This is a genomic window from Streptomyces sp. NPDC001985 (genome assembly GCF_040296845.1).
In the GTDB taxonomy this organism is placed as follows: Bacteria; Actinomycetota; Actinomycetes; order Streptomycetales; family Streptomycetaceae; genus Streptomyces.
In genome coordinates this window covers 1-57,671 of record NZ_JBEOYB010000022.1, presented here as the reverse complement: position 1 = coordinate 57,671, position 57,671 = coordinate 1, and the positions used below count along the sequence as shown (strand labels likewise).

General features: G+C 72.5%; 38 protein-coding genes (1 of these 38 running past the window's edge). 23 read left to right on the top strand and 15 right to left on the bottom strand.

Features of this window, described 5'->3' with window-relative positions; genetic code table 11:
- From ABT122_RS12580 to ABT122_RS12560, 5 genes are all read right to left on the bottom strand, one after another.
- Positions 1–3,514, bottom strand: partial view of an SDR family oxidoreductase gene (locus ABT122_RS12580; protein WP_351549530.1) — the 5' portion only. The gene continues 683 nt to the left of window position 1, outside the view; only the first 3,514 of its 4,197 coding nucleotides appear in the window; its start codon is at positions 3,512–3,514; its stop codon lies beyond the left edge, outside the window.
- Complete coding sequence (locus ABT122_RS12575; RefSeq protein ID WP_351549527.1) at positions 3,511–4,062, bottom strand: DUF6309 family protein; 552 nt, start codon at positions 4,060–4,062, stop codon at positions 3,511–3,513. Before ABT122_RS12575 ends, ABT122_RS12580 begins: the two co-directional genes overlap by 4 nt.
- Positions 4,063–4,077: 15 nt before the next feature.
- Positions 4,078–4,878: a phytanoyl-CoA dioxygenase family protein gene (locus ABT122_RS12570; RefSeq protein WP_351549524.1), complete on the bottom strand. Its 801-nt coding sequence runs from the start codon at positions 4,876–4,878 to the stop codon at positions 4,078–4,080.
- 120 nt (positions 4,879–4,998) lie between these two features.
- Positions 4,999–6,237 carry an MFS transporter gene (locus tag ABT122_RS12565; protein ID WP_351549520.1) on the bottom strand — a complete coding sequence of 413 codons (1,239 nt, stop codon included), beginning with the start codon at positions 6,235–6,237 and terminating at the stop codon, positions 4,999–5,001.
- Positions 6,238–6,737: 500 nt separating this feature from the next.
- Positions 6,738–9,473 (bottom strand): LuxR C-terminal-related transcriptional regulator, encoded by a 2,736-nt coding sequence (locus ABT122_RS12560; RefSeq protein WP_351549517.1) that lies wholly within the window; start codon positions 9,471–9,473, stop codon positions 6,738–6,740.
- Between the two features lie 686 nt (positions 9,474–10,159).
- Between ABT122_RS12560 and ABT122_RS12555 the strand changes: the two genes are divergently transcribed.
- The 5 genes from ABT122_RS12555 (at position 10,160) to upp (ending at position 17,702) form a co-directional block, all read left to right on the top strand.
- Positions 10,160–14,032 carry a non-ribosomal peptide synthetase family protein gene (locus tag ABT122_RS12555; RefSeq protein WP_351549514.1) on the top strand — a complete coding sequence of 1,291 codons (3,873 nt, stop codon included), beginning with the start codon at positions 10,160–10,162 and terminating at the stop codon, positions 14,030–14,032.
- A gap of 76 nt (positions 14,033–14,108) precedes the next feature.
- Complete coding sequence (locus ABT122_RS12550) at positions 14,109–15,071, top strand: pseudouridine-5'-phosphate glycosidase (protein ID WP_351549511.1); 963 nt, start codon at positions 14,109–14,111, stop codon at positions 15,069–15,071.
- An 11-nt stretch (positions 15,072–15,082) separates the two neighbouring features.
- Positions 15,083–15,778, top strand: a complete 696-nt coding sequence (locus ABT122_RS12545) for an HAD family hydrolase (protein WP_351549509.1) — start codon at positions 15,083–15,085, stop codon at positions 15,776–15,778.
- Positions 15,775–16,998: a questin oxidase family protein gene (locus tag ABT122_RS12540; RefSeq protein WP_351549506.1), complete on the top strand. Its 1,224-nt coding sequence runs from the start codon at positions 15,775–15,777 to the stop codon at positions 16,996–16,998. The genes ABT122_RS12545 and ABT122_RS12540 overlap by 4 nt, the downstream gene beginning before the upstream one ends.
- Entirely contained in the window at positions 16,995–17,702 is a 708-nt protein-coding gene (gene upp, locus ABT122_RS12535; protein ID WP_351549503.1) for a uracil phosphoribosyltransferase, read from the top strand. The genes ABT122_RS12540 and upp overlap by 4 nt, the downstream gene beginning before the upstream one ends.
- A 93-nt stretch (positions 17,703–17,795) precedes the next feature.
- Here upp and ABT122_RS12530 read toward each other — a convergent pair whose 3' ends face one another.
- The 3 genes from ABT122_RS12530 to ABT122_RS12520 form a co-directional block, all read right to left on the bottom strand.
- Positions 17,796–19,040 carry a CynX/NimT family MFS transporter gene (locus ABT122_RS12530; RefSeq protein ID WP_351549501.1) on the bottom strand — a complete coding sequence of 415 codons (1,245 nt, stop codon included), beginning with the start codon at positions 19,038–19,040 and terminating at the stop codon, positions 17,796–17,798.
- Positions 19,041–19,132: 92 nt separating this feature from the next.
- Entirely contained in the window at positions 19,133–19,984 is an 852-nt protein-coding gene (locus ABT122_RS12525; protein WP_351549499.1) for a fumarylacetoacetate hydrolase family protein, read from the bottom strand.
- A gap of 15 nt (positions 19,985–19,999) precedes the next feature.
- Entirely contained in the window at positions 20,000–21,082 is a 1,083-nt protein-coding gene (locus ABT122_RS12520; RefSeq protein ID WP_351549497.1) for a hydroxyacid dehydrogenase, read from the bottom strand.
- 281 nt (positions 21,083–21,363) lie between these two features.
- On the opposite strand from ABT122_RS12520, the gene ABT122_RS12515 reads away from it, so the two are divergent.
- From ABT122_RS12515 to ABT122_RS12505, 3 genes are all read left to right on the top strand, one after another.
- Entirely contained in the window at positions 21,364–23,067 is a 1,704-nt protein-coding gene (locus ABT122_RS12515; RefSeq protein ID WP_351549494.1) for a serine/threonine-protein kinase, read from the top strand.
- A gap of 316 nt (positions 23,068–23,383) precedes the next feature.
- A complete protein-coding gene (locus tag ABT122_RS12510; protein ID WP_351549491.1) occupies positions 23,384–24,394 on the top strand; it encodes a terpene synthase family protein in 1,011 nt (336 codons plus the stop codon).
- 71 nt (positions 24,395–24,465) lie between these two features.
- A complete protein-coding gene (locus ABT122_RS12505) occupies positions 24,466–25,812 on the top strand; it encodes a cytochrome P450 (RefSeq protein ID WP_351549488.1) in 1,347 nt (448 codons plus the stop codon).
- Positions 25,813–25,866: 54 nt separating this feature from the next.
- On the opposite strand, the gene ABT122_RS12500 is transcribed toward ABT122_RS12505, so the two are convergent.
- Entirely contained in the window at positions 25,867–28,686 is a 2,820-nt protein-coding gene (locus ABT122_RS12500; RefSeq protein ID WP_351549485.1) for an ABC transporter substrate-binding protein, read from the bottom strand.
- 237 nt (positions 28,687–28,923) lie between these two features.
- Between ABT122_RS12500 and ABT122_RS12495 the strand changes: the two genes are divergently transcribed.
- Together ABT122_RS12495 and ABT122_RS12490 are read left to right on the top strand one after the other, a co-directional pair.
- A complete protein-coding gene (locus ABT122_RS12495; RefSeq protein ID WP_351549482.1) occupies positions 28,924–29,451 on the top strand; it encodes a GNAT family N-acetyltransferase in 528 nt (175 codons plus the stop codon).
- Between the two features lie 42 nt (positions 29,452–29,493).
- Positions 29,494–29,736 (top strand): DUF4190 domain-containing protein, encoded by a 243-nt coding sequence (locus ABT122_RS12490; protein WP_351549479.1) that lies wholly within the window; start codon positions 29,494–29,496, stop codon positions 29,734–29,736.
- A 198-nt stretch (positions 29,737–29,934) separates the two neighbouring features.
- Here the strand turns inward: ABT122_RS12490 and ABT122_RS12485 are convergent, their stop codons facing one another.
- Complete coding sequence (locus ABT122_RS12485; RefSeq protein WP_351549476.1) at positions 29,935–33,513, bottom strand: S8 family serine peptidase; 3,579 nt, start codon at positions 33,511–33,513, stop codon at positions 29,935–29,937.
- A 587-nt stretch (positions 33,514–34,100) separates the two neighbouring features.
- Positions 34,101–34,529 (bottom strand): DoxX family protein, encoded by a 429-nt coding sequence (locus ABT122_RS12480; RefSeq protein ID WP_351549473.1) that lies wholly within the window; start codon positions 34,527–34,529, stop codon positions 34,101–34,103.
- A 599-nt stretch (positions 34,530–35,128) separates the two neighbouring features.
- Here ABT122_RS12480 and aroF point away from each other — a divergent pair.
- Both aroF and ABT122_RS12470 read left to right on the top strand, forming a co-directional pair.
- Positions 35,129–36,196 (top strand): 3-deoxy-7-phosphoheptulonate synthase, encoded by a 1,068-nt coding sequence (gene aroF / locus ABT122_RS12475; RefSeq protein WP_351549470.1) that lies wholly within the window; start codon positions 35,129–35,131, stop codon positions 36,194–36,196.
- 357 nt (positions 36,197–36,553) lie between these two features.
- Positions 36,554–37,585, top strand: a complete 1,032-nt coding sequence (locus tag ABT122_RS12470; RefSeq protein WP_351549467.1) for a ParB/RepB/Spo0J family partition protein — start codon at positions 36,554–36,556, stop codon at positions 37,583–37,585.
- 167 nt (positions 37,586–37,752) lie between these two features.
- On the opposite strand, the gene ABT122_RS12465 is transcribed toward ABT122_RS12470, so the two are convergent.
- Entirely contained in the window at positions 37,753–38,907 is a 1,155-nt protein-coding gene (locus tag ABT122_RS12465) for an alpha-hydroxy acid oxidase (protein ID WP_451067054.1), read from the bottom strand.
- Positions 38,891–39,988 (bottom strand): 4-hydroxyphenylpyruvate dioxygenase, encoded by a 1,098-nt coding sequence (gene hppD, locus ABT122_RS12460; RefSeq protein WP_351549465.1) that lies wholly within the window; start codon positions 39,986–39,988, stop codon positions 38,891–38,893. Before hppD ends, ABT122_RS12465 begins: the two co-directional genes overlap by 17 nt.
- 188 nt (positions 39,989–40,176) lie before the next feature.
- Between hppD and ABT122_RS12455 the strand changes: the two genes are divergently transcribed.
- The 8 genes from ABT122_RS12455 to ABT122_RS12420 all read left to right on the top strand — a co-directional run bounded on the left by ABT122_RS12455 (position 40,177) and on the right by ABT122_RS12420 (position 52,180).
- On the top strand, positions 40,177–41,319 hold the full coding sequence (locus ABT122_RS12455; protein ID WP_451067146.1) for a prephenate dehydrogenase: 1,143 nt from the start codon (positions 40,177–40,179) through the stop codon (positions 41,317–41,319).
- A gap of 327 nt (positions 41,320–41,646) precedes the next feature.
- The gene (locus ABT122_RS12450) at positions 41,647–44,541 is read left to right on the top strand and encodes a helix-turn-helix transcriptional regulator (protein ID WP_351549460.1); all 2,895 of its coding nucleotides are present in this window, start codon (positions 41,647–41,649) and stop codon (positions 44,539–44,541) included.
- 152 nt (positions 44,542–44,693) lie between these two features.
- On the top strand, positions 44,694–47,072 hold the full coding sequence (locus tag ABT122_RS12445) for an aminotransferase class I/II-fold pyridoxal phosphate-dependent enzyme (protein ID WP_351549457.1): 2,379 nt from the start codon (positions 44,694–44,696) through the stop codon (positions 47,070–47,072).
- Between the two features lie 117 nt (positions 47,073–47,189).
- The gene (gene dpgA / locus ABT122_RS12440) at positions 47,190–48,350 is read left to right on the top strand and encodes a 3,5-dihydroxyphenylacetyl-CoA synthase DpgA (RefSeq protein ID WP_451067051.1); all 1,161 of its coding nucleotides are present in this window, start codon (positions 47,190–47,192) and stop codon (positions 48,348–48,350) included.
- A 23-nt stretch (positions 48,351–48,373) separates the two neighbouring features.
- Positions 48,374–49,027 carry an enoyl-CoA-hydratase DpgB gene (gene dpgB / locus ABT122_RS12435; RefSeq protein WP_351549454.1) on the top strand — a complete coding sequence of 218 codons (654 nt, stop codon included), beginning with the start codon at positions 48,374–48,376 and terminating at the stop codon, positions 49,025–49,027.
- The gene (gene dpgC / locus ABT122_RS12430) at positions 49,024–50,331 is read left to right on the top strand and encodes a (3,5-dihydroxyphenyl)acetyl-CoA 1,2-dioxygenase DpgC (protein ID WP_351549451.1); all 1,308 of its coding nucleotides are present in this window, start codon (positions 49,024–49,026) and stop codon (positions 50,329–50,331) included. The genes dpgB and dpgC overlap by 4 nt, the downstream gene beginning before the upstream one ends.
- Positions 50,328–51,257, top strand: a complete 930-nt coding sequence (dpgD, locus tag ABT122_RS12425; RefSeq protein WP_351549448.1) for an enoyl-CoA-hydratase DpgD — start codon at positions 50,328–50,330, stop codon at positions 51,255–51,257. The genes dpgC and dpgD overlap by 4 nt, the downstream gene beginning before the upstream one ends.
- Positions 51,258–51,379: 122 nt before the next feature.
- Positions 51,380–52,180 carry an alpha/beta fold hydrolase gene (locus ABT122_RS12420; RefSeq protein WP_351549446.1) on the top strand — a complete coding sequence of 267 codons (801 nt, stop codon included), beginning with the start codon at positions 51,380–51,382 and terminating at the stop codon, positions 52,178–52,180.
- Here the strand turns inward: ABT122_RS12420 and ABT122_RS12415 are convergent.
- Positions 52,158–53,435, bottom strand: coding sequence for a sensor histidine kinase (locus ABT122_RS12415; protein WP_351549443.1), 1,278 nt, complete (start codon positions 53,433–53,435; stop codon positions 52,158–52,160). The two genes, ABT122_RS12420 and ABT122_RS12415, sit on opposite strands and share 23 nt — an antisense overlap.
- Before the next feature lie 8 nt (positions 53,436–53,443).
- Positions 53,444–54,097, bottom strand: a complete 654-nt coding sequence (locus ABT122_RS12410) for a response regulator transcription factor (RefSeq protein WP_351549440.1) — start codon at positions 54,095–54,097, stop codon at positions 53,444–53,446.
- A gap of 298 nt (positions 54,098–54,395) precedes the next feature.
- Here ABT122_RS12410 and ABT122_RS12405 point away from each other — a divergent pair, with 298 nt between their 5' ends.
- The 3 genes from ABT122_RS12405 to ABT122_RS12395 all read left to right on the top strand — a co-directional run.
- Complete coding sequence (locus ABT122_RS12405; RefSeq protein ID WP_351549437.1) at positions 54,396–54,620, top strand: MbtH family protein; 225 nt, start codon at positions 54,396–54,398, stop codon at positions 54,618–54,620.
- Positions 54,621–54,719: 99 nt separating this feature from the next.
- Positions 54,720–56,786 carry an ABC transporter ATP-binding protein gene (locus tag ABT122_RS12400; RefSeq protein ID WP_351549434.1) on the top strand — a complete coding sequence of 689 codons (2,067 nt, stop codon included), beginning with the start codon at positions 54,720–54,722 and terminating at the stop codon, positions 56,784–56,786.
- A 95-nt stretch (positions 56,787–56,881) separates the two neighbouring features.
- The coding region (locus tag ABT122_RS12395) for an AMP-binding protein (RefSeq protein ID WP_351549431.1) at positions 56,882–57,671 on the top strand (790 nt) is incomplete at its 3' end.

Sequence of the window (57,671 nt, the reverse complement as noted above, 5' to 3'; positions counted from 1 at the left end):
CCCCGCCCGCGACCGCCAGGGTGGACACATGGTGGAAACGGGCCCCGGGCGCCTCGGTGTCGATCCACTCCAGCAGTCTGCGCACCGCCGTGTTGTTGGTCCGCTCCAGATCGGTGGGGGAGGCCACCAGCCGGACGTCCGCCGCGGCGTGCACCACGACCTGCGCCTCCCGGGCGCGGGCGAGACCGGCGGCGGAGAGACCGAGACCCTCCCGGTCGATGTCGCCGGCGATCACCTCCGCGCCGCCGAGCCGGCGGGCCGCGTCCGCGTCGCTGTCCCCGCGCACCAGCGCGGTCACCCGGGCGCCCCGCGCGGTGAGTTCGGTGAGCAGATGCCCGCCGAGATACCCGGTCGCACCGGTGAGCAGCACCCGGGCCGGCTCGCGCACCACCCGCCAGCCGCCCCGGGGCACCGCGGCACCGGTGTGCAGCAGCTGTCCGGAGGTCGACGCCGCCGACCGTACGGGTGCGGGGGCGACCGCGTCCGCGAGGCCGGCCACCGAGCGGGCGAAGGCGGTGAGAATCCGGTCCGCGCTCCCGTGGGAGAGCCTCGGCCAGGCGTAGACGAGATCCGTGACCAGCCTGCCGCCGATGACCCTCGTGGTCAGCCGGAGCGCGTAGAGCGAGTCGCCGGTGGCGCACCGCGCCGAGCCGGCCTGTTCGTCGGCGACCGACCAGCCCAGGGACGGCTCATCGGGCAGCCGGAAGCTGCCCAGGAAGTTGAACCCGACCTCCGGGCGGACCCCCTCCGTGTCCATCGGCAGCTGGGGCGCCTCCCGCAGGCGCTCCTCGGTCTCCCGCACCCGGCGCGCCCGTGCGGGCCCGCCGTCGGCGCTCGCCCGCTCCGCCGCGTCCGGCCCGTCGACGGCAAGCCACTTCACCGCCGTGAACCAGCCCACGGTGTCCAGGTACTGGGCGCCGTCCCCGCCGGTCTCCCGGCCGTGGGTCTCCACCTCGACGCCGAGGCGGTCCTGCCCGCTCCACTCCAGCGCCGCCTCGGCGAACGACGCCAGCAGAACCGCCTCCAGCCGCTGGGCGCCTCCGTGGCGCTCGACGAGCCGGGCGGTCGCCTCCTCGCCGAGGGTCCAGATCAGGGTGGCCGGTTCGGTCCCGCCGGTCGCGTCGTCCACCGGGAGCCGCGGGGCGACCGCCTCCTGGACGGGCGGCGCGGCCGGGGTCCCGGCCGCCCAGGTGTAGAAGTCCGCCGTCGGCGGCAGCTCGGCCCGCCGCCCCGCCAGCTCCGCCCGGTAGGCGGCGGCGAGGTCGTCGAGGAGGATGCGCCAGGACAGCCCGTCGACCACCAGATGGTGCGCGATCAGCGCGAGCCGGTCGTCGACACCGGGGCCGCCGGTGAACAGATGCACCCGCAGCAGGCGTCCGGCCTCCGGGTCGAGACTGCGGTGCAGCTCGGTACAGACGGTGCCGACGGTCTCCGCCACCGGCACCCCCGGCCGGATCGGCGAGCAGCTCACCGCGTCGAGGTCGACCGCGTCCCGGGGGTCCCCGGGGCCGTCCGGACCGACCGGCCGGCGCAGCGCGGGATGGCGCTCCAGCACGGCCGCGACCGCCGCCGACAGGGCCGGCGCGTCGACCCGTACCGCGCACCGCAGGGCCACGGACTGGTTCCAGTGCCGCGGTTCGTCGACGGGCTGCCGGAACAGCCACCGCTGCGCCGGGGCGAGCCGCAGCTCCCGGGCGCCGGTGCGGTCGACCCTCGGCCGGGGCCGGCCCCGGGAGGAGAGGGCGACCGCCGCGAGCCCGGTCGGCGTCGGGTGCTCGTAGAAGTCCTCGAACGCCACACTGTGGCCGCGCCGGCGCAGAAACGCGATCGTCCGCATCGCGAGGATCGAGTCGCCGCCCAGGCTCAGCACATCGGCGTCCGGATCGAGGATCGGCAGCCCCAGCGCGTCCGCCCACAGCTCGGCGACGGCCTGCGCCAGTGAGACCGCGCCCCGGCCGGAGCCGTCGGAGCGCCGCGGCCGGGTACCGCGCGCCCGGGCCTCGATGAGCCCGTTGACGATGGCCCCGAGCCGTTCCCGGTCGAGCTTCCCATTGGTGCCGAAGGGGAAGTCCGGCACCGCGAGGATCGGCTGCGGGACCGAGTAGCCGGGCAGCCGGTCGCGCAGATGGGAGCGGAGCGCGGCGAGCGTCCCGCTCTCGCCGCCCCCGCCGGTCAGCCGGACCGCCGCGAGGAGCTGACTGCCCGCGGGGGTCTCGCGCACCAGGACCGCCGACTGGCCGACCCCGGGGAACTCCTCCATCGCGTGCTCGATGCCGACCGGGTCGACCCGGAAGCCCCGGACCTTCACCTGGCGGTCGGACCTGCCGATGTAGACCAGGTTCCCGTCCGCGCGGCGGCGGCACACATCACCGGTCCGGTACATGCGCCGGCCGCCGTACCGGACGAAGCGGCACGCGGTCTCGTCCGGCCGGCCGAAGTAGCCGGCGCTGACCCCCCGTCCGCCGATGTGGAGTTCGCCCGTCGCCCCCTCGGGGGACAGCCGCAGCTCCACCTCGCCGATCGCCGTGCCGATCGGCACGGTGGCCTCGTCGGCCGGCAGATCGGCCACGGCGGAGGCCAGGAAACAGGTGGCGCCGACGGTCGTCTCGGTCGGCCCGTAGTGATTGGCGACCCGGGCGGCGACCCCCTGCTCCAGCAGGCTCGCGGCGAGCGACCTGGGCAGCGCCTCACCGCCCAGGATCACCGTGTCCAGGGCCGGGCTCCCCGGCGGCCTGCCCGAGAGCAGCGCCGTCAGATGCGACGGAGTCGTCTTCAGCACCGACACCCCGGCCCCGCGCAGCGAGGCCCAGCACGCCTCGGGATCGCGCGCGTGATCGTCCGCCACGACATGCACCGACCCCGCCGCCGCGAGCGCGAGCAGCCAGGAGGTGTGGCCGAGGTCGGCCGCCAGGGTGGTGACATGGCCGACGCACGGCGCGTCGGCCTCCGTGAGACCCAGCCGCTCCCCGAGGGACTCCGCGTAGTGCACCGTGTTGGCGTGCGTGACCGCCACGGCCTTGGGCTCACCGCTCGACCCCGAGGTGAAGGAGAGATACGCCAGATCGGCGGGGAGCGGCGCTTCGGCGGCGGGGGTTCCGGGCGGAGCGCTCCCGGCCAGCGCGTCGATGTCGAGCACTTCGGTCCTGCAGGGCTCCGGTGCCCGGATGTCCCCGGTGGCGGTGAGCGCCCAGCGCACCTCGACCGCCTCCAGCCGTCTGCGCACATCGGGCGCGCTCCACCCCGGATCGATCACCACGGCGGTGGCGCCCGAACGCATCACTCCGTACAGCAGCGCCCACAGCCGGGCGTCCCTGGCGCCGAGTACCGCCACCCGGTCGCCGCGCCCCAGACCGAGACCGGTCAGCCGGGCCGCGACATGGCCGGTCACGGCGGCGAGGGTGCGGTAGTCGAGTGTGCGGACCCCGTCGCTCACGGCGGGGCGGTCCGGGTGGGCGAGCGCGTTCCGTATCAGCAGTTCGGGCAGCGAGGCGGGGGCTCGCGTCGCGCGGGTCATTTTCGTCGACCTCCGGTTGGGGCATGCGGTGCGATGTCACCGGCGACGAAGGCCGTCAGCTCGTCGTCGAGCGGCAGCCGCTGGGCCAGTTCCCACGCGACCATGCGGTGCAGACCGTCGAGATGGACGAGACCGTCACCGGGGCTCAGGCCCGCGTAGTCCTCGTGCGGCACCGGGTGCGTACTGAGATAGATGGAGGTGAAGGGGGAGTCCCGGAAGCGGGCGAGCTTGGCCGCGCACACCGGGCACGCCTCGGTCCACTCCGCCTCGCGCGAGCGCAGCCGCCGGACGGCCTGACCGACGGTCAGCCCGGACCTGGGCACGAGGTCGCACCCGCCGCCCTCGCTGAGGTGCCAGGGCAGCATGACGTCGAGGACCTCGGTCCGGGAGAGCAGGACCTTCGACCACCGGGCGAAGACCTCGTCCGCCAGCACCAGGGCGTCGTCCGCGTCCTGGTTGGTGTTGGCCTCGTGCTCCCGCTCCGCGGGGTGGTCCCGGTGGAAGCTCGTCCGCACCTCGTCGAAGGTGACCGGACTGACGACCTTCATGTTGGCAGTGCCTCCTCAAAGGGATGGTGAGTACTCGGTGAAATGATCCTCCGAGAAGAGCTCGGGCCACCGGCCACCGTCGAGATTCAGCTCCCTTGCGCGGGTCAGCATGTGCCGCCAGTACGGCTTGACGGGCCGCCACCGCGCACCCGTACGGCAGTAGGACGCGTCGACGAAATACCGCGGCCGGCCCGAGTCGTCCGGGCTCGGCTCCGGCCGGCGGGCGTGCATCAGCGCGGAGTTGACCAGCAGGGTGGAGCCCGGGGGCAGCCGGTCCACCACGATCTCGCCCGGCAGTTCGGCGGTGCCGTGGTGGGAGAGTTCGGACTTGCTCCGCTTCTCGTGGTGGGAGCCGGGCAGCAGCGCGAGACTCCCGACCGTGCCGTCCAGGCCGCCCAGGTAGTGCAGCGCGTGCACCATCAGCAGCGGCTCCCCGCCGCCGTCGTGCGGCTCGTAGTCGTGGTGCCAGGGTTTGCCCGCGATCCCGGGGTTGTGCCGGTTGCTGTGCATGTGGTGGAAGACGAACGGGCCGCCCATCAGCTCGTCGACCACCTCCAGCAGCGGCTGATGGGTGAGCAGTTCACCGTGGGCCGGCAACTCCAGCTCCAGCACGGGCGGAGGGCCCTGCGAGGCGGGGTCGACGCAGGCCCTGATGGACTCGGCGCGCAGGCCGTCGTCCACCCAGCGGTCCACTTCGCCGGTGAGCCGGTCCCTCAGCGACTCGGGCAGCAGGCCCGGCAGTACGAGATAGCCCGACTCCGCGAACTGTTCCCGCTGCGCTGATACTGTTCCGCTGCCCTCTAATGAGACTGGCATGTGAAATCTCATCCTTTCCCCTGACAGTGACGTGTAAAACGTTTCTTCAGAGCGGCCGGACCGTCCCGGCCGCGAGCGGTGTGGAGTCTGCCTCGGCGGTGGACGGCCACCGTGCCGAAGCTATGTCGGTCTGACCCTGCGGGGCCCGGGTGTGCTCGCCCTGCCCAGCGGCGAGAGGCCGGTTCCCAGCCAGACCAGGCACTGGACGGCGCACACGGTGACGAACAGCGCCGAGGTGCCGAACTCGGTGAGCAGCCAGCCGCCGAGCAGGGCGCTGAAGGGAATCGCCGCGAACGGCACGGCGCGCTGGAGGCCGACCACCCGTCCCAGAAAGGCCGGATCGACGGCGCTCTGGCGGTAGGTCCGCCACGGCACGACGAAGGTGGAGGTCGCCGCGCCGGCGAGGAAGCAGCACACCGTCAGCGCCGGTATGTCCGCCCTGGCCGTGGGCAGCAGCAGGGCGAGGGCCATGGCCCCCATCGCGTTCCGCATCAGCGTGCCCGCCTCGAACCGGCGCAGCAGCGCCGGCGCGGCCATCGCGCCGAGGACGGCCCCCAGTCCCTGCGCCGCCGTCACCAGGGCGAGCGACGCGGGTATGCGCCCGTCGGGTCCGGCCACCATGAAGATCAGATTGGCCGCGACGGCGGGGAAGGTGAAGTTGGCGAGTGTGAGCAGGGCCGTGGCCCACAGCAACCCCCGGTCCGTGGTGATGACCCGCAGCCCCGCGGTGAAGTCCGGCCGCAGGGAGCGGCATGCCTGGCCGATCGAGGTCCGCAGCCGCGCGCCCGCGGGGCCGGCCGCCGTGGCGCCGATCAGCAGAGCGGAGAGTGCGAACGACATCCCGTTGAGGGTGCTCGCCACAGCCGGTCCCAGCAAGGTGACCACGGCGATACCGGCGACGGGCCCCAGCATGCTCAGGGTGCCGTCGGTGCCCTGCACCCAGGCGTTCATGGCGGCTCTGCGCTCCGGTGCCACCCGTTCGACGAGAAACCCCTGGAACGCGGGGAACGAGAACGGTCTGACACAGCCGAGCAGAAAGGCCGCGGCCATGACCGGAACGACCGATGGGTCGCTCAGGCACAGCACGGCGATCCCGGCGACGATCACCGCCGAGACCACATCACACATGATCATGAGTCGCCGCCGGTCGGCCCGGTCGGCCACCACTCCGCTGAACAGGCCGATCACCACGAAGGGAAGGAACTCCACCGCGTAGGTGAGCGCGGTCGAGATCGCTGATCCGGTCAGTTGGAGCACCAGAGCGGGGAGAGCGAACCGGAAGATCCAGTCACCGCTGCTGGAGACGATGAACGCGGCCCGCAGGAACCTTTCCTCACGGAGCCCCGCGTCGGTGCTCACAAGGCTCCCGGGGCGCGGGGTCCGCCGATGGGCCCGGCGCCGGGCGGACCGGCGGCGGATGGCCGGATGGCCGGGGTCCCCACAGCGGGGAGTTTGGCGTGTACTCGCGGTCCGGCCCCGGCGCGGAGCGTGCGGGAGCCATCCCGGGCCTCAGCGGACAAGGGGTGTCGGGCCCGCCGCCGGCGGTGACCGCCGCGGTGGGAGAAGCGCATGCGCGGTTGTTCCGTTTCTCCGCATCACAAGGTCCTCTCAATAAGGCGTACCGCAGCCCTGAACCCGGGGGCCGGGGGGCCGTGTGGCCGCCCCCACCTGCGGGGAGGGCTGCTGGGCTCTAGCCTGCCCGGCGACCGGCACGCTGGGCATCGTGGAAAACCACGAGCTTGGTGAGAGCGGGGGCCGGGCGGGGTGGTGACACGTGTCCCGGTAGGGCGGTCGCGGTGACGTGACGGGTGGGTGGTGGCTGGGTCCGCGGGCGGTGGCCGGGTCTGCGGGCGCCGGCGTCAGGAGGGGGGCGCGGCCAGCCGGGCGGCCAACTGGGTCCGCCGCTCCACCCCGAGCTTCTTGTACGCGTTGGTGAGATGGGTCTCCACCGTGCGGCGGGCCAGCTGGAGCGTGACGCAGATCTGGGCGTTGGTCAGCCCCTGCACGGCCAGGTCCACGATGCGCCGCTCGGCCTGGGTCAGCTCCTTGCAGCAGTCCTGAGCGGCGTGGGGCTTACGGGTGCGCGCGGCCCGCAGCGCCCTCCCGATGCTCTCCACCAACCGGGACATGCGCGGCGCCGCGAGCGGTGGCGCGGTGGCCGCCGCGGGCACCAACCGCTGCGCGAGATGCATCGCCTCGCTCAGGGTGGTGCGGCCCTTGCGGGTCTGGCCCACCGCCGCCTGGGCCCGCCCCAGGTCGTTCAGCGCCTCGATCAGCTCCACCGGCGCCGGCGCGGTGCGCAGCAGCTCCACCGCCTCCGTGAGCGTCTTCAGACCGCGCCCGCCGCCGACGGCCACGGCCTGGGCGCGCAGCGCGACCCCGACGACCCGGGGGGTCCCCCAGGCGCGGGCGTGCCGCAGATTCTCCTCCGCCAGCTCCACCGCCTCCGCCGTCCGGCCGAGCCGGACCAGGACGGTGGCGGCGCCGGCCCGCCACGGCTGGCTCACCGGGTTGACGAACCCCCGGACCGTCATCCGGGCCCCGCAGTCCAGATAGCTCTCCAGGGCCTCCTCCCAGCGGCCCTCCGCCGTGTACATCCGGCCCCGGGCGCAGCGGACCTCGTCCCATCCCCAGGTGGTCCTCGCGCCCTCGGCGCCGAGCGCGGCGAGCTGCTCCCAGGCCCGCTCCCGGTAGCCCAGCTCGTGCCAGGCGACGGCCACCATCGCGTGGAGATACGGCAGCTGGACGCCCCCGCCCCGGGCCGACTCCAGCAGCGGGGTGTTCTCCTCGATGACCCGCCGGAACCGGCCCGCCCGCAGATCGACCGTGGCCCGGGTGGTCAGCAGATACTGGTGGCCCATATGGGTCAGGTCCGGCTGCCCCGGCAGCTCCCGCTCGACCAGCGCCCGGGCCTCGTCCAGCCGGTCGGCCCACTCCAGCAGGGACGCCGCCGACGCCACCCAGCCGGTGCGCAGCCGGGTGTCGACCGGGGCGCTGAGGCGCGAGGTGACGCGGGCCACCGCCGTACCGGCGTCGAGCCGCCCCGTGCCGGCCTCGTGGACGGTGGCCAGCGCACAGGCCAGCGGCTCCACCGAGTCGGGTGCGGTGCCCATCAGTTCGTGCATCTCCGCGGCGGCCCGGTGCCACCCCTGGGCGTCGTGGGTGGACATCCCCGCCACGCTGATCCGGACGGCGGTGGAGAGCTGCTGGTCGCTGATGCGGTTCCCGGCCTCCTCCATCACCCGGATCGCGGTGGCGGTGCGGCCCTGGGCGAGAAGCGATCCGCTCAGCGCCGACGCGACCGCGTACGGGTCGTGGCAGTCGGCCCGGGAGAGGCTCTCCCGGAGCCGGCGGGTCCCCGCCTCCGAGGATCTGAGCATCTCCAGCGCCCCCAGCCGCAGAGTGATCGCGATGTGCCGGGCGGGCGGCACCGGCCCGGTCATCGCGTGCCGCAGCAGCCGGGCGGCCCGTTCGGGGCGGCCCGCGCTCAGCGCGCTCTCCGCCGCCTCCTCCAGGGTGCGGGTCATCCACTCCTCGCCCGTCTGGCGGAGCCGCAGCAGATGCTCCGCTATCTCGTCGGCGGACGCGCCCAGTTCATAGAGGGACTGGGCCAGCCGGTACCGGTACCGGTCGAGTTCGGCGGGGTCGGCGGCGGCGAGCACCGCCTCCCGGGCCGGGGGGTGGGCGAGCATCCGTATCAGCGGCTCGACCCGGCGTGGATCGGCCGACTCGCTCGGCGCGAGCCCGGCCACCTCCCCGAGCAGCGCCGGGTCCAGGGCCGCGGGGGAGCCGCCCGCCAGGGCCACGGCCAGCGCGAGCGGGCGCCGGAACAGCGCCGTGGGCGAGTGCAGCCAGCGGGCCATGGCCCTGCGGTAGCGGGTCCCGGAGAGATCGGCCAGACCACGCGGCGGCCGGCCGTCGGGCAGGTCGGCGAGCAGGGCCCGCAGCAGCATCGGATTGCCCGCGGTCGCCCCGGCGCACAGTCGGGCCGCCTCGCCCCGCACGCCGTGGGCCGCGAGCAGTTCGGTGACCGCTCCGGGTCCGAGCGCGGGCACCGGCACCTCCGCGCCGGTCGCGTCGCAGAGGCCCGCCCGGCCGTCCGGCGGGTCGTCCGGCTGCGCGCCGGCGCCCTCTCCCCAGGAGGTGAGGAGGAGCAGCGCCGGCACGTCCGAGAGCCGGCGGGTGAGGTATCCGAGCCACCGGCGGGACGGCTCGTCGGCCAGATCCAGGTCCTCCACGGCCAGCAGCACGGGCCGGCGGGACGCGGTGTCGGCGAGGGCATCGGTGAGCCGGTGGAAGATCCGCTGCTCCTCGGCCGGCGCGGGCTCGTCGAACGGCAGCGGCCCGGAGCGCGGGAAGAGCTGGCGCACGACCGAGAAGGCGAAGCCCGACTCCTCGGGAGAGGCCCGGACCCGCAGGGTCCGCATCCGTCCGTCCGCCGCTTCCCGGCGGACGATCTCCTCCAGCAGCGCGGTGCGGCCCGATCCCGCCTCACCGCGCAGCAGCAGCCAGCGCCCGTGCCCGGAGCGGGCCGACGCGGCACTCCGCGCGGCGGTGTCGAGTAACCCGTTCCGTTCAAGTAGCAGCTCTGCCATAACACCCTCCCCAATTGATCACATTCGAATCGACATTCCCCTCCGGCCCGGGGTTTTACTCCAGGTTCGCGGCTTTCTGCCATCTCCCGTCTCATCCCCCGGACCGTTCCGGATCGAGGGAACCGGCCGGGCTCCGGGGAACCGGCCGGGTCGCCCTCCGGCGCGGGCCGCCGCCCGCCGGGGGCGAAGACCGGTCACCGTGGTGATACGGCCAAGTGATCGCGTACGGGCCGGGGTCCCGCCGGGAGCCCGCCGCCCGGCCGGGCCGCCCGCCGGCTCTCGCTCCGAGGCCGGGTCCCGCCGGGGCGACCGCTTCCGGCCCACCGCTCTGGTCTGCGCGGACGAGTCCGGTGGCCGCGAGGGGCAGCGGCGTCGCGGGCGCTCGGCGAGCGGGGCGCCCCCCCGGTGCCCGGCGCGTTCCCATGATCGGGCGATTCCCGCCGGCGGCCACTGCCGGGCTCCTGTTCGCGCCACTCCCCGGGGAATACGTTGACTCTCGGCGAGAGGCCTGCTTAGCCTTGGCGGGCTCATCCAAGTGGATTTTTGTTCAACTAGCCGATTCCGAACGAAACCATGGAACCCCGGCCGCGACCCGGCCGGAAATCCGAACGGTACTCCGGGCCTCTTCACGGACCGCGCACAGAGACATTTCCCGTACCGAGAGCACTCACGTGGATGGGTGAGAAATGAAGAATCTCTCCGCCGACCAGTCAGGGGAGCCGACGCATCTCATCGGCGACGACCTCGCCACACTTCCGGGTCTTCTGCGCGAGCGGGCGCAATCCCAACCGGAGGCCGTGGCGGTCGTTCACGAGGACGGAATCCTCACCCGGCGCGAACTGTCCGACCGCAGTACGGCGGTGGGCCACCAGCTGTGGCGCATGGGCGTCCGGTCCGACGACCGCGTCGGTGTCTTCATGGAACCCTCGGCCGATCTCATGGCCGGTGTCTGGGGAATTCTCTCCTCCGGCGGCGCCTATCTGCCGCTTTCGCCGGAGTATCCGGACGAGCGATTACGGTACATGGTCGAGGACGCCCGGGCGGCGGTGGTCCTCACCCAGGAGTCGCTCCGGAGCCGGCTGGAGGACCTGGTGCCGGTGGGCACCAGAGTGGTCACCTTCCGGGACCTGGAGAACTTCACGGCCTCCTGGCCCGGTTCCGGCGAGCGGAGTGCACCGGTTCCCTTCCTCCCCGGCCGTCTGGCCTACGTCATCCACACCTCGGGCAGCACGGGAAAGCCCAAGGGCGTCATGATCGAACACCGCGGTGTCGTCAGCCAGTTGCGGTGGCTGGCCTCGGTCCACGGGATCGGCGACGGCAGCGTCGTGCTCCAGAAGACCCCCCTGAGCTTCGACGCCGCGCAGTGGGAGATCCTCGCCCCGGCGTGCGGCGGCACCGTCGTCATGGGCGCCCACGGGGTGCAGCGCGACCCCGACCGGCTCATCGACACCGTCGTCCGGCACGGGGTGACCGTCCTCCAGGGCGTACCGACGCTGCTCCAGGCGCTCGTGGACACGGAGGGCTTCACCCGCTGCACCTCCCTCCGCCGGATCTTCAGCGGCGGCGAGGCGCTCTCCCGGGATCTCGCCCAGCGGTGCCTGGACGCGCTGCCCGGCTGCGAACTGGTGAATCTCTACGGGCCCACGGAGTGCACCATCAACTCCGCCTCCTTCACCGTGGACCGCGCGACGATCGCCGAGGGCCCCCAGGCGATTCCCATCGGCCGGCCCGCCGACGGGACCGAGCTGCACATACTCGACCGGTCCGGGGCGCCGGTGGCCGCCGGGGAGATCGGTGAGCTGTACATCGGGGGCGTACAGCTCGCCCGGGGATACCTCGGCCGGCCGGAGCTGACCGCCGAACGCTTCGTCGAGGTCCCGGCGCTCCCCGGTGTGCGGCTCTACCGCAGCGGCGATCTGGCCCACTGGAACGACGACGGCACCGTCCAGTTCGCCGGACGCGCCGACAGCCAGGTCAAGCTGCGCGGATTCCGGGTCGAGCTGGACGAGATCAGACTCGCCATCGAGACGCACAGCTGGGTCAAGAACGCCGCGGTCGTCGTCAAGGACGACTCCGTCACCGGTTTCCGCCGGCTGCTCGCCTTCGTGGAACTCAGCGCCAGGGAGGCCGCGCTGATGGACCAGGGCCAAAACGGAGACCACCACCGGTCCAAGGCGGACCGGCGCCAGGTCAGGGCACAGCTCTCCAACGCGGGCTGCCGGGAGCCGGGCGAGATCGAGGGCCGGCCCGCCGTCCGGCTGCCGGGCGCCGAGGCCCGGCCCGGGCAGCGCCGGCGGGCCTTCGCCCGCAAGACCTACCGCTTCTACGAGGGCGGGGACATCCGCAGGGCGGATCTGCTCGCCCTCCTCGGCCCCCGGGTCCGGGGCGCGGGCCGCTCCCGCGAGCCCGGGGCACTGGGCCTGGACGACCTCGGCCGGATACTGCGGGACTTCGGGCAGCACCTCAGCGCGGAGCGGCTGCTTCCCAAGTACGCCTACGCCTCGCCGGGTTCGCTCTACGCGACCCAGCTCCATCTGGAGCTGAACGGTGTCGCGGGGCTGGAGCCGGGTTATTACTACTATCACCCACTGCTCCACCGGCTGATTCTGATCCGGGCCGGCACCGAGCGGTCCGGCACCCGGTGCGCGGTCCATCTGATCGGCCGGAGGAAGGCCATAGAGGCGGTCTACCGGGACAATGTGCGGGAAGTGCTGGAGATAGAAGCCGGTCATATGATCGGACTCTTCGAGGAAATTCTGCCCGCCGAAGGTCTCGACATCACGGCCGGTGCCCACACACCGGATGTGCGGAATCAACTGGAATGCTCCGAGGACGACTACTATCTCGGCACCTTCGACCTCGTCCCGCACGGCACCGTCCCGCACCGCGATCCGTACGACATCTATGTGCAGACCCACCCGGGCCGCGTTCCCGATCTTCCCGCCGGTCAGTACCGCTATGCCGAAGGGGATTTACAGCGGCTGTCCGACGATTTGATACTGAAGAAGCATGTCATCGCCATCAACCAGCGGGTGTACGAGCGCGCGAGTTTCGGCATCAGCATCGTTGCCCGCTCCAACGATCCGCGTACGCACTATGTCGATCTCGGCAGAAAGCTCCAGCACCTCCAGATGAACGGCCTCGGGCTCGGCTTCATGTCGTCCGGATACAGCTCCCGTACCGGAAACGATCTGATGTCGGCGGTCCGGCTCGCCAAGATCCTGGACCGGGCCGGCGCGGAGGCCGGCCCCTCCTACTTCTGCGTCGGGGGCCGGGTGAGCGACGAGCAGATCCGCGGCGAGGGGATGAAGGAGGACACCGTGCACATGACCGGGCCGGCCGAGCTGATCAGAGAGGATCTGGTCACCTTCCTGCCCGACTACATGCTGCCGAACCGGGTGGTCGTGGTGGACCGGCTGCCCCTGACCGCGAACGGGAAGGTCGACGTCAGGGCGCTGGCGGCCAGGGAGGACGGCAACCCGGGGCAGGGGCGGGTCTTCACCGCTCCGCGCACCAGGACCGAGGAGACCGTCCGCGACATCTTCTCGGCGGTGCTCGGGCGCGAGGGCCTCTCGGTGCGGGACGACTTCTTCGAGGCCGGCGGCAACTCGCTCATCGCCCTCCGTCTCGTCGCCGCCGTGAACAAGGAGTTCGGCAGTTCGCTGCCGCTCCAGGTGGTCTTCACCTCCCCGACCGTCGAGGCGATCGCCCGGCTGCTGGAGGGCGACGACGAGATCCCGGCCTCCCGGCTGGTCCGGCTCCAGGGCCGGGGCGCCGCGAACCCCGTCCTCTGCTGGCCCGGCCTCGGCGGCTACACCATGAACCTCCGCCCGCTCGCCGGGCTGCTGGGCGCGGAACGGCCCTTCTACGGTGTCCAGGCACACGGCATCAACGGCTCCGAGACCCCCTTCCGCACCCTCGGCGAGATGGCCGCCGAGGACATCCGGGCCATCAAACGGCTCCAGCCGGAGGGTCCGTACACCCTCTGGGGCTACTCCTTCGGCGCGCGCACCGCCTTCGAGACCGCGTACCGCCTCGAACAGGCCGGGGACCGGGTCGACCACCTCTTTCTGATCGCCCCCGGGTCACCGGGGCTGGAGACGGCCCCGACGGCGACGGCGGGCCGGTCCGGCGACTACCGCGACCCGGCCTATGTGACCATCCTCTTCTCCGTCTTCGCCGGCACGGTCACCGGCCCGCTGCTGACGGAGTGCCTGCGTGCCTCGGCCGACGAGGACAGCTTCGTCTCCTTCGTGACCGGGCACTTCCCCGGCCTCGACGCGGAGCCGGTGCGCCGCATCATCCGCATCGTCGAGCTGACGTACTCCTTCACCTACGAGTTCCATGAGCTGCGGGAGCGCCGGATCAGCGCCCCCGTGACCCTCTTCAAGGCCCGGGGGGACGACTACTCCTTCATCGAGAACAGCGCCGCCTACTCCGCCGAACCCCCGACCGTCGTCGAACTGGGGGCGGACCACTACGGCATCCTCAGAAGCCCGGGCGTCGACGAACTGGCGCGCCGCATCCGCGAACGCCTGGCACCCGGGCGGCCGGCCTGACGGCGCCCCCGACCGCCCCCCGGGCCCCGACCGCGCCCCCGATCAGCCGACCCCGACAGAGAAACGGGACACGACCGTGCGTCACACCGTGCACCAGGCCATTCCGCTCGTGTACAACGAAGAGGTCCGCGAGGCCGTCGAGACCGGACGGCCGGTGGTCGCGCTGGAGTCGAATGTCATCACCCATGGGCTGCCCTACCCGGACAACGCCGCCACGGCCCACCAGGTGGAGGCGGCCGTGAGAGCCGGAGGCGCGGTGCCCGCGACGATCGGCATCGAGGACGGCCGGATTCTCGTCGGCATGACCGATGACGACATCGACCGCTTCGCCACCGCGTCGGGCATCCCCAAGGTCAGCAGCCGGGACATGCCCGTGGTCCTGGCCAAGGGCGGCATGGGGGCCACCACCGTCGCCTCCTCCCTGGTCGCCGCCCATCTGGCGGGCATCCCGTTCTTCGCGTCCGCGGGCATCGGCGGTGTGCACCGGGGAGCGGAGACGACGATGGACATCTCCTCGGACCTCATCCAGTTCACCCGCTCCCCGGCAGCGGTCGTCTGCGCGGGGGCCAAGAACATCCTCGACCTGGGTCTGACCATGGAGTTCCTGGAAACCCACTGTGTTCCGGTCGTCTCCTACCGCTTCGACGACTTCCCCGCGTTCTACTGCCGCTCCAGCGGACTGCGCAGCCCGCACCGGCTCGACGACGAGAAGCAGATCGCCCGCGCCGTCGAGAACCACTGGGCCCTGGGCAACCGGAGCGCCATCCTCATCACCACCCCCACCCGGGAGGAGGACGCCATCGACAGCGCGGAGATCAGCGCGGTGATCGACGAAGCGGTCCGGGCGGCCGACCGCGAGGGAGTGCGGGGCAACGCCCTGACGAAACATCTGATGCGCTCGGTCGACCGGGCCACCCGGGGCCGGTCCGCCCGCGCCAACATGGCCGTGCTCATCAACACGGCGGAAGTGGCCGGCCGCCTGGCAGCCGCCCACGCGTCCCTCCGCGCCGCAGCCGACACCGGTCCCGCCGGACTCTGAAGGAGCGCCCGATGGCATATGTCGCGATCTTCGATCTGGACGGAACGCTGGTGGACACCCCCCAGGCGATCGTGAGGACCTTCACCGCGGCCTTCGCGGCCCTGGGAGCGCCTCCCCGGGAGGCGCAGCAGATCCGGGCCACCATCGGCATGCCCCTGGAAGGGGCCTTCGGCCGTCTGATGGGGATCGCCCCGGAGGACGACCGGGTCACCGCCGCGGTGGCGGAGTACCAGCTCGCCTTCCGCGAGATCATCCTTCCCCGCGCGGGCGAGCTGGTCTTCCCCGGTGTCCGCGAGGGCCTCGCCGAGCTGCGCCGCCAGGGCATCCCCACCGCCGTCGCCACCAGCAAGTTCCACGAGAGCGCCGACGCGCTGCTGCGCGCGGCGGATCTGCGCGAGGAGTTCGCCGTCGTCCTCGGCGCGGACCAGGTGACCCGCCCCAAACCCGACCCGGAGATGGGCCACGAGGTCCTGCGGCTCCTCGGCGCCACCCCCGGGGAGGCCGTCATGGTCGGGGACACCACCCACGACCTGCTGATGGCACGCGCGGCCGGGATGCGATCGATCGCGGTCACCTACGGCATCCACAGCCGCGCGGAGCTGCTGTCGGCCGGGCCCACCTGGGTCGCCGACACCTTCGACGGCGTACTGGCCTGCCTCGCCGAGGGGCGGGGCGCGGACCTGAGGGAGAGCGAGACCCCCGTATGAACGAGAACGGGCGCGAATCGACCGGCGGCACGGCCCTCGTCCAGCGACTGCTCGACGACCGCAGCCACCACATCGAGTTCAACGGCCATCTCACCAACCATGTGAAACACGCCGTCGTGGCGCTGGCGGGGCTCGGCACACCCCCGGAGCGCATCAAGCGGTACCACGACACCTACGCGCGCCTCACCCCCTACGGCTACGGACTGGAACCGGCCCGGGGCTCACGCCACACCATCACCGAGTCCACCTGGCAGGAGCACCTCGGGCAGCGCACCAGCTTCTCCGCCTACTGCGACTTCTTCGACCGCCAGGAGCGGGACCTCGGCATGGCGGAGGTGCTCAACCGGTATCTCCCCCTGCTCCTCCCCGGCTGGGTCGGGGCCTTCACCCACGCCACCATCCACGTCGGCTGGGCACTCGACGCCGGCAGCCGGTGGATGACGGTGGAGGGCCTCGCGTACATGGCGTTCTCCTCGGTCGACTGCCACCCCGAGCGGATGTCACCGGACACCGCCGACAGCGCGGGGGAGACACCCGTCGACTCGCTGCTCCGGTTCGCCGGCGCCTGGGAGGGCGGGAGCCCGGGGCTCCCGGAGCGGGTGCGGAAGGTGCTCGACGACACCTCGCCGGAGGCCGTCGCCGGCATGCCCGCCGAACTCCTCCGGTCGGGGCTCCAGTACCGGATCGCCCGGATGCTCCGGGAAGGCGATCCACTGGTCTACCGGACCCCCGCCTGGGCCGCGGACCAGCCGTCCGCCACCAGTTGGGAGCAGCTCTACTACGCCGTGACCCTGCTCTACCTCGCCCGGCCGGGGGACTTCGTCCTCCTCCATCTGATCACCTCGCTGCACGCCATGGAGCAGATCTCGCTCCGGCTGCCCGAGGAGCGGCGCCGATGGGTCGTCGCCCTGTACTGGACCGGCCTCCTGTGCATCGTCCTCTCCGAGGGCGGCTTCCCCGCGCGGGCCAAGCTGGCCGCCCTCCACCGCGCGTTCAAGGACTCCTCCGACGGCCCCGGCGACCCGCTCGCCGAGCGGGACTGGGCCCACCTCGTCGCCCGCGCCGTGGAGGAAGAGGAGGAGCACAACCCCAAGCTGGTGTACGTGCTGCGGCGGGTGTGGGACCGGACCGGGGGAGTGTCGCTGTTCCGCGCCGCGGCCGGCCAGTTCACCACCACACCGGAGCTTCCCCCTTCGTTCGAGGAGCCCCCCGCGGAATGACCATCCACGAAGAGACCGGCCGGGCGCCGGACCCGGCGACCGCCGCTCTCGACCCGCACCTGCGCGACCGGGTCCATCTCCTGCCGCAGACCGATCAGCTCCGGGCCCTGCACACCGTCATCCGCGACCGGGACGCCCGCCGGGAGGACTTCGTCCTCCACTCGCGGCGGATCATGCGCCTGCTCATCGAGACGGGGCTCGGTCTGCTCCCCTTCGAGCCGCACGAGGTGCGGACCCCCGTCGGAAGGGTGTACGAGGGCCGGCGCTTCGCCTCCCGGCTCTGCGGGGTCCCCATCATGCGGGCCGGCGAGAGCATGGAGGCCGAGCTGCGCGCGGTCTGCCCCGCCGTCCGCATCGGGAAGATCCTCATCCAGCGGGACCGGGTGACCAAGCTGCCCCATCTGTACTACGCGGCGCTGCCCGAGGACATCGCGGAGCGCCAGGTCCTGCTGCTCGACCCGATGCTGGCCACCGGCGGCACCGCGCTCGCCGCCATCCGGCTGCTGCTCGACCGGGGTGTGCCGGAGGAGAACATCACCTTCATCACCTTCATCACCGTGCCCGAGGGGATCAGGGCCGTCTGCGGGCCGCACCCCCGGATACGGCTGGTCACCTCGGCCATCGAGGAGGGCCTCAATGAGAACGCCTACATGCTGCCGGGCATCGGGGACTTCGGCGACCGCTACTTCGGCACGGACGGCTGACACGGACGGCCGGCCCGGCGGCTGACCTGGACGGCCGGCCCGGGCGGTTCCCCGGACGGGGCACCGCCCTCTCCGCCCGGACCGGACCGGACCTCAGCCGATCTGCCGGTCGCGGCCCGCCAGCAGACCGGCCGCCAGCTGCGGCACCATCAGGACCGCCAGCAGCGCCAGCGGGGCGCTCCAGCCGTCGCTGCTCTCGTAGAGCGTGCCCACCAGGATCGGGCCGGGGATCGACAGCAGATAGCCGACGCTCTGGACGAAGGCGGAGAGCCGGACCACCGTCCCGCTGTCCCGTCCCCTCATCCCGATCATCGTCAGCGCCAGCGGGAAGGAGCAGTTGGCGACGCCCAGCAGCACCGCCCACACCCAGGGCGCGCCCGCCGGCGCCAGCCACAGCCCCGCGTACCCGGCCAGGCCGAACAGCCCGACGACGACCGCGATGACGCTCTGGTTGGGCAGCCGGCCGGCGACCGCCGCCAGGGCGAAGGAGAGCGGCACACCCAGCAGCGAGGTGACGGCGAAGAGCAGCCCGGCGGTCTCGGCCGAGAGGCCGGCGTCACGGAAGATCTGCGGCAGCCAGCCGATGATGACGAACGCGGCGGTGGCCTGGAGACCGAAGTAGACCGCGAGGGCCCAGGCGGTGGGGTCACGGGTGAGCCGGATCTCCGGTACGGGGACGGGGGCCGCGGCCCCCGGCTCCGGCGCGGCGGCGGGGGTCCGGCCGCGGGCGAGGGCCAGCCACGGCGGCAGCGCCACGGCCGCGACCGCCGCCCACGCGCCCAGACCCCAGCGCCAGTCGCCGCCGAAGGCCTGGGCCAGCGGGACGGTGACGGCGGCGGCGGTCGCGGCGCCGATGTTGAGCGCCATGGAGTAGAGCCCGGTCATCATCCCGACCCGGTCCGGGAAGCGCTGCTTGACCACGACCGGCAGCAGCACATTGCAGAACGCGATACCGGCCAGCGCCAGCGCGCTCAGGGCCAGGAACAGCCAGGTGCTCCCGGCCGCCGCCCGCAGGGACAGCCCGGCGACGATCGCCGCCAGACCGAGGACGACCACACCGTCCGCCCCGAACCTGCGGGCCAGCCGGGGGGCGGTCGAGCCGATCAGCGCGAAGCAGAGCGCCGGTAACGAGGTGAGCAGCCCGGCGATCACCGCACTCATCGCCAGGCTGTCGCGGGCCTCTTCGAGCACCGGGCCCAGACTGGTGACGGCGGGCCGCAGATTCAGCGCCGCCAGCACCAGGGCCACCACGACGAGACGCCGCCCCCAGACCCCGGACGGACCCCTGGCCCTGCGGGTATCCGCTTCCGGCGGGCGCACCACTTCGTCATGAGGCATGGCTCATCATAGGAGCGGGAAAGCGAGCGGCGTCCAGTCAACACCCCTGCGGAGCAAGGCGGATCGGCCGGCCGGGAGCCCCGGCCGGGGCGTCAGGCACGGGCGAGCCGGTTGCGGTGCCGGCCGAGCCCCCCGATCTCCAGTTCCATGACATCGCCCGCCCGGAGATAGGGGAAGCGGCCCGACAGCGCCACCCCCTGTGGCGTACCGGTGTTGACCAGATCACCCGGCTCCAGGACCAGATACTGCGAGAGATGCCGGATGATCTCCGCCACCGAGAAGATCATGTCCGCGCTGGTGGAGTCCTGGCGCGGCTCGCCGTTCACCCAGGAGCGCAGCCTCAGCCGCTGCGGGTCGGGGATCTCGTCGGTGGTGACCAGCCACGGACCGAGCGGGTTGAAGGTCTCGGCGCTCTTGCCCTTGGACCACTGCCCTCCCGGCGCGCCCAGTTGCACCGCCCGCTCGGAGACATCGTTGCTGAGGACGTACCCGGCGACATGCGCCAGCGGGTCGTCGTCCGCCGACAGATACCGGGCCCGGCGGCCGATCACCACCCCCAGCTCCACCTCCCAGTCGGTCCGCTCCGACCCCCGGGGGATCAGCACCTCGTCCTCGGGCCCCGCCAGGGAGTTGGGCGCCTTGTAGAAGAGGACCGGCTCATCGGGGGCGCTCGCCCCGGACTCGGCCGCGTGCGCCGCGTAGTTCTGGCCGATGCACAGGACCGACCCCGGCCGGGCGAGGGGCGGAGCGATCCGCTCCCCGGTGACGTCGGTCTCCGCCAGGGAGCCGTCCGCCACCGCCGCCGCCACCCGGTCGAGCCCGCCCCCGGCGAAGAACTCGGGCGTCAGATCCCCGGTGACCGGGGAGAGATCGAGGTGCCTGCCGTCCCCGGCGTACAGGACGGGCCGTTCGCTGCCGGCCGGGCCGACGCGCATCAGTCGCATGGTGGTCCACTCGTTTCACTCGGGGATACGGGAGGGCATGGCGCGGGCGGTGGGCTGCTCGACCCGGGCCAGCGCAGCCGGGCCCACCGCGTGCAGCAGGGGTGTGCCGCCGAGGAAGCGCTCGACCTCGGCGACGGTGCTCTCGCCGAGCGCCCGATGGCCCTCGGCGGTGGCCGCGGCCCGGTGCGGGGTGAGCAGCACATTGCCCAGGGACCGGAAGGGGTGGTCCACGGGGAGCGGCTCCTGGTCGAAGACGTCCAGCGCCGCGTCGATCCGCCCGGTGCGCACCTCCGCCAGCAGCGCCGACTCGTCCACCAGCCAGGAGCGCGCGGTGTTGACCAGCCCGGCGCCGTCCGGCATCAGGGCCAGCTCGCGGGCGCCCAGCAGATGCCGGGTCTCGGGCAGCGCCGGGGCGTGCACGGCCACGATCCTGCTGGTGCGCAGGAGTTCGTCCAGCGGCGCGGTGCGCACCCCGAGCCGGCCGGCCTCCTCCTCGCCCAGACACGGGTCGAAGACGGTGACCTCCGCGCCGAGCGCCCGGGCGAGCGGAATGTACGCCCGGCCGGTGCGGGAGGCCCCGATGACACCGACCGGGCAGCCCCGGATCTCGTGCTGCGGCGGCATCGCGGTCGCGGCGGCCCAGTCGGCCCCCGTGCGCAGGGCGTGGTCGAACCGGTGGACGCGGTGCAGCAGGTTCAGGGTGAAGGTGAGCGAGACCTCGGCGACCGGGGGCGCCATGGCCGCCCCGGCCTGGGTGACCAGGACACCCCGGTCGAAGACCTCCCGGGTGATGTAGGGGCTGATCGCGCCCCCGGTGTGGGCGATCAGCTCCAGACGCGGGGCGGCGGCCAGCAGCGCGCCGTCGACCAGCGGTGCGCCCCAGGCGGTGACCAGGACACGGGCCCCGCCGCCCGCGGCGAGCGCCCGGGCGAGCGCGGCCCGGTCGTCGTGCGCCTCCAGGACGGCGGGTTCGGCGGCCCGGGCCAGCCGCCGCCAGACCTCGGGCGCGAAGAACGCCTGCCGCAGCCGCGCCGGGACGGCGACGACGGCCCGGGGCCGGTGCCCCTCGTCCGGGGCGGTGTCAGCGGAGCCAGTCATCGGGGTGCTCCTTCGCGAAGTCGTCACCGGCGAGCCGGGGGCGGTTCCGGGCGGACCCGGGCGGTCTCCTCCGCCCGGCCGGGGGAGAGGTGCTCGCCGGGTCCGGGTACCGGGTTCCGGCGAGGAGCCCCCGCCGGCGCAGTATCTCGTGGACGACGGCGATACGACACCGGACGTCGTGCCGCACGGCGCACACGGCCGCGTCCGCCCCGCCGGGCCGCGCGGCGCGGGGGACCCACCACCGAGCGGACCGCCGCCGGTCATCTCGTATGCTCCCGGCCATGAGCAGCGGGGAATCCGGGGAACAGCGGGTCATCGATGGGCGGTTCGCGCTGGAGGCGCGGCTCGGCGGTGGCGGCATGGGGACGGTGTGGCGGGCGCGCGATCTGCTCCTGGACCGGGCCGTCGCGCTGAAGGAGGTACGGCCGCCCGATCCCGCGCTCGCCGAGTACGACCCGGAGGCGGCGCGGGTGCTGCGCGCCCGGGTGCTGCGGGAGGCCCGCGCGCTCGCGCGGGTCGACCACCCCAACGTGGTCACCATCCACCATGTCGTGGACGGGGGCGAGGACACCTGTCCGTGGCTGGTGATGGAACTGGTGACGGGTGGATCGCTGCACGACCGCCTGGCCCGGGGGCCGGTGGAGCCCGCCGCCGCGGCGGTGCTCGGGCGCGAGGTGCTGGCGGCGCTGCGGGCCGCGCACGGCGCCGGCATCCAGCACCGGGACGTCAAACCCGCGAACGTCCTGCTGCGGCCGGACGGCCGACCGGTGCTCACCGACTTCGGCATCGCCGCGATCCGCGAGTCGACCGCCCTCACCGCGACCGGGGCCATGATCGGTACGCCCGACTACATGGCGCCCGAACGGATCACCGGGGAGGCCGGCGGGCCCGCGTCGGACCTCTGGTCGCTGGCGATGATGCTGTACGTCGCGGTGGAGGGCCGCCACCCGCTGCGCAGGGCGACCACCCTCGCGACGCTCGCCGCCGTCCTCAGCGAGGAGGTGCCGCCCCCGCGCGGGGCCGGACCGCTGACCGGTGTGCTCACGGCGCTCCTGGTCAGGGACCCGGCGGCACGCCCGGCCCCGGAGACCGTGGACCGTATGCTGGCGGCGGCGGCGGAGCCGGTCCGGGGCGCGCCGGAGGAGACGCGGGGGAGCGGTGGCGGGGAGACCTCGTACCGTCTCACCCCGCCCTCCCGGCCGGTTCCGGGGGACGCGCCGGTTCCGGGGCGGGGCAGCGGTGAGCGCGGACCCCGCGCGGTTCGCCGCACGGCGGTCGCCGGCGCGCTCGCCGGTACGGTGCTCACCGGCGTACTGGTGTGGGCGCTGCTCCCCGGACCGGACCGCGACAACAGCCCTCCGGCCGCCGCGCCGTCCGGCACCTCCGCCTCGGCCTCCGCCACTCCTTCCCGGCCGCCCGCACCCTCCTCCGGGGCACCCGGGACGGCCCCGGCGCCGAAGGAGAAGGCGGAGAAGGCGGAGACGGAGGAGAAACGGCGGAGTCCGGAGGCGCCCGGGACCCGGGAGTCCCCGGGGCTGCTGACCCCGATCGCCATCCGCGCGGCCATCGGGGAGATCACGGCGGAGACGGGCACCGACCGGGTGGGCAGCCTCTCCGTCCATCCGGAGCACATCTCCCTGGACAGCATGGTCCCGGGCAGCGACAAGAAGTACGACATGTACATCTACCGGGTCGGACAGGGAGTCTCCCGCAGCCCGGTCAGCGGCACCCTGAGCGGCGGCCGGCAGCCGGTGGACCTGGACGACTTCGACTGGAGTGCCGTTCCCGCCCTCCTGGAGAGAGCGGACCGGGAGCTGGGGGTCGAGGAACCGACCTCGCGGTATCTCCTCGCCGAGGGGGCGAACGACATCTTCGGCACACCCCCCGGGCTGACCGTCCACCTCTCCGACCGCTACCACAGCGGCGGCTACCTCCAGGCCGACCGCCGGGGGAGGGTCACCAAGGTGTCCCCGGCCGAATCCTGACAGCCGGTCCCCGCCACGCGAGCACGGGCCACAGCCACCGGGGCCACCCGCGCCCGGCGGGCACCGGGCCAGGCCCTCCGCTGCCGCCGCACCGTGCCCGGTCACTTCTCCGTCGGGAACCGGCCAATCTCTCCGGCAGGGCCGAGGCGCCCTTCCCAGCGGGCTCCCCCGGGTGCTCTTCTGTGGTCCGTACCCAACGCCGTACCGTCCCCGTTCGGCCATTCTCCCGGCTCAGCGCAGTTTCTCGGCTCCGCCCTGCTCCTCGGTTCCGCCCTGTTCCCCGAACCCGGCACTCTCCGAGCGGAAGGTTTCCCCGATGCCGCGCGACGCCCATTTCCGGATACCCATACCCCCACGGGTCAATCCGGCACTGGACAGATCCCGTGATCTCTCCTGGGTCCGCACCCACTCCCTGGTCCGCACTCCGGAGGGCGAGCGCCGCTATCTCGCCTCCCGCGTGGCCGATCTGGCCGCCTACTTCTACCCCGATGCCACCGGCGACGATCTCGGTCTCGGCTTCGATGTGATGGCGTGGTTCTTTCTCTTCGATGACCAGTTCGACGTTCCGGCCGGGGTGTACCCCGGGGCGGCGGTCACGGCCACCGGGCAGCTCGCCGATGTACTCGCCCGGCCCCCCGGCGCCGCCGGACCCCCGTCCGCACCACCGCTCGTCACCGCCTTCGCCGACCTCTGGCACCGCATGGGCCGGGGCATGTCACCGGCCTGGCGCCGCCGCGCGGCGCACGCCTGGGCGGACTACCTCGCCGGCCACCCCACCGAGGTCACCGACCGGTTCCACGGCCCCACCCCCGAACCCGACGACCACATCCGGCTGCGCCGGAAGACCATCGGCGTCCGCCCGAGCCTCGATCTGGCCGAACGGATCGGGCACTTCGAGACTCCCGAGCGGGCCTGGCCCGCCACCCATCTGGAGGCCATGCGGCTGGCCGTCGTGGACCACGCCATCCTGGTGAACGAGGTCTTCTCCCTGGAGAGGGACACGGCCCGCGGCGACGCCAATCTGATCACCTCCCTCGTCCACCACCGCGGCTACTCCCTCCGCCAGTCCCTCGCCGAGACCGTCCGCCGCGCCGACCGCACGCTCGAACGCTTCCTCCAGCTGGAGAGCGGGCTGCCCAAGTTCTGCGACGCCCTGGACCTGACCGTCACCGAACGCGCCGACGTCCACCGGTACGGCGACGCCATGCGGTCCCTGATCCGCGGCGACCACGACTGGCACCGGGCCGCCGGCCGCTACACCACCGAAGGGCCGCCCCCGGACCTCAATCTGGAGGACCTGGTCACCCCCGCCCGCCCGCCCCGATGAGCCCCCGCCCCCGCCCCGGCCCGGCCGTCCGGCCCGGGCCGCCCCGCAGCACACAGGAGGCGACGACCACCGTGACCCCCTCGTACACCCTCGCGACCGCCCCGGGGGCGCTGCCCCTGCTCGGCCACACCCTCGCCCTGGCCCGCAGGCCGCTGGAGTTCACGGCCGGCCTCGGCGACCACGGCGATCTGGTGCGGATCGTCCTCGGCCCCCGCCCAACCTATGTGGCGTGCCACCCCGATCTGGTCCGGTCCCTCCTCGTCGGGGACCGCGCCTTCGACAAGGGCGGCCCCGTCTTCGACAAGCTCCGCGAGACCGCGGGCGACGGCCTGATCACCTGCCCCGCCACCGAGCACCGCCGACAGCGCCGGCTCACCCAGCCGGCCTTCCACCGGGACCGGATAGCCGGGTACGCCCCCCTGATGGCCGAGGAGATCGACCGGCTGACCGGCGGGTGGCGGCACGGGCGGACGCTCGATGTCACCGAGACCATGTACCGGCTCACCACGGCGGTCGCCGTCCGCTGCCTCTTCGGCGCCGGCACCGACACCGCCGGGCTCTCGGCGCTGCGCGAGAGCCTCGACGCCGTCACCCGCAGCATCAACCAGCGGGTCCTGCTGCCCCTCCCGGCCGTCGAACGGCTCCCCACCCCCAACAACCGCCGCTTCGCCCGCGCCCGGGCCCATCTGCGCGCCCTCACCGACGACCTGATCGCCGACCACCGCTCCACCCCGGGCGGCGGACCACCGGACCTGATGTCCACCCTGCTGGCCGCCCGCGACGAGGACGGCACCGGGGTCACCGACCAGGAGATCCACGACCAGACCGTCACCTTCCTCCTCGCCAGCGTCGAGACCACCGCCGGAGTGCTCTCCTGGGTCTTCCACCTCCTCGGCACCCGTCCCGGCCTCCGCGACCGGCTGCGCGCCGAGGCCGAATCCGTGCTCGGCGGGCGCCCGGCCGGCCACGACGACCTCCCCGCGCTGGAGCTGACCGGCAGGGTCCTCACCGAGACCCTGCGCCTCTACCCGCCGGCCTGGCTGCTCACCCGGACCGCCCCGGCCGCCACCCGGCTGGGCGGCCATCCGATCCCGGCCGGCGCCACCCTCATGTACAGCCCCTACCAACTGCACCGCCGCGCCGACCACTACCCCGACCCCGGCCGGTTCGACCCCGACCGCTGGCTCAGCTCCGCCCGGCCGGCCCCCGGCGCCTGGGTGCCCTTCGGCGGCGGCGCCCGCAAATGCATCGGCGACACCTTCGCCCTCACCGAGGCCACCCTCGCGCTGGCCACCATCGCCGCCCGCTGGCAGTTCCACCCCGTCCCCGGGAGCCGGCTCCGCCCCCTGCGGAGCGCCACCCTCATACCCCAGGGCCTCACCATGCGGCTGAGCGACCGCCGGAGGGCCGGGGGGTGACCGGCGAGCCGCGCCCGCGCCCCGGACGATCCGGGGCGCGGGCGCGCGCGGCGGTCAGCGCGGTCCGATCGCGCACTCCTCCTCCGTCAGCGGGCGCGCGTCCCCCGCGACCCTGCTGCACAGCACCCGGGGGCGGGAGGTCCCGTCCGCCGTGCGCCGCACCTCCCGCAGGGCGATGCCGTGGCCCTCGCGGTCCCCGTACAGCGCCGCACCCGTGAAGTCGATCGTGCCCGTCGCCATCCCTCCCAGCTTCACCGTCCGCAGATTCACCCAGGCCGAGGCCCGGTTCTGCGGCACCCCGCCGAGCGTGGCCGCCCAGTACAGGGCACGGGTCGCGTCATGGGACAGCGCCGTCTGTCCGCTGGCCATCGCGGGGGTGTCATGGGACAGCGGGCCCGTGCCGAGACCCGGAAGGTGCTTGACGGCGTCCTTGTAGAAGGTGGTCATCGGCGCCGCGGACTTCAGCTCCGCCAGTGCCGCGTGGTACAGCGTCACCCTCGGCGCGACCCCGTCGCCGCCCCGGGTGAAGTCGGCCTTCGACAGATCGTCGCCCGTGAGCAGCGAGATCGTCCGCTGTGCGCAGCCCGGCTCGGTGCCCAGCTGCGCCATCAGCGGCGAGACATCCTCCACCCGCCCGGCGAAGTAGATCACCGAGGGCACCGTCCCGCCCCGGCAGATCTCCTCCGCGTGCACCCGCAGTTCGGGCTTGGACGCCTTGAGGGTGTACTGCCGCTGCGGCAGCACGGTGAAGCCCTGCCTCGCCAGCATCCGCTGGCCGTACCGCGCCTGCTCCTCCGTGTACAGATCGTCCGTCTCCCGGGTGTCCCGGGCCAGCACCAGCGCGTGCTGCCGGCTCCCGGGCTCGCGCAACTGGCCCGCGATCAGACCGAGCTGGTCCACCTGCCACTCGTCGGGCGCGGCCAGGCTGAACCAGTTGGCGAAGGTCCGCGGGAGATAGGTCGCGGAGTTCGTCCCCGACACCACCGGCAGCCCCGCGTCCCGCAGGATCTCGGTCGTCCGCGCGCTGGAGCGCAGATCCCGGCCGGTGCCCACGACCCCCACCACCGTCGGATCGTCCGCCGCGTACCGGGCGACGGCCCGCGCCATGGCGGTCTGATGGAGCATGTCGACGCCGCCGTTGGCGATCAGCACCCGCAGTCGCACCGAGAAGGTGTCGTTGATCACCGCCTGCGCCAGATACACCCCCGCCAGCTCCTCGATGCCCTTGACCGCCGAGGACCCGCCGCCGCTGTCCGCGCTCAGCGGACCCGCGTACACCACCGTGACGTACCCCGCCTCCCGGTCGGCGAGGACCCTCTCGTTCTCGTCGTGGATGAGCCGCTCCAGCCGGCCCACGGTCCACACCGGCCGGTTCCGGCCGCCCGGCTTCCCGTCGCCGGGCAGCCAGTCGGCGAACCGCACCCCGCCCGTCGCGATCCCTATGCACTCGGTCGCGCCGTCCGGCGCCGACGCGCGCGAGGTGTCCGTGTTGGCACCGAGAACCGAGGTCTCGCAGTACCGCTCGTGCATCCCCTGCGCGCGTACCCCGAGGCCCGTCGCCACCAGCACGGCCACCAGGACCAGGGAGTGCAGCGACCACACCAGCCGGGCCGCGGTCGGACGGAAGACCGTCTTCACACAGTGCCGCTGCGCGTCCGTCGCCGGGGCCAGCCGTCCGGCCGGCAGGGCCACCTTCAGCACCCACGGCAGCTCCGACAGCTCACGGCTCGGGGACTGCCCGGTGCGCAGATTCCGGGCCCACTCCTGGTACCAGGTCCACGGGGTGCCGTCCGGCCCCTGGATCACGCTCTGCTGAAGCCGCACCACATCCCCGTGCCCCACCCCGGCGACGATGAGCAGCGGATCGAGCTCGCTGCGCCGGCTGCGGACATCGCTGACCGCCTTGATCAGCTCGATCCCGCCGTTCTCCGCGGTCACCTGCGGCAGGAACAGGGCGGGTGGCCGGGGCCGTTTGAAGCCGCGCAGATCCCAGCTCCAGCGCCGGTGGTTGTCGCGCAGATCCTCGAACAGCGCCAGGACGTAGAGCTGGAGCTGGAAGTCGTCACCCGACTTCAGGGCCTCCGCCACATCGTGGGCGCGCGCCGCGATGGCGTTCCAGGAGCGGGTGGGGCGCAGCAGCGAGAAGTCCGTCGGCCGGCCGCGTGTCGCCGCTCTCAGGAAGGTCGTGGTCATGAACCACCGGCTCTCCCGCCGCAGCCAGAGAAAGATCGGCGCCCGGCCGGGCAGCACAGCGTCGAGGACCAGCAACAGCAGCAGGAACCCGGCGCCGGACCCCAGCGCCACCGGCCAGTCACTGCGCGCCAGCAGCGCGGCGAGCACCGCCACCACACTCGCCGGGAGGATGTGCGCCATGTCCAGCATCCGCAGCCCCGAACTCCACCGGGAGGCGCCCACGGGCCGCCAGCGCTGCCGCGCCAACTGGTCGAGGAGCCGCCGGGCGGGGTCGGGCCCGGCCGGCTGCGCTCCCGGGGCGGAGGCGGGCTGCGGCCAGTCGGCGCCCAGTTCGCCGACGGCGTCCTCGATGGCGCGCACCAGCCGCAGCCGGGGGAAGGCGTACCGCCGGTAGATCGAGCGGCGGCCGTCCCACCGCCGGGGATCGCCCAGGTCGCGCACCAGGCCCGCCGCCCGGCGCACCTCGGTGGGCCCCTCCCGCCGGGCGGGGGCGACGGCGCTGCGGGTGCCGTGCGCGTCCTGCCCGGTGTACAGCTCCTCGACCAGTTCGGCCACCCGGCCGTCGTCGCCCGGCTCCTCGGCGTGCAGGACGACCACGGGCATGGGCGGTTCGCTGGTCCGGGAGTCCCGGATCAGGATTTCGAGTCTGCGCTGGATATCGGCTCCGGCGCCGGTGGACATGCCGGGGTGCCCACCCGGGCACTTCGGCGGTTCACGGTCGTCGTTCACCACGGACAACCCCCGTTCGTCATGGCCTGGGTACGACGCTAGCGGGCGCGGCCCCGATGGGTGCCATAACCGCCGGGCCCGGCCGCCCGGTGTCGCACCGCTCCGGACCCTCCGCGCGCGGACGCGCCCCCGGCCCGGCCGGGGGCGGCGGCCTCCTGCCCTCGAACAGGGGTGTGGCAGACTCGGGCGATGCTGATCGACGACGCGACGGACCGGGACTGGCCGGCCATCTGGCCGTTCTGGCGGACGATCGTCGCCGCCCGGGACACCTACACCTGGGACCCGGCGACACCCGAGCACGAGGCGCGCGCCCTGTGGATGGCCCCCGGCAACCGGGTCTTCGTCGCCAGGGACGGTGACCGGGTCACCGGCTCCGCGTACCTCCGCCCCAACTACGGCGGCCCCGCCGCCCGTACCGCCAACGCCGCTTTCATGGTCGACCCCGCCCACACGGGACGCGGCGTCGGCCGGGCCCTCGCCGCACACGTCCTGGAGCGGGCCGCCGCCGACGGCTTCACCGGCATGGTGTTCAACGCGGTCGTCGAGACCAACCCGGCCGTACGGCTGTGGACATCGCTGGGCTTCCGCGTCCTCGGCACCGTTCCCGGCGCGTACGACCACCCCGCGCACGGCCCCGTGGGACTGCACGTCATGTACCGCTCCCTGGAACCGGCGCCCGGCGGGGATGGAGCGGGAAAAGCGGGGAACCCGCAGTGAGAGAAGCAACCTCGCGCACTGCCGGATGACGGGAGAAAGGCAATGTCCAGCTCCACGGGTACACACGGCCGATCACAGGCACAGGGACTGGCGATCGCCAGCCTGGTCTGCGGAATCCTCGGCCTCTTCCTCTACAGCCTGATCCTCGGCCCCGTGGCCATCCTCATCGGCTACCTGGCGCTCCGTCACGCGACCGGCAACGGGCGGGCCCTGGCGAAGGCGGGCGTCTGGCTCGGCATCGCCGATCTGACGATCTTCGCGATCCTGCTGATGGCCGCCTCCTGACCCGGCGGTCAGGAGCGCGCTCCCGCGCCCCGTTCGAGCCGGCCGTCCTCGCCGTCCAGGGGCCGCAGCCGGTGCCGGAGCCGTGCGACCGGGCCGAGGCGCTCTCCGCCGAGGCCGCGAGGAAGCTCCCCGCCACCTGGCCGCGCGGGTGGACCGGCCGGGCTCCATCGGGCCCGGCCGGCCCCGCTGTCGGTGCGGTCAGCCCTTGTCGGGGCGCTCGGTCACCCGGAGCGCGTTGAGCAGGGGTTTGCCGTAGCCGCTGTGGGCGACGAAGCGCACATTGAGCGTTCCGTCGGTCACGGTCACCGTGTAGGCGCGCTGCACCGCCGCGTACGATCCCGCCTCCAGGGCGATGTCGAGTGACGGCAGCACCTCGGCGCCCTCGGCGAGGACATCGAAGACCCGCTTGTTGGGCCGGTTGGACGAGACCTCGGCGAAGCCCAGCTCCACCGTGTAGACGCCGTTCGGCACCTGGTCGAAACGGTACTCGTACATGCCCTCACGGGCGCTGCGGAAGAGCGCCGGGTCGGCGGTGCCGCTGATGGCGCGGCTGGTGGACCTCACCGTCGAGCTGCCCTGATAGCCGTACGAACCGGCGCTGTACTTGCGGTCCGGGGCCCAGGTGTCGCCGAGGGTGTCCTCGCCGGCCGCGCTCGCGCCGGTGTCCAGCGCGGCCTGGTAGCGCGGTACGACGACCTTGACGGGCACCGTCAGCACCGGCGCGCGTCCGCTCCGGGACTCGATCCGCACCTCCGCGGTGAGGACAGTGCCCGGGGCGAGCCCGGCCGTGTCCACAGAGAGTGTCAGCGGCTGCTTCCGCCCGGTCGCCAGCTCGCCGCCCGCCGGGGCCACGGTCAGCCAGGAGGCGTCCTCGCCGGCGGTCCAGGGCGTGTCCGCGCCCGTGTTGGAGAGTTCGACGGTACGGGTGCGCCGCTGGTCCTGCGGGGCGACGACGTCCAGCGCCGTCCGGTCCGCGGCGACCCTGCCGGTTCTCAGCGACCGGGTGAGCGTGGCGACGCTGTCGGCCGCCACCGTGATGGTGCCCTCGTCCGTCCGGTAGGCGGGGGCGGTCAGGGTCACGGGGTGGTCGCCCGAGGGGACCTGCACGGCGTAGTCGCCGCCGGCGCCGCTGGTCGCGGTCGCCGCCGAGGCGCCCGAGCCCACGGTGACGGTCGCGCCCACGACCCCCTTGCCGTCGTTGGCGTCCAGCACCTGCCCGCGCACCACACCACTCCTGGTGGTGCGGAAGGAGACCGACAGGCCGTCGCCGAGCACCGCGGTGTTGTACGAGTAGAGGAAGGCGTCGGTCCCGGTGGCGTTCTCCACCCCGATGGTGGCGCTGGAGCCGCCCTTGAGGCCGCTGCCCGTGGTCCCCTTGTAGTGGTAGGAGACCCGGCCGTCCTCACCGATGAGCGCGGCGAAGGTGAACTTGTCCGTCTGCGCGGACCAGTGGGCGATGTTCCGCCACTCCACGACGTACGACCGGTGCGGGGCGGTGCCCACGACCGAGGTGAAGACTCCCGAGCCCTCCCCGGTGAGGATCAGATCGTCCCAGAAGGGGTAGAGGGCCGCGTTCGGCGTGGCCGTGCTGGGGATCTGGCCGTTGGAGTCGCCGCCCTGCGGGCCGCCGAAGCTCACCACGCCGTTGGTGGTGACATGGGCCGCGGTATAGCTCCGGCCGTACAGCGGCACGGCGAACGGCAGTTCCACCCGCTCGTTGGTGTCGTCACCGGTCAGGGCGAGCTTCCGGTCGCCGGGGGTGTAGCCCCGGCTGCCCGCCGCGCAGGCGTAGCCGAAGGTGTCGGTACGCTCCGGAAGGTTCACCGCGGCCGTGGTGTCGGCGGCGACGGTGACCCGGGTGGAACCCGCGGTGACACAGCGGGAGGTGTGGGTGGCGCGGATCTCGTACTCGCCGTGCGGGAGGGTCACCTCGAACCGGCCCTCCGCGTCCGCCGTCGCCGTGACCGGGGTCCCGGTGACGCTCACGGACGCTCCGGACGCCGGTCCGGACGCCGCGCTCACCGTGCCGGTGACCTTGGCCGATGGGACCTGCGTCAGGGTGATGTCCCGGGTGGTGGTGGCACCCTCGGCGACTGTGGCGCCCGCCGTGCCCCTGCCGTACCCGAACTTGGTGACGGCGAGGGAGTAGTCGCCGGTGGACAGGGCGGAGAAGCGGTAGCCGCCGTCGGAGCCGGTGACGGCGGTACGGGTGATCGGTCCCTCGGCCGTGACCTGGGCCCCGGCGACCGGGGTGCCCTCGGCGGTGACGGTGCCCGCGAGCGCGCCGACGGGACCGCGCGGGGCGGCCTGGACGGCGGCCAGGGTGTCGAGCCTGCCCTCGCCGAAGACGTTGTTGTCGGCCGCGGTCCCACCGCAGCCGGTGCTGTCCACATCCACGGCGGTCTGGTCGAGCAGTGCCTCGGTCTGGGCCACGTCGCCCCGGAGCGCGGGGGCGGCGGACCAGATCAGCGCGGCGGTGGCGGCGGTGTGCGGGGAGGCCATCGAGGTGCCGGAGAAGGACCCGTACCCGCTGTTGCGGACGGAGGAGCGCACATTGACACCGGGGGAGGCGACATTGGGCTTGATACCGCCCTCGTCACCGGCGCCGCGCGAGGAGAAGCTGGCGATGGCGTTGTTGATGTCGAAGGCGCCGGAGCTGTAGGAGGCGACATAGTCGCCGGGTGAGCCGCTGGAGGCACAGCTCGGCCCGTTGTTGCCGTTGGAGAACGCGGGGAAGATCCCGGCGGCGCGCCAGGAGTTGACGATCGCCTTGTACCAGGGGTTGTGCGCCGAGCTGCCCCAGGAGTTGTTGACGATGTCGGGGGCGAGGTCCGGGCGCGGGTTGGCGCCGTTGGCGTCGGTGGGGGCGACCACCCACTGGCCGGAGGCGATCAGCGAGGTCTGCGAGCAGGAGCTGGACTCACAGCCCTTCGCCGCGACCCAGGTCGCGGCCGGGGCCACGCCGATCCTGTTGTCCGCTCCGTCGTCGCCGACCATGGTGCCCATGGTGTGGGTGCCGTGGTCGTTGTTGTCGCAGGGGGCGGCGGTGGGGCAGATGCCGGCGGGGTCGAACCAGTTGTAGCCGTGGCTGTAGCTGCCGTCGGCGGCGCGGCCCCGGTACTGGCCGTCGATGGCGGGGTGCTGGTAGTCCACCCCGCTGTCGATGTTGGCCACGACGACACCCTCGCCCCGCACACCCAGCTGGTCCCAGACCTGGGGTGCCTTGACGCGGTCGATGTTCCACTCCACCGCGTTGACGGCCGGTTCCCGGTCGCCCCGGGCGGGCTTGGGGAGGGAGAGGGTGTCCTCGGCGTCGATCCGCGCGACCTCGGGGCGCTGGGCGATGCTGTCGGCGAGCTTCGCGCTGCCCACGACGCGGACCGCGTTGACGATCCAGTACGAGGTGAAGTCGGCCCGCGCGCTCTCCAGGGCCTTGAGCAGATCGGCCTGGGTGCGCCGGGCGTGGTCGCGCTGGGCCTGGTGGACGGCCTTGCCCTTGGCGGCCTTGGTGGTGGCCCTGAGGGCGGGGGAGAGGTCCGCGGAGCTGTCCAGATAGACCCAGAAGGTGGCTTTGCCGTCGCTGAGTTCGGCTCTCAGCTCGGGTTCGATCTTCTTCTCGGCGGCGGCGGCGGCGGCGGTGGGCCGGTCGGCCGGTTCGGGGGCGGGGGCGGCGAGTGCGGTGGTGCCTCCGAGCGGGACGAGTAAGAGCGCGGTCAGGGCCGCGCAGACGGTGCGCAGGGGTCTGATACGGGTGGTCGGTCCGGTCCGTCGTGCCACGTGTTCTCCTCTTGCGCGGGTGGCGGGCGGGGCCCGCCGGGGGAGTGCGGACACATGCGTGGTTCGGTGATCTTTTGCCATGAACGGGTCAAGCTGCTCGCCATGGTGGGTCAGCCCCTCCGGGGTAACAAGAGGGCACCCTCCACTCCCGGCCGCCCGCGGCGCCCGGGGGCTTGGCTCAGGGCGCCCTCGGCGCCGGACGGCGGTGCGGGCGCTTGTGGTGCGGGGTCTGTCCTCCATCGCCGGACGGGCTGACATGCCCGGCCTCCCGGGAGAGCCGGGGCGCACGCTCGTTGAGCCGCGCCGTCCTTCAGCCCCTCCGGCGAGCTGAGGCACGAAACCCTTCAGCCCCTCCGGCGAGCTGAGGCACGAAACCCTTCAGCCCCTCCGGCGAGCCGAGGCACAAGAACCAGCCCCTCCGGCGTTTGAGGAGCGGGGGTTCGGGGGCTGGCCCCCGACCCGGGCCCGCACTGTGCGGGGTCCTGTGGCGCGGGGGCCGTCCTCAATCCCCCCAGAGCTGCCTCTGGGAGGGGCCCCCAGACGGGCCGGGGGTGCCGGGCGGGCCGGGTCCGCGCGGGGAGTCCGGATCAGACGAGGGTGAGCCCCGCGGCCGCGATCAGCGCGATCTGCACCGCCGTGCGCGGCCCCAACGGATCACCCTGAGCCACCCTCCGCCGAGCGGCCGAGACATTGGCCGGATACATGGCGATCATGAGCAGAATGAGCCCCCAGGCCGCCCACCCCGCCGTCACCGGGATCAGCAGCCCCACCGCCCCCGCGATCTCCAGCGCACCAGTGAGAGTCACCAGCAGTTCCGGGCGGGGAAGTGCGGGCGGCACCATGGCGACGATATCGGGCCGCAGTTTGGGGTGGAAGTGCGAGAACCCAGTGAACAGGAACATCAGCGCGACCCCCACCCGCAGCGCGGGCTGCCATGCGTCCAGCGCCTCCACCCCCACGAGCCCGGCGAGCCGCGCCGCCAGAAACCCGACGATGAGCGCGATCAAGGGTTCCATCGAGACCTCCGGTCCTGTGCCGGCGGGCCCGGACCCGGGTCCCGCCCCTGCCCCTGCCGGAGCACGGGCGCTGCCCCACTGCACCACCCCCGCCGGGCCCCGCCACCCCTCTGCGCGGCCCGCCTCGCCCGCCCGGCCGACCGTCCCCACCCGGTCGGCCGAACCGGAATCGGTCCTCCGCCCGCGTCCTCACCGGCGTCGAAGCGTGGCTGGAGCAGGTCAGTGCCCCGCACACGCCCCTCGCTGACGCCAGGAGCGGGGTCGGACGGCGGATCGTGGTCCCGGACCGCCGCCGCGGCGGCACCCGCCACCGCCGTCCGCGTCCACTCCCCGGCCGTCGGAATCCCCCGGCCCACGCCCGGAACACCTCCCGCCGGCAACCCGTGCGAAACAGCCCGGGCCGGCTGTCCCGCCATTCCCCGGAGTCGTCCGGACATAATCCGGCGGCGTTTCTCCCTGTTCGACTCCGGTGCCCCGGCGCTCCTAGGATGAGGAAAGCGACCGGGTGCCGGAGGAATATCGGATCGCTCCCCTTCGCCGACTGCCGCCGACGGCGGAAATCTGCTTCCCGACGCAAGCGTCCACGGTGAGGAGAAATCATGGTTGTGGTGATGGTTCCGGAGGCCACTCAGGAGGAAATAGACACGGTCGTACAGCTCGTCAGGGCGGCCGGCGGCGACGCGTTCGTGAGCCGGGGCGTGTCACGGACGATCGTCGGCCTGGTGGGGGATGTCGACGACTTCGAGGCGCTGAACCTCGGCAGCCGGAGCGGAGTGCTCCAGGTGATGCGGGTCTCCGTCCCGTACAAGCTGGTGAGCCGGGAGCACCACCCGGCCCGTTCGGTGATCCGGGTGGGCGGTGTGCCCATCGGGCCGGACACCCTGAGCGTGATCGCCGGGCCCTGCGCGGTCGAGACGTACGAGCAGACCCTCGAAGCGGTGCTGATGGCGAAGCGGGCCGGGGCCTCGATGCTCCGGGGCGGGGCGTTCAAGCCGCGCACCTCCCCGTACTCGTACCAGGGGCTCGGCGAGAAGGGGCTGCGGATTCTCGCCGAGGTGCGGGAGGAGACCGGGCTGCCGGTCGTCACCGAGGTCATCGACCCCGGCAGTGTCGACATGGTCGCCTCCTACGCCGACATGCTCCAGGTCGGCGCACGGAACATGCAGAACTTCGCCCTGCTCCAGGCCGTCGGCCGGGCGGGCAGGCCGGTGCTGCTCAAAAGGGGTTTCAGCGCCACGATAGAGGAGTGGCTGAGCGCGGCCGAGTACATCGCACAGCGCGGAAACCTCGACATCGTGCTCTGTGAGCGCGGTATCCGGACGTTCGAGACGTCGACGCGCAACACTCTCGACATCAGTGCCGTACCCGTGGTGCAGCGGCTGTCGCACCTGCCGGTGATCGTGGACCCCTCGCACTCGGGCGGACGCCGGGATCTGGTCCTCCCGCTGACCCGGGCGGCGATCGCGGCAGGCGCGGACGGGGTCATCATCGATGTCCACCCCGAGCCGAAGTCCGCCCGCTGCGACGGCGACCAGGCGCTCGTCGCCTCCGATCTCCGGGAGGTCGCCGACGCCGTGAGCATCCTGTCGCCGCTCATGGGGCGCACCCTCACCATGCCCGTACGAACATCCGTGCCCACCGCGCGCGTGGGGGCCGGGGCGGGCTGAGGCCCGGTTTCGGCGCCGCGTGTGGTGCCGCTGGTGCGGGGAGTGTCCCATGGGTTCGATGGGGACACCCCCCTAGGGGTTAGGGGGTGATAAGGGTCGACAGATGGGACTTAAGCAGGGGTTACAACCCTCAAAGGACGAATGTTAATTTCTTTCTCATCTGGCGGAAGTCCGGTCAACCGAACGGATGTTCCGCTCGAAAACGTCCAGGGGGGTTCGAGGGAATTGGCAATGAGCTGGTTTCTGTTATTCGATCCACAGTTCCACAGATGTGACGGGGGCAGCCGCAAAGACGCGGGGACAGGCTCTGGTCGCATGGTCTCCGCCCACCTTCCCATGAGTTCTTGAGGTGGTGGGATGGCGACCAAGGAAATGAACGTTGATCAGCAGCCCGTAGTGGAAATCGAACTGGATTTCCTGAACTCGGCCGGCTCGCCCCGGCTCTCCGGCGAGAATCCCGAGCATGTTCACCTTCTGGCGGCAACCCAGTCCCCGCTGCCTCCCATTGTGGTGCACCGCGCGACCATGAAGGTCATCGACGGATTTCACCGGCTGAAGGCCGCCAGGCTGCGGGGCGCGCACACGATAGCGGTCCGCTTCTTCGACGGCGACGAGGCGGAGGCCTTCGTCCTCGCGGTTCGGCTGAATGTCACCCATGGGCTGCCACTGGCCCTGGCCGACCGCAAGTCCGCCGCCGAACGCATCATCGCGTCCCACCCGCAGTGGTCCGACCGGAGGGTGGCCTCGGTCACCGGGATCTCCCCGGGCACCGTGGGCGACATCCGCAAGCGCACCGCGCTCCGGCTGGAGCCCGAGGCGCGCCGCATCGGCCAGGACGGCAGGGTCCGCCCGCTCGACGGGAGCGCGGGCCGGATGCTCGCCGGTGAGCTGCTGGCCGCCAACCCCGGCCTGTCGCTGCGTCAGGTCGCCAGGGCCGCGGGCATCTCGCCCGAGACCGCGCGCGATGTCCGCAACCGTCTGCGCAACGGCGACGAACTGGTGCCCCACCAGCGCCGGCGGCGCACAGCCACCGTGGTGAAGGCGGCGGACGAGGAGGTCGCCGTGGACGACTCCCTGCGCAGGCGCGGGGAGCTGACGGCCCCCGCCGGGCCCCAGCGCACCATCCGGCCCCGCGCGGACGCCGTCCCCGACCGTGCCGTGCTCGTCGGACGGCTCAAGGCGGACCCGGCGCTCCGGTTCACCGAGACGGGGCGGAATCTGCTGCGGCTGCTGGCCCTGCACGCCCTGCGCAAGGAGGAGTGGGACGCGATCATCAACAATGTCCCACCGCACTGCAGTGACATCGTCGCCGATCTCGCCCGGCAGTTCGCCGACCTCTGGTCGGAGGTCGCCGTACGGATCAAGGACGATGTCGCACAGATTGGCTGAGCCGTTGTCCTGGGTGTCCGAGCGTGGAAAACGAACGGTTGGACACCTCGTGGGACGGCCCTGACACCCCCCACTCGCACGAAGGGTCCGTCCACTGCCCCCGGGCAGCGGACGGACCCTTCGCCGTGCGGACCTTTCGCCGTACGGGCCCTTCGCCGTACGGGCCCTCAGCCGCCCGGAAACGGCTCCCGGGCGCCGGGGCCCCGGACCGTGCGGAGCCGGGCCGCCGCCGCGACCCCGTCGCAGCCCGAGAGGCCGAGCGCGTCACGGAGTTCACCGGCGAGCAGCTCCAGCACCCGCGCGGCCCCCGCCTCCCCGGCCGTGGCCAGCCCCCACAGCAGCGGACGGCCGACGAGGACGCCGCCGGCGCCGAGCGCCAGAGCCCGGAGGATGTCGGTCCCGCTGCGGACCCCGCTGTCGAAGAGCACCTCGCACCCGCCGCCGACCGCGCGGACCACGTCCGGGAGGGCGTCGATGCTGGGGACCGCTCCGTCGAGCTGGCGCCCGCCGTGGTTGGAGACCACGACCGCGTCCACGCCCGACTCGGCGGCGCGCAGCGCGTCCTGGGGCGCCAGCACTCCCTTGAGGACCAGTGGCAGAGCGGTACGCTCCCGCAGCGCCGCGACCGAGGACCAGTTCAGCGCCGGGGAGAACATCCGGCCGGTGTGGACGGCCACGGCGGAGGCGTCCGCCGGACGCTCATGGGCGGCGGTCCCCGCCTCGACATTGGCCGCCCGCACATGGCCGGGGAGCGCGAAACGGCTGCGCACGTCCCGCAGCCGCCGGCCCAGCCACGGCACGTCGACGGTGAGCACGATCGCCGAGACCCCGGCGTCCTCCGCCCGGCGGACCAGGTTCAGGGTCGCGGCCGTGTCCCGCAGCCAGTAGAGCTGGAACCAGACCGTGCCGCCGACCTCGGTGATCTCCTCGATCGCGACACTGCTCAGCGTGCTCGCGGTGAACGGCACCCCTGCCGTCTTCGCGGCCCGCGCGGTGGCGAGTTCGCCCTCCGGATGCGCCAGCCGCTGGTACGCCACCGGGGCGACGGCCAGCGGCAGCGCCGCCGGCCGGCCGAGCAGCCGGGCCTCGGTGGAGACACGGGAGACGTCCCGCAGCACGCGGGGGGTCACCAGGACCCGGTCCAGCGCGGCCCGGTTGGCGTCGAGGGTGGTCTCCGTACCGCTGCCGCCGGCGATGAAGTCCCAGATGTCAGCGGGCAGGGCGGCTGCCGCGGTGCGCTCGAAGTCGCCCAGACACAGCTCCGTGCCCGGCCCGGCGGAGGAGGCCGCCGGGCCGGGGGCGGCGTCAGTGCCGGAGCCCACGCTGCCCCGTCCTCTCCAGCTCCACTGCCTCGTACAGCGCCTTGATGTTGGAGCTGCCGAAGGTCTCCGCGCCCTGCCGCTCGATGACCTCGAAGAACAGGGTGTGCCGGGGGTGGGTCGACGCGGTGAAGATCTGGAACAGCAGCCCGCCGTGGTCCTCGTCCGCGAGCACGTTCGTCGCCCGCAGATCCGCCAGCCGCTCGCCCAGGGCGATGCGCTCGCCGAGCAGGTCGTAGTAGGCGGAGGGGGTGGTGAGGAAGCCGACGCCGCGCCTCCCCAGGGCGCGCACCGAGCGCACCGCGTCCGGTGAGGAGAAGGCCAGATGCTGGACGCCGGAGCCCTGGTGGCCCTTGAGGAACTCGTCGATCTGGCCCGGGTCCGCCGTCGGGTCCGGCTGGATCAGCGTCAGGGTCACGCTCCCGGAGGGGCTCTGGACCACCTTGGACTCCATCGCCTGTCTGCCGACGACGATGTGCTCCTCGAAGATGTGCAGAAAGCCCAGGGCCTCGCGGTAGTACGCGACGGTGGCGTCGAGATCGCCGACGTTCAGACAGACGGCGACATGGTCGAGGTCGATCAGGCCGACATCGTCCGCGCGGTGGCCCTCCGCCCGCAGCGCCGGGACGAATCCGGCGGGCAGCCCCTGCTTCTCGCCGGCCTCCCGCTGCACCAGGGTGTGGACGACATCACCGAAGCCCTCCAGGGCCGCCGTCACCCGGGGGCCGTCACCGGCGTGCCGGGTGGGCCGCCGGCTGACCCGGGCGCCGCCCGCGACCGCGGCGGCGAACGCCGCCTCCACATCGGTGGTCCGCAGCGCGATGTCCGCGACCCCGTCGCCGTGGGCGGCGACATAGGCCGACGCCGGGTGCTGGTCGGACGTGGCCTGGGTGAGCACCAGGGTGATCTGCCCGTGCCGCAGGGCGATGCTCCGGTGCTCGGCCGAGCCCGCGGTGCCGACCACCGTGAAGGCATAGCGGTCGACCCATTCGAATGCCGCGTCCTCCAGCTGTTCGACATATATCTCGACGTAGTCGATCGAGAGATCTCCGAGCGGATCGGTGGCTTTTGATGAATCACTCATGTGTGCCCCCAACCGGGAAAGAACCGAGTTTCTGGAACTGTAGAGCCCGGGTCTCGCGTCTGGCCAATGGACAGTTCCCGATTGTCCGCACTGTTGGACAGCCGGATGGACGCACGGGGCCGGGCGGATAAATTTCCTCCGTTGAGCTTCCTTAATGGGCGATGTTTTTGATCGGGGTGAGTCTGGTGATCCGCGCCATTGCCGTCATCGGTACGGGTTTGATCGGTACATCCGTCGCTCTCGCGGCGCGCCGCCGCGGTGTGACCGTTTTCCTCTCCGACCGGGACCCGGTGGCCGCCCGGACGGCGGCGGCTCTGGGCGCCGGGCGGACCCGCCCGCCCGCGGTGCCGGTGGATCTGGCGGTGCTCGCCGTTCCGCCCAGCACGGTGGGCGCCGTGCTCGCCGAGCAGCAGACGCGCGGACTGGCCCACTGCTACACGGATGTGGCGAGTGTGAAGTCCCTGCCCGAGCGGGTCGCGCTGCGTCTGGCACCCGATCCGGCGTCCTATGTCGGCGGGCATCCGCTGGCCGGGCGGGAGCGGTCCGGACCGCTGGCCGCCCGGGCGGATCTCTTCGAGGGCCGGCCGTGGGCGCTCACCCCGTCCCCGCTGACCTCGGACACGGCGCTGCGCCGGGCGCGGGAGCTGGCGGTGCTCTGCGGGGCGGTCCCGGTGGTCACCCAGAGCGCGTCCCATGATGAGGCCGTGGCTCTGACCTCGCACGTTCCCCATCTGGTCGCGAGTCTGATGGCGGCCCGGCTGTCCGGGGGCCCGGCCGGGGCGACCCGGTTCGCGGGCCAGGGGCTGCGGGACGTGACCCGGATCGCGGCCGGGGACCCGGGGCTGTGGGGCGACATCCTCCAGTCCAACGCGGCGGCCGTCGCGGGGGTGGTGCGGGAGCTGCACGAGGATCTCTCCCGCCTGGTCACGGCGCTGGACGGGCTCACCGGGGGCGACGGCGGAGCGCGGGCCCACGGCAGACGGGCCCTGGTGGATCTGCTCGACCGGGGGCTCTCGGGACTCACCGAGATCCGGGGCGGGCGCGGCGGAACCCCGCAGGGCGGCGCGCGCGTCCTGGTGGCCGTGACGGACCGTCCCGGGGAGCTGCCCCGGCTGCTGGCCGCCGCCGGCGGCGCGGGCGCCGACGCCGAGGGGGCGACCGTCGAGGACGCCGGGGGGAGCGGACTCACCGTGCGCTTCCCCGTGGCGCCCCATGTCCTGGACCGGCTGGTCGCCCATCTCGTGGCCGAGGGCTGGAACGCGCGGGGGGTGGATGCCGCGTATACCGACCAGTACGAAAAAGGGATGATACGACCGACTGTCCGGACCTGAGTCCAGGACTGGCTGAATCTCTATTCCCGCGCTGCCGCATTTCGCCTAATCTCACCCGCAAGGAATTCGCGCGATGTCCCAAAATCATCCATGCGTTTCGCAACGAGTGGCTCAAAAGGACCCACGTCGGCCGGTTCGGCTCAGTATGCTGTTTTGAGGTGTGTTTCTGTTCGGGTGACCCCCCGCCCTGCCTCCCCCGCAACGTAAAGCACCGCAGGTCAGAGGCGTGATTCCCAGGGAATCGCGCGATGGATGGGTCACGTGGCAAACATGCGCAGCCAAGCCATACAAAGCTGGACAGAGCACACAGAACGTACGGGGGGATCCGTGAAGTTCAGTGAAAGAGACGAGGAACTGCGACTGCTCGGCCGGTTGTACGCGGGGTGCGCCCGGGGCAAGGGCGCGGTCGTCTTCACCAACGGGCCCGTCGGCTGCGGAAAGACCGCACTGCTCCAGACGTTCGCCGGGCTGGTACGGGAGAAAGGGGGCCTGTTCCTCTCGGTAACGGCCGCCACCAGCGAACGTCACCATCTGTTCGGCCTCGTCGACCAGTTGATGAACGCGATACGCGCCGCCGGAATGGCCGCCGACCCGCTCGCCGCCGAGGAAGTCGATGTCACCCTGTCGGCCGGCGACCACCCCAGAGCCCCGAGAATCCCGCTCGGCCTCCTTCAGCGCATCAGCAGGACCATCTCCGAACTCGCCGAGCGGGGACCGCTCGTCCTCGGCATCGACGATGTGCACTTCGCCGACGAACCCTCCCTCCAGTGTCTGCGCTATCTCATCCGGCGTATCGATTCCTCCGCCGTTCTCATCGTGCTCAACGAGAGCTCCTGCCACGAACGGGAACTGGCGACCCTGCACGCCGAGACACTCCACCTGCCCTACTGCCACCGCGTCAGACTGGCGCCCCTGACCCTGGGCGGCACCGCCGAGACCCTCACCCGGAGCCTGGGCGCCGTCCCGTCCCCGGCCTCCGCCCAGGCCTGGGCCGACATCAGCGGAGGCAACCCCCTGCTGCTGAACGCCCTCGTCGAGGACCGGCTCATCGAGGACCACCTGACGGAGGACCACCTGACCGAGGCCCGGCCCGCGGCCGACGGCGCACCGGACCCGGCCGGCCCCCAGCCGGGGGAGTCCTTCCGCCACGCCTTCCTGCGCTGCCTGCACCGCTGCGAACCCTCGATGCTCGCCACCGCCCGCGCCCTGGCCGTCCTCGGCGACTCCGCCTCGCCCCCGCTCATCGGCGACTTCCTCGGTGTCGACGCCACCTCCGTACGCCGCTGCCTCGCCGACCTGAACGCCGCCGGCCTCCTCGCGAACCTCCGCTTCCGCCACGAACGGGCCCGGCAGGCGGTTCTCGACGGCATCCTCCCGAACAGCCTTCTCACCATGCACGGACGGGCCGCGGAAATACTCCACGCGAGCGGCGCCCCCGCCCGGGCCGTCGCCGAACAGCTCATGGCCACCCACGACTCCGCCCGGGCGTCGTGGCGCGTCGGCATCCTCCGCGAGGCCGCCCGCGAGGCCATCCACCTCGGCGACATCGGCAAGGCCATCGACTGCCTCCGCCACGCGTCCGGCATCTGCGAGGACGCCGCCCAGGAAGCCCATATCGCCGCCGCCCTCGCCGACGCCCAGTGGCTCAGCGACCCCGTCAAGGCCGGCCGCTATCTGCCCCACCTGAGCCACCTCGTCAGCTCCGGCGCCCTGACCGGCGACGATGCCATGGTCCCCGTCAAACACCTGATGTGGCGCGGCGACTTCGCCCAGGCCGAGGCGCTGCTGCGGATCGTCGAGAGCGCGGCGGGCGGAGCACCCGTGAGCCCGCCGTGGGCCGCCGCGCCCGTGGATGTCAAGGTCGGCCGGCTCTGGCTCTCCTTCATCTACCCCGGCCTCTCCGAGGACGCCACCGCGGCCAAGGCCGAGACCGGCAGCCCCTTCGCCCAGCCCCTCTCCGCGGCTTCCCGCCCGGTCTCCTTCCTCACCCTCCTCAATGTGTCGGCGACCCTGATCGGCGACGGCGAGGAGTTCCAGGGAGCCGACCACGTCCTGCACAGCACCGACGCCGACAGCCCGCTCACCCCCGCCCTGTTCGCGCTGCTCTTCCTGATCCAGACCCACCGGCCCGACGAGGCGGTCCAGTGGGCCGAACGGCTGCTCCACGAACCGTGGATTCGCCGGGTCCCCATGCGGCGCGCCGTGTTCGAGACCATACGATCGGCGGCGGCCCTGCGCGCCGGGGACACCGTCACGGCCGGCGAGTCCGCCCGTACCGCGCTGGAACTGGTCTCCGCGGCGGCCTGGGGCGTCGCCGTCGGGCTGCCGCTGGCACTCGCCGTCCGCGCCGCCACCGAGCAGGGCGACTTCGACGCCGTCATGCCCTATCTGAACACCGCCGTCCCGCCCATCATGTTCGACACCCCCTTCGCCCTGCCCTATCTCCAGGCACTCGGCCGCTACCACCTCGCCATGGGCCGCCCGCACACCGCGCTCACCAACTTCCAGTCCTGCGGGGATCTGATGCGGCAGTGGGGCGCGGACTCACCCGACCTCGCCGACTGGCGCAAGGACGCCGTCGCGGCACTCGTCGCCATGCGGCAGGCGGGCCAGGCACGCACCCTGCTGGAGGAACAGCTCACCCTCCTCGGCGACGGGCGCACCCGCGACCGGGGCGTGGCCCTGCGGCGCCTGGCCGCGATCAGCGCCGCACCCGACCGTCAGTCCCTGCTCAAGGAGGCCATCCGGATTCTCGCCGACTGCGGCGACCAGTTCGAACTCCGGCGCGCGCAGGACGACATGGCCGCCGCGACCGCCCCCGAACGGCCGGGCGCCCACCGCGGCCGGCTCAACGGCACCCTCGCCGGAAAGGTCCCCGCCCCGGGCCGCCGCGACCTCGACACCCCCCGGGACCCGGCTCACGAGAACGGCACCGTCCCCCTGATCCCCTCCGGCGCGCCCACCGCAGGGCACAGCGTCCACGACGAGAGCACCGTGCCCCCGGCGCTCGCGGAACTCACCGACGCCGAACGCCGGGTCGGGGCGCTCGCCGTCGCCGGGTGCACCAATCGTGAGATCGCCGTCCAGCTCTTCATTACGGTCAGCACCGTCGAGCAGCATCTCACCAAGATTTACCGCAAGTTAAAGGTCAGGAGCCGTTCCGGTCTCCCGGCGGAACTTCTCGCCTTCACCGACCTCCCCTGCTTCCCGAATGGAGGATAAAAAGGGAAACACGTCCACGGCACGACATCAACGCGTCTGTCCAAGTGACCACTCCCGTCGGTTGGACGCGTTGGCGGAGCCGTAAGCCCCATGTGATCCTGGCGGCCTGGAATCCATTCGCCGCAATTCGTTGATTGCCTGGGGGAAAATCCATGGCCGGACGCGGTCTCGAAGACTATGCGCGCCTGGCGCGCGAAGGACTGGACTCCGTCCCGGCAGAATTCCTGGCAACGGAAGAGCGCCTGTGGGCGGGCAATCGGAGAATCCTCGACCGGACGGCGCTCCGCCCGGGCGACGGCGATCTCCCCGGCCCGCCCGGGACCGCCGCCAAGATCCTCGGCCACACCTGGCCCGCCCCCCTCCTCGTGGGCTCCCTCGCCGGACTCGTCCGCCCCGAGGGCGAACTCGCCGTGGTCCGCGCCTCCGGCGCCGCCGGGCTCCCCGTCGTCGTCAGCGCGTTCACGGGACGCACCTTCGCGGAACTCGCCTCGGCCGCCGAGGGCCCGCTCTGGCTGCGGACCCATCTCTTCCGGGACCGGGGCACCGCCCGCTGGCTGGTCTCACGCGCCGCCGACGCCGGCTTCGAGGCCGTCGTCCTCGCCGTCGGCCCCCAGCGCCATGTCCGGCTCGCGCCCGGCGCCGTCCCCGTGAACCTCGCCGAGGACATCCCCATCCGCCACTTCCGCGGCGGCGGCCCGCTCGCCGACCTCGGCGGTTACGGCCCCTTCGCCGACCCGCGCGCCCTTCTCGACGACACCGTCGACTGGGCCGGCGTGGGCCGGCTGCGCTCCATCTCCGCGCTGCCGCTGTTCGTCGCCGGAGTGCGCACCCCGATGGACGCCGTCCGCGCCCTCGCCGAGGGCGCCGACGGCATCGTCGCCGACGACCTCGGCGCGCTCCCCGGCATCGCGGCGTCCGTCGCCGGACGCTGCCCCGTACTGCTCCGGGGCGGAATCCGCCGCGGCGCCGACATTCTCGTATCCCTCGCCCACGGCGCCGACGCGGTCCTGCTGGACCGGCCCGTCCTGGACGGACTGCTCGTCGCCGCCCGTGAAGGCGTCACCGAGGTCCTGGAGGAACTCGTGAGCGAACTGCGGGCCGCGCTCGCCCTCACCGGGACCGGGTCGGCCGCCGACGCCGGCCCCGAGCTGCTCCGTACCACCGCCCCGGCACCCACGGGCGCGGCGGACGGCACCGCCGAGCGGGCGCCCGAAGGGGATCTGCGCCGGAGCGATCTGCACACCAGTGTCTCGGACCCGGTCCTCGACACCATGAACTTCCTCAACGAGGTCACCCACCGCTACCCCGACGCCATCTCCTTCGCCCCGGGACGCCCCTACGACGGGTTCTTCGACACCGAGGAGATCATCACCCACGTCCGCACCTACCTCGACCACCTCGCCCGGCAGGGCGACTCGCCCCAGGCGATCCGCACGGCCATGTACCAGTACGGCCCCACCGCCGGCCAGATCCGCGAGATCATCGCCGACTCGCTCCGCGACGACGAGAACATCGACATCCCCGCCGAGTCGATCGTCGTCACCGTCGGAGCCCAGGAGGCCATGCTGCTGGTGCTCCGGGCGCTGATCACCGGCCCCGACGACGTCCTGCTCGTCTCCAGTCCCTGCTACGTGGGGATCACCGGGGCGGCCCGTCTCCTCGACATCGGGCTGAGCGCCGTCGGCGAACGCGACAGCGGACTCCACTGCGCCGACCTCGAAGCGGCGATCCTGGCCGAGCGGGCCCGCGGCCGGCGCCCCCGCGCCCTGTACGTCGTACCCGACCACTCCAACCCGTCCGGTACGACCATGGACGCCCGGACCCGTGCCGAGCTGCTCGACCTGGCGGCCCGCCACGACCTTCTCATCGTGGAGGACAGCCCCTACCGGATGGTGAGCCCCGGGCCCCGGCTGCCGTCCCTGAAATCCCTCGACCACGCCCGCAGGGTCGTCCACCTCGGCTCGTTCTCCAAGACCATCTTCCCCGGCGCCCGCGTCGGCTTCGTCGTCGCCGATCAGCGGGTCGTGGACGACACCGGCCGCACCGGACTCCTCGCCGCGGAACTCGCCAAGATCAAGAGCATGGTCACGGTGAACACCTCGTCCCTGAGCCAGGCCGCCGTCGCCGGAGCGCTGCTCGCCGCCCGGGGACGGATCTCCGAGCGGAACGCCGAGGCCGCCGACTACTACGGCAAGGCCCTGCGGACGACCCTGCGCAGCCTGGACCACCACCTCCCCGCCGAGCGCCGGGAGGCCCTGGGAGTGCGCTGGAACGAACCCACCGGAGGGTTCTTCCTCACCGTCCAGGTGCCGTTCCGCGCCGACAACGAGGCACTGACCCGGTCGGCACAGGAGTTCGGCGTGATCTGGACACCGATGTCGTACTTCTATCCACAGGGCGGTGGCGATCACACGCTGCGCCTGTCCACCAGCTATCTGACCGATGCCCAGATCACCGAGGGCACCGCACGGCTCGCCCGCTTCATCGAGGACCGGAGCGCCGGCACCCCCGGTGCGGCGGCCCGGCCGTAGCCGTCCCGTCCGTCCGATCCAGCACCTTCGCACGAGAAGGGCGAAGAGAGTGACCAGCACCATTCGCAGCACACAGCGACCGCGCAGCAAGCCGCGCATGTGGGGGTGGACTTTCCGTTGACCATCAGCATCGACCGTCCGGTGATATCGGACGCCGACCAGGACCTGACCGCACCCGTGACCGCTCCGGCCACGACCCGCGGGCCGTACATGCCCCTCGCGCCCAGAATCGTGGGGGTGGGCACATCCGCCACGCCCACCTCCTTCACCCAGCGCGAAGTCCTCGACACCTTCGGCATCACCGACCCCAAGATCCGCGGGGTCTTCCTCAACAGCGCCATCGAACGGCGCCATCTCACCCTGCCTCCCGAGGCCGAGGACGGAACCCGCCTCTCCGAACCGCAGGGCGACCTCCTCGACAAGCACAAGGCCCTCGCCATCGAGATGGGCGCCGAGGCGCTCCGCAACTGCCTCAAGCGAGCCGGCGCCGACCTCTCCGATCTGCGCCATCTGTGCTGTGTGACCTCCACCGGCTTCCTCACCCCCGGTCTCAGCGCCCTGCTGATCCGGGAACTCGGCATCGACCGGCACTGCAGCCGCTCCGACATCGTCGGCATGGGCTGCAACGCCGGACTCAACGCCCTGGGGGTCGTCTCCGGCTGGGCCGCGGCGCACCCCGGGGAGCTGGCCGTCGTGCTCTGCTCGGAGGCCTGCTCCGCCGCGTACGCCATGGACTCCACCATGCGCACCGCCGTCGTCAACAGCCTCTTCGGCGACGGCTCCGGGGCCGTCGCCCTCGTCGCGGGCGCCGACGGCACCGTCCCCGGCACCCCGGAGGGGCCCAGCGTCCTCAAATTCGCGAGCTGCATCATCCCCGAGGCCGCCGACGCGATGCGCTACGACTGGGACCGGGACCAGGGCCGGTTCAGCTTCTTCCTCGACCCGCAGATCCCCTATGTGGTGGGCGCGCACGCCGAGCTGACCGTGGACCGGCTCCTCGAAGGGACGGGTCTGCGCCGCAGCGACATCCGGCACTGGCTGGTCCACTCCGGCGGCAAGAAGGTCATCGACGCCGTCATCGTCAACCTCGGACTGACCCGCCACGACCTCCGGCACACCGTCGGCGTCCTGCGCGACTACGGCAATGTCTCCAGCGGCTCCTTCCTCTTCTCCTACGAAAGGCTGCTCGACGAGCACGTCACCGCACCCGGCGACCACGGTGTCCTCATGACCATGGGACCGGGCTCCACGATCGAAACGGCGCTGGTCCGATGGTGAACACCGGGGAAGTGACAGGGAATATGCCCATACTGAAGATCGACGGCACCGCGCCACTGTCGGCCGGGTCCGTCAAGGCCCTCGCGGCGCTCTGCGACCAGACCGAGGACCACCCCGGAACCGAGGCCGTCACCCTGCATGTCGAGGGCGCCCCCACCGAGGGCTGGACCACCGGGCTGAACGTCGCCCTGGTCACCAAGTGGGAGCGCACCCTGCGCCGGCTGGAACGGCTGCCCGCGCCCACCATCGCCGTCGTCCGCGGCGACTGCGGCGGCACCGCGCTCGACGCGCTCCTCGCCACCGATGTCCGTATCGCGACCCCCGGCGCCCGGCTTCTCGTCTCCGGCGACGCCGGGGCGACCTGGCCGGGGATGGCCTCCTACCGGCTCGTCCAGCAGGCCGGTGCCGCCCGGGTCCGCCGCGCGGTGGTCCTCGGCGTGCCCCTCACCGCCGCCGACGCGGCGGCCCTGGGACTCGTCGACGAACTCACCGACGATCCGGAGGGCGCCCTCGCCGCCACCGTGCGGCGGCTCGCCGGACGCTCCGGCAAGGAACTGGCCATCCGGCGCCAGCTCCTCTTCGACGCCACCACCACCAGCTTCGAGGACGCCATCGGCCCCCACCTCGCGGCGTGCGACCGCGCACTGCGCCGGGTCCCCGTGGGGGAGGCCCCATGACGGCGACCCTGCCCGAGCGCACCACCGCGACCGCGCTCCGGGCCGGCCTCGCGGAGGCGGTGAGCCACGCCGACGAGGTGGTGGCCGCGCTCCCCCGCCCGGGGAGGCGCTCTCCCGAGCAGCGCGCCCGCGCCACCGCCGCCAAGGACGCCGCCCGCGCCCTGCGCACCCGGTTTCTCGACACCCAGGTCGACGCCGTGTACGACCGGCTCACCGAGGGCCGCACGGTGGCCCTGCGGCTCGCCGAACTCGTCGCCGCGGCCGCCGTCGCCTTCCCCGGGCTCGTTCCCTCGGCCGAGCTGCTCGCGGACGAACGGAGCAGGACCCAGGCGGACAAGGAAGGCCACGAGATCGACCAGGGCATCTTCCTCCGCGCCGTGCTCGGGTCCGCCACCGCGGGCCCGCATCTGCTGGAGTCGATGCTCCGGCCCACGCCCCGGGCCCTGGAGCTGCTGCCGGAGTTCATCCGTACCGGAACGCTGCGGATGGAGGCCGTGCACCTCGAACGGCGCGACGGTGTCGCCCGGCTCACCATGTGCCGCCACGACTGCCTCAACGCCGAGGACAACCAGCAGGTCGACGACATGGAGACCGCCGTCGACCTCGCGCTCCTCGACCCGGCCGTCAGTGTCGGACTGCTGCGCGGCGGCGAGATGAGCCACCCCCGCTACCGGGGGAGGCGGGTCTTCAGCGCGGGGATCAACCTCAAGAACCTCAGCTCGGGCGATATCTCCCTGGTGGACTTCCTGCTCCGCCGGGAACTCGGCTACATCCACAAACTCATCCGGGGCATCCGCACCGACGGCCCCGGCGGCTGGCACACCCCGTACACCGAGAAACCGTGGATCGCCGCCGTCGACGGCTTCGCCATCGGCGGCGGCACCCAGCTGCTGCTCGCCTTCGACCATGTCCTGGCCGCCGCGGACGCCTACCTCAGCCTGCCCGCCGCGAAGGAGGGCATCGTCCCGGGGGTGGCGAACTTCCGCCTCAGCCGGTTCACCGGCCCCCGGGTGGCCCGGCAGATCATCCTCCAGGGCCGCAGGATTCGGGCGAGCGAACCCGACGCCCGTCTCCTGGTGGACGAGGTCGCCGAACCCCAGGACATGGACGGCGCGGTCGAGCGCGCCCTCACCCGGCTGCGCGGCGAGGCGGTCATCGCCAACCGGCGCATGCTCAACCTCGCCGACGAGCCCCCCGGCGCCTTCCGCGCCTACATGGCCGAGTTCGCCCTCCAGCAGGCCCTGCGGATCTACGGCGAGGACGTGATCCACAAGGCCGGAGACTTCGGAGCCCCGGCACCATGACCGACCGAACCGACCAACCTGAGCGATCCGACCGGCCCGACCGGCCCGAGCGATCCGACCGGCCTGAGCCATCCGGCCGGCCCGGCCGCCGCACCCGCGACCCCGGCCACCCGACCGCCCGGGACCCCGACCAGCGCGCCCGCGTGCGCTACGAGAAGAAGAACCACATCGCCCGCGTCACCATCGACCGCCCGCACGTCCTCAACGCGATGGATCTGCGCACCCACGAGGAACTCGCCGCGATCTGGGACGACGTCGAAGCGGACGACGACATCAGGGCCGTGGTCCTCACCGGAGCCGGCGACCGCGCTTTCTCCGTCGGCCAGGACCTCAAGGAACGGGCCCGGCTCGACGCCCGGGGCGCCCCCCTCACCACCTTCGGCAGCCGGGGACAGCCCGGCTGGCCCCGCCTCACCGACCGGTTCACGCTCTCCAAACCGGTCGTCGCGCGCGTCCACGGATACGCGCTGGGCGGCGGCTTCGAACTCGCCCTGGCCTGCGATCTGATCATCGCGTCCGACCAGGCCGTCTTCGCGCTGCCCGAGGCCCGGCTCGGACTGGTCCCGGGCGCCGGAGGAGCCTTCCGGCTCGCCCGGCAGCTCCCGCTGAAGGCCGCCATGGGCTACCTCCTCACCGGCCGCCGGCTCGACGCCGCCACCGCCCTGCGCCACGGGCTGCTCAACGAGGTCGTCCCCGCCGGCCGGCTCGACGACTGTGTCGACGGCTGGACCGACGATCTCGTCCGCAGCGCCCCCCTGTCGGTCCGCGCCATCAAGGAGGCCGTCCTCACCTCCGTGGACCTCCCCCTGGAACAGGCCTTCACCACCCGGTACGCATGGGAGGAGCGCCGCCGGGAGAGCGGGGACGCGGTCGAAGGAGTCCGGGCGTTCGCCGAGAAGCGCGAACCGCACTGGTCCGGCCGCTGACCCGCACCGCCCGCACCACCCGAACCTCCGGGCCCGCCGCCCCACCGGGCGACGGGCCCGGCCCTCCGGTGTCCAAGTGACGGGACCGGACGGTTGGACGAAACGTGAAGGGAAACACACCGATGCCGGTCGCTCGCATCAACGGGATCAACCTCAGCTACGACACCTACGGCTCCGGGGAGCCCGTCATCATGGTCACCGGGACCGGCGCCCCCGGCCGCGTCTGGCGCACCCACCAGGTGCCCGCCCTGCGCCGCGCCGGCTACCGGGTCATCACCGTCGACAACCGCGGCATCCCGCCGACCGATGTGTGCCCCCAGGGCTTCACCCTCGCCGACATGGTCGCCGACCTCGCCGCTCTCATCGAGCACATGGGCGAAGGCCCCTGCCGTCTCGTCGGCACCTCCATGGGCGGAATCCTCGTCCAGGAACTCCTGGTCTCCAGGCCCGAACTGGTCCGCCAGGCCGTCCTGATCGCCAGCAGCGGACGCACCGACACCCTGCTCGCCGCCATGTCCGCGGGCGACATCGAACTCGCCGACAGCGGCGTCAAGATCCCACCCCGGTACGCCGCCTACATCCAGGCCCTCCAGAACCTCTCCCCGGCCACCCTCAACGACAAGGAGCTGCTCCAGGACTGGCTGACCGTCCTCGAAATGTCCCCCGTCGACATCTCAACCGCCCGCGGCCAGCTCGGCCTGGACGTCATCCCCGACCGGCTCGCCGTCTACCGCCGCATCAACCGCCCCTGTCTCGTCATCGCCTTCGCCGACGACCTCGTCGTACGGCCCCATCTCTCCCGTGAGGTCGCCGACAGCATCCCCGGCGCCCGCTACACCGAGATCCCCGGCGCCGGCCACTACGGCTATCTGGAGAAGCCCACCGCCGTGAACTCCGCCATCACCGACTTCTTCGCCCGCTGACCCGCTCCGGCGCGGGCCGGGAGGGAACCGGCCGGTCACCCGAGGCCGGGAACGACACCGTGATCGTCATACCTCCCTCCGGCCGCGCCCGCGCGGTCACCGTCGCGTCATGCGCCTGCGCGATGGCCTGCACGATCGACAGCCCCAGCCCCAGTCCCTCGGTACGCGCCACCCGCGTCGCGTCCAGCCGCTGGAACGGCTGGAACAGCCGGCCGATCTCATCCGGCGGCACCACCGGACCCGTGTTCGTCACCATCAGCGTCGCGCGCCCGTCGACCGTCGCCGTCGTCACATCCACCCGGCCACCGCGGATGTTGTGCCGCAGCGCGTTGTCGACGAGATTCGTCACCAGGCGCTCCGTCAGATTCCGGTGACCGGCCGCCGTCGCCGCGCCGATCGACGGCAGGAACACCACCGTGCGCGACTCCGCGTCGGACTCCCGCGAGTCGACGACCTCCTGCGTCAGCCGCGCCAGATCGAACGGCTCGCGCACATCGATCCCGCCCTGGCTCCGCGCCAGCGTCAGCAGCGCCTCGATGAGCCGCTCCTGCTGCGCGCCCGTCACCAGAATCCGTTCGTGCGCCGCCCGCAGCGAGTCGACCGTCGCGTCCGGATCGGCCAGCGCGACCTGACCCAGAGCCCGCTGCCGCGCCAGCGGCGTACGCAGCTCGTGCGAGGCGTTCGACACAAACCGCCGGTGCGCCTCGAACGAGGTCTCCAGACGGCTCAGCAGACTGTCGAAGGTGTCGCCCAGCTCTTTCAGCTCATCGCCCGGACCGTCGAGCGCCAGCCGCTGGTGCAGGCTCGTCGCCGAGATCTCCTGCGCCGCCGCCGTGATCGTGCGCAGCGGGCGCAGTATCCGGCCCGCCACGATCCAGCCCAGCGCGATCGAGACCACGAGCATGATGGAGAGCGCGATGGCGCCCTGCGTCAGCAGGGCGTCCATCAGGGTGTCCTTGCCGTCCACCGGGATCGTCGCCGACGACCCCTGACCGGGCGGTTCGGGCAGCCGCGACGGCGTGGGCAGCGACACCGGGGGCTCGGGCAGCTCCCGCTGCTTCCCGTCGCTCCGCTCCCGCAGATCCTTCCAGGTGTCCTGCACCCGGCGGTTGACGAGAAAGATCATGATCGTCTGGAGCGCCGCCCCGGAGGCCGCGAACAACCCGCCGTACAGCAGCGTCAGTCTCAGCCGGACACTGCGCCGGGGGCGCCCCGAGCGCAGCACGGGGCCGGAGAGCCGGGACATCACAGACATCGCCGCCCTCAGATCCGGTAGCCGCGCTTGGCCACGGTCTCGATCACCGGAGGATCGCCCAGCTTGGCCCGCAGCCGGCTGATGGTGATCTTGACCGCGCTGGTGAACGGATCGGCGGCCTCGTCCCACACCCGCTCCAGCAGCTCCTCCGCCGACACGGCCCGCCCCTTGGACGCCAGCAGCAGCTCCAGCACCCCGAACTCCTTGGGCGCCAGATCCAGCGGCCGGCCGGCCCGGCTCGCGGTGCGCCGTGCCGTGTCCACCACGAGGTCGCCGTGCCGGATCACCGGAGGCACCAGCGGATGCGCCCGGCGCGCCAGTGCCCCGATCCGCGCGATCAGCACCGGGAAGTCGAACGGCTTCGCCAGATAGTCATCGGCTCCCAGACTCAGCCCGTCGACCAGATCCTCCGCCGTCGCCGCGGCCGTCAGCATCAGCACCCTGCTCCGGCACCCGGAGGCGATCAGCTCCGCGCACACCTCATCGCCGTGCATGCCCGGCAGATCCCGGTCGAGCACGATCACGTCGTAGTCCGTGAACAGCGCGTGCTCCAGCCCCTCCTCGCCGTCGAACGTCACATCCACGGTCATCTGCGCCCGGCGCAGACCCACCGCGACCGTCTGGGCCATCTCCTCGTCGTCCTCGACCACGAGCACCCGCACCTGATCCCCCTCCGCAACGCCACACCCCGGACACGAACACCTTGACAAGTACAGCAAGGATCAACCACCCCCGGTTTCCGCAGGGTTTCGTCGGGAGGACACCCGCCGTACCGCCGGACACCACTTCCCCCGCTGCTCTCCGACCATTCCCGGAAATCCGGAAAAGAAATCTGTCAACCGCTGTCCAAGTGTCAGAAATTCATGGTTGGACAGTGCCAAAGATGACCACCATTGCCCGTCCACATCCACCCCGCTAACGTGAAGCCCGATCAACCAACGGCAATTGATGGGAGTGGTTATGGCCAACCCGTTCGACGACGAAAACGGCACCTTCCTCGTCCTGGTGAACGAGGAAAACCAGCACTCGCTCTGGCCCGCGTTCGCGGACGTTCCCGCCGGGTGGAAGGTCACGTTCGGCGAGGACACCCGCAAGGCGTGCCTGGAGTACATCAACGAGACCTGGACCGACATGCGGCCCAAGAGCCTCATCGACGAGATGGACAGGGCCCGCGCGGCCGGCTAGCCCAGACCTCCCCACATCGACGACACAGCAGAGGAGGCAGCAGTGGCACTAATCGGCGGCCCGGGGCCGATGATGGGCGGCCCCGGGCCGGACGGACCCATGTCCAAACGTCAGGTCACGCCCGGCACAACAAAGCGAATTCTGCCCTACGCCAGGCCCTACCGGCTCAGCATCGCCATTCTCCTGACCCTCGCCGCACTCAACGCGGCAATCACGGTCGCGACCCCTGTACTGTTCAAGTACCTCATTGACAACGGTATCGCCGTGCGCAATACCGAAGTCGTCGTGGGAGTCGCCGTCGCCGTCGCCGGCCTCGCACTCGCACACTCATTCGTCGGATTCGCCGAGGCATGGCTCTCGGGACGCGTCGGCGAAGGACTCATCTACGACCTCCGCACCAAGGTCTTCGACCACGTCCAGCGACAGCCCCTGGCCTTCTTCACCCGGGCCCAGACCGGCGCCCTGGTCAGCCGGCTCAACAACGACGTCATCGGCGCCCAGCAGGCGATCACCGCCCTGCTCTCCACCGTCGTCTCCGCCGGACTGACCGTGCTCTTCGTGCTGATCACCATGTTCTACCTCTCCTGGACCGTCACCCTCGTCTCCCTGGTGCTCCTGCCGCTCTTCGTCCTCCCCGGCCGCGTCGTCGGCCGCCGGCTTCAGCACGTCATGCGCCGGCACATGGGAGTCAACGCCGAAATCGGCTCCCTCATGAACGAGCGCTTCAATGTCACCGGCGCACTCCTGGCGAAGCTCTACGGCCGCCCCGACCACGAGACCGGACTCTTCGCCGGGCTCGCCGCCCGGGGCCGCGACCTCGGCGTCCAGACCGCGGTCTACATGAAGATGCTCCCCATCTCCATGCTTCTCCTCGGCTCCCTGGCCCTCGCCACCGTGTACGGCCTGGGCGGCGCGCTCGTCATCCGTGACGCCTTCCAGATCGGCACCCTCGTCGCCCTGGCCACCCTGATGACCCGGCTGCTCACCCCGGTGAACCAGCTCTCCAGCGCACAGGCCGACGTCATGTCCGCGCTCGTCAGCTTCGACCGGCTCTTCGAGGTGCTCGACCTCAAGCCGCTCATCGCCGAGAAGCCCGGAGCTGTCCCCCTGCCCGCCATCGGCACCGCCGGGGGAACCGCCCCCGCCATCGAGTTCGACGGCGTCTCCTTCCGCTATCCGAAGGCCGCCGATGTCTCCCTCGCGTCCCTGGAGAACATCGCCCTGCCCATGCAGGAGCGCACCGGCACCGAGTGGACCCTCCGCGATCTCGGCTTCACCGCCCCCGCCGGGAAGCTCACCGCCCTCGTCGGCCCATCGGGCGCGGGAAAGACCACCATCACCCAACTGGTGCCGCGCCTCTACGACGCGGTGGAGGGCTCCGTCCGTATCGGCGGCCACGACGTGCGCGACCTCACGCTCGAATCGCTGCGCACCTCCATCGGCATGGTCACCCAGGACGCACACCTCTTCCACACCACCATCCGCGGCAATCTGCTCTACGCCCGCCCCGGCGCCACCGAGGAACAGCTCGCCGACGCCTGCCGGGCCGCGCAGATCTGGCAGCTCATCGAGAGCCTTCCCGACGGACTCGACACCGTCGTAGGGGACCGGGGATACCGGCTCTCGGGCGGTGAGAAGCAGCGCATCGCGATGGCGCGGCTGCTGCTGAAGGCCCCGCCGATCGTCGTGCTCGACGAGGCGACCGCCCACCTCGACTCGGAGTCCGAGGCGGCACTCCAGCGCGCCCTCAAGACCGCGCTGGCCGGCCGTACCTCCCTGGTCATCGCCCACCGTCTCTCCACGATCCGGGAAGCCGATCAGATCCTCGTCATCGACAAGGGCCGGGTCCAGGAACGCGGCACCCATGAGGAACTCCTGGAACAGGACGGTCTGTACGCGGAGTTGTACCGCACCCAGTTCGCGGGCCAGGGCAGCGCCGGCGCCCACGGCAACGGGCAGCAGCCGCAGCGCGTCCCCGAGCCGGTGGGTCCGCACGGACCCTTCCCGGGAGGCCCACCCGAACAGGGCCCCTACCCGGGTATGCCGGGACCCGGATTCTTCCCCGGCGGCCCCGGCGGCCCCGGGCCGGGTGGCCCCGGCCCTGGCTTCATGCCCGGCCCCGGCCCCGGCCCGATACCCGGCGGCCCGCCACCGGGCCACGGCTGACCCCCGGCCGCGGCGGCTGACCACGGCCGCAGCGGCCGGCCCAGCGCCCGCACCACCGAGAGAAAACCACCGTCGAGTCAGTGGGGACCGTTGGAATGCCTGATTCTCGTCGCTCACCTCTCTCCGCCACCCCGCATCCGGGCACGTTCCTGGAGCTGTTCGCCGCGAGGGTCGAGGCCGCGCCGGGTGTCGCCGCGGTGCGGTGTGGGCCGGAGGTGCTGTCGTACGGGGAGCTGGAGGCCCGTGCGAACCGGCTGGCCCGCCATCTGAGAGACCTGGGTGTGGGTCGGGAGTGCGTGGTGGGTCTGTGCCTGCCGCGTGGGGTGGAGATGGTGGTGGCGCTGCTGGCGGTGTGGAAGGCGGGTGGCGCGTATGTGCCACTCGACCCGGAACATCCGGCGGAGCGCCTCGCCTACATGATCTCCGACAGCGGCGCCTCGGTGGTCCTGGCCACGGCCGGCGTCGACGTGCCCGGGCCGGACACACACGTAACGCTGCTGGACGACGGAGCCCGAGAGATCGCGGCCCGGTCCCCGGAGCCCCTGGAGTCGGTGGTGGGTCCGGAGCAGTTGGCGTATGTGATTTATACGTCGGGTTCGACGGGCCGTCCGAAGGGTGTGGCGGTGGCGCATGGGGGTGTGGCGAATCTGGCTGTGGCGATGCGTCCGGCGCTGGGTGTTGACGAGGGTGTGGTGGCGCTTCAGTTCGCGTCGTTCAGTTTTGATGCGGCGGTGCTGGATGTGGTGGTGGTTCTGGGTGCGGGTGGGACGTTGGCGATTGCTTCGGGTGGGGAGCGGAGGGAGCCGGAGGCGTTGGCGGCGATGATCCGTGCCGCTGGGGTGGAAGTCGCCAGTGTGGTGCCGTCGCTGCTGGGTGTGCTGGATC

Excerpts from the sequence above, each read along its gene's own strand:
- ABT122_RS12515 (WP_351549494.1), top strand. The coding sequence starts at position 21,364 with ATGAGCAGCGGGGAATCCGGGGAACAGCGGGTCATCGATGGGCGGTTC.
- dpgB (WP_351549454.1), top strand. The coding sequence starts at position 48,374 with ATGCCCATACTGAAGATCGACGGCACCGCGCCACTGTCGGCCGGGTCC.
- dpgD (WP_351549448.1), top strand. The coding sequence starts at position 50,328 with ATGACCGACCGAACCGACCAACCTGAGCGATCCGACCGGCCCGACCGG.
- ABT122_RS12540 (WP_351549506.1), top strand. The coding sequence starts at position 15,775 with ATGAACGAGAACGGGCGCGAATCGACCGGCGGCACGGCCCTCGTCCAG.
- ABT122_RS12520 (WP_351549497.1), bottom strand. The coding sequence starts at position 21,082 with ATGACTGGCTCCGCTGACACCGCCCCGGACGAGGGGCACCGGCCCCGG.
- upp (WP_351549503.1), top strand. The coding sequence starts at position 16,995 with ATGACCATCCACGAAGAGACCGGCCGGGCGCCGGACCCGGCGACCGCC.
- ABT122_RS12555 (WP_351549514.1), top strand. The coding sequence starts at position 10,160 with ATGAAGAATCTCTCCGCCGACCAGTCAGGGGAGCCGACGCATCTCATC.
- ABT122_RS12405 (WP_351549437.1), top strand. The coding sequence starts at position 54,396 with ATGGCCAACCCGTTCGACGACGAAAACGGCACCTTCCTCGTCCTGGTG.
- ABT122_RS12570 (WP_351549524.1), bottom strand. The coding sequence starts at position 4,878 with ATGCCAGTCTCATTAGAGGGCAGCGGAACAGTATCAGCGCAGCGGGAA.
- ABT122_RS12530 (WP_351549501.1), bottom strand. The coding sequence starts at position 19,040 with ATGCCTCATGACGAAGTGGTGCGCCCGCCGGAAGCGGATACCCGCAGG.
- ABT122_RS12445 (WP_351549457.1), top strand. The coding sequence starts at position 44,694 with ATGGCCGGACGCGGTCTCGAAGACTATGCGCGCCTGGCGCGCGAAGGA.
- ABT122_RS12510 (WP_351549491.1), top strand. The coding sequence starts at position 23,384 with ATGCCGCGCGACGCCCATTTCCGGATACCCATACCCCCACGGGTCAAT.
- dpgC (WP_351549451.1), top strand. The coding sequence starts at position 49,024 with ATGACGGCGACCCTGCCCGAGCGCACCACCGCGACCGCGCTCCGGGCC.
- ABT122_RS12415 (WP_351549443.1), bottom strand. The coding sequence starts at position 53,435 with ATGTCTGTGATGTCCCGGCTCTCCGGCCCCGTGCTGCGCTCGGGGCGC.
- ABT122_RS12575 (WP_351549527.1), bottom strand. The coding sequence starts at position 4,062 with ATGAAGGTCGTCAGTCCGGTCACCTTCGACGAGGTGCGGACGAGCTTC.
- aroF (WP_351549470.1), top strand. The coding sequence starts at position 35,129 with ATGGTTGTGGTGATGGTTCCGGAGGCCACTCAGGAGGAAATAGACACG.
- ABT122_RS12480 (WP_351549473.1), bottom strand. The coding sequence starts at position 34,529 with ATGGAACCCTTGATCGCGCTCATCGTCGGGTTTCTGGCGGCGCGGCTC.
- ABT122_RS12400 (WP_351549434.1), top strand. The coding sequence starts at position 54,720 with ATGTCCAAACGTCAGGTCACGCCCGGCACAACAAAGCGAATTCTGCCC.
- ABT122_RS12500 (WP_351549485.1), bottom strand. The coding sequence starts at position 28,686 with ATGTCCACCGGCGCCGGAGCCGATATCCAGCGCAGACTCGAAATCCTG.
- ABT122_RS12525 (WP_351549499.1), bottom strand. The coding sequence starts at position 19,984 with ATGCGACTGATGCGCGTCGGCCCGGCCGGCAGCGAACGGCCCGTCCTG.
- ABT122_RS12495 (WP_351549482.1), top strand. The coding sequence starts at position 28,924 with ATGCTGATCGACGACGCGACGGACCGGGACTGGCCGGCCATCTGGCCG.
- ABT122_RS12470 (WP_351549467.1), top strand. The coding sequence starts at position 36,554 with ATGGCGACCAAGGAAATGAACGTTGATCAGCAGCCCGTAGTGGAAATC.
- ABT122_RS12560 (WP_351549517.1), bottom strand. The coding sequence starts at position 9,473 with ATGGCAGAGCTGCTACTTGAACGGAACGGGTTACTCGACACCGCCGCG.
- hppD (WP_351549465.1), bottom strand. The coding sequence starts at position 39,988 with ATGAGTGATTCATCAAAAGCCACCGATCCGCTCGGAGATCTCTCGATC.
- ABT122_RS12420 (WP_351549446.1), top strand. The coding sequence starts at position 51,380 with ATGCCGGTCGCTCGCATCAACGGGATCAACCTCAGCTACGACACCTAC.
- ABT122_RS12490 (WP_351549479.1), top strand. The coding sequence starts at position 29,494 with ATGTCCAGCTCCACGGGTACACACGGCCGATCACAGGCACAGGGACTG.
- ABT122_RS12545 (WP_351549509.1), top strand. The coding sequence starts at position 15,083 with ATGGCATATGTCGCGATCTTCGATCTGGACGGAACGCTGGTGGACACC.